Origin of the sequence: Pseudomonas sp. MS15a(2019) (assembly GCF_013277805.1) — a bacterium.
Lineage (GTDB): Bacteria > Pseudomonadota > Gammaproteobacteria > Pseudomonadales > Pseudomonadaceae > Chryseomonas > Chryseomonas benzopyrenica.
The window spans coordinates 168,362-224,733 of record NZ_VBTN01000002.1 but is presented as its reverse complement, the minus strand read 5'-3'; the positions used below and the strand labels follow the sequence as shown (position 1 = coordinate 224,733).

Below are 56,372 nucleotides of genomic sequence, written 5' to 3'. Positions count from 1 at the left end.
GACCTGTCCCGGCGCTTTCCGCAGGCCACCTTCGTCGGTGTGGAGACGGCGCCGCTGAGCTTCGCCCTGGCCTGGCTGCGCTGCCTGCCACGGCGCAACTGCCAGGTGCGCTATCGCGATCTCTGGCGAGTGGAGCTGGGCGAGTTCGACGTCGTCTACTGCTTTCTCTCCCCGGCGCCCATGCCGCGCCTGGGCGACAAGGCCAGCACGGAGCTGCGGGCCGGCAGCTGGCTGATCAGCAACACCTTCGAGATTCCCGGCCAGCCAGCGGACAGGGTGCTGGAAGTGGGCGACCTGCGTGGCAGCCGGCTGCTGCTCTGGCGCCGGTAGGTGCGCGGCAGGCGCACTGCTACACTGCTGCCATCATCAAGGAGTTCACCATGACCACCCCCAATCCGCAGCACCTGATCTGGATCGACCTGGAAATGACCGGCCTGGATCCGGATCGGGACGTGATCATCGAGATGGCCACCATCGTCACCGACAGCGATCTCAATGTGCTGGCCGAGGGCCCGGTGCTGGCCATCCATCAGTCGGACGAGATCCTGGCCGGCATGGACGAGTGGAACACCCGTCAGCACGGTGGCTCGGGGCTGACCCAGCGGGTGCGCGAGAGCACCGTCGATACCGCCCAGGCCGAGGCCCTGACCCTGGAATTCCTGCAGCAGTGGGTGCCCAAGGGCAAATCGCCGATCTGCGGCAACAGCATCTGCCAGGATCGCCGCTTTCTCTATCGCCGCATGCCGGAGCTGGAAGCCTACTTCCACTACCGTAACCTGGACGTCTCCACCCTCAAGGAGCTGGCCGCGCGCTGGGCGCCCCATGTGCGTGACGGCGTGAAGAAGAGCGGCAGCCACCTGGCGCTAGATGACATCCGCGATTCCATCGCCGAGCTGCGTCACTACCGCGAGCACTTCATCAAGGTCTGATGGTCGCGCAGCCGTGCTGCTGTCCATCCTCTATCTGATCGCCATCACCGCCGAGGCCATGACCGGCGCCCTGTCCGCGGGTCGCCGCGGCATGGACCTGTTCGGCGTGGCGCTGATCGCCAGCGTCACCGCCCTGGGCGGCGGCTCGGTGCGCGACGTCCTGCTGGGGCACTATCCGCTCGGCTGGGTCAAGCACCCGGAGTACCTGGCGCTCACCGTCGGCGCGGGCCTGGCCACCGTGGCCATAGCCCGGGTCATGCGCTATCTGCGTCGGCTGTTCCTGGTGCTCGATGCCCTAGGTCTGGTGGCCTTTACCGTGATCGGCTGCCAGGTGGCTCTGGAGATGGGCCTGAGTCCGGCCATCGTCATCGTCAGCGGTACCCTCACCGGCACCTGCGGCGGCATCCTGCGCGACATTCTCTGCAACGACGTGCCCCTGATCCTCAGGCGCGAGCTCTATGCCAGCGTGGCGGTGCTCTCCGCCGGTTGCTATCTGCTTTGCCGTCAATGGCTGAGTGAGGAGCAGGCACTGCTCATCACCCTCGGCGCCGGACTGCTGCTGCGCCTCTTGGCGCTGAGATTCAACTGGCAGATGCCGACCTTCAGTTATCCGGACGACCCCCACGGCTAGGGCTGTGGCAGATTGCGCTACGCTTCGCTAAAACCCTTGTCCTAGAGCCTTTTGTGCGGCATTTTCAGGCGCCCAGTTACCGATAGGGAGATCGGCCATGTCTGGAAAACCTGCTGCGCGCCTGGGCGACGCCGTCGCCTGCCCCAAATGTGGGGCCACCGCCCTGGTTCAGGGCTCCTCCGATGTCTCTTTCGATGGCCTGCCTGCTGCGACCCTCGGCCACGCCTGTGGCTGTGGCGCGGCGCTGAGCGCTGCGGTCATCTCCAACGTACTCATCAACGGCCAACCGGCGGCGGTGCTCGGCAGCCTTACCAGCCATGGCGGCGTGGTGATCGGCGGTTCGAGTAGCGTCATCATCGGCCTGGATACAGGCGGCGCGGCCAAGGGTGCCTGCGCGAGCCGTGCAGGCACTACCGGCCTGGCACCGGGGCAGGGCAAGCCTTCGGCGCTGCGCAACCGGGAGCGACAGGGTATCGAGGGGCCTGCCAAACACCCGGAAGGCGCACCCGTCGCCAGGGACGAAGTCGCCGAACAGGCGGAACGTCCGCTAGAACAGCGCATCACCCTGCGCATCGGCGTCTTCTTCGACGGCACCGGCAACAACCTCTTCAACGCCGCCACCGGTGCCGCCTGCCGGGCGGAAGAGCAGGGCTTTCGCCAGGATCAAGCGGAGAGCATCGCCCGGTACTGCAAGAAGTTCATGCTCGACCCCGATAGCAGTTACGCCAATGCTGATACGAATATCGTGCGATTGTATCGGCTCTACCAAGACGATACCCAGCGCGCCGTTGAGCAAGATGAAAGGTCAGCGGCTATTCCGGTCTATATCGAAGGTATCGGCACTCGAGCCAGACAACCTGATAGCGCTTTCTCCATGGGGACGGGCATGGGTGCCAGTGGTGTGCTGGGGTGCGTTCAGAATTTTCCCGCAGCCTTCGCCAAACAGTACGTGCTGTTCCAGCGCAACAACCCCGATATTATTATCGAAGCGATCAAGTTCGATCTCTTTGGGTTCAGCCGAGGCTCTGCAGCCGCGCGACACTTCGCCAACGAGGTGCTCAAGCCCGGTGGCGGTATTGCTGCGACAGGTTTGGCCAAGTGCTTTTCGTGGCAGAGCGCCATGGTCAAACTCAACTTTATCGGCCTGTTCGATACCGTGACGGCGGTAGCGGACCTCAGGCGTGGCGACTTTACCCCGACCAATATCGCCAACCCCGGCGTCAACCTCTATCTGCCGGCAGGGTGCGCAGCCAAGGTGGTGCACCTAGTTGCTCGTGACGAGCACCGGCGTAACTTCGCCCTTACCAGTGTTGCGCCCCAGCATCAAGAAATTGCCTTGCCGGGTGCTCATGCCGACTTAGGTGGGGGCTATGCGCTCGAGATGACCGAACGCCTACTCTTGACCCGGCCGCGCGCCTCTCGCGAGCGCTATGGTACCGACAGTCATGCGGCCTGGAGTTATCGCCAGGCCCAAATCGAGCTAGCGCAGTTTCAACGAGAGTCTTGGTATGAACCGGGCGCCACTACATTAGAAATTGATACCTGGCGCAATAACTTGCCACGAACCCGCGGCAATCTGCCAGAAACCGAAGTTATCGCCGCGATCCGCCTGGAACGCCGAGTTCGCGGCGAGCTGTCGTTGATTTACTTACGCATCATGCATCGACTCGCTATTGATCATGATGTAGCTCTTTCTCCGATTCCCATGACCGCAGCCTTAGCGATTCCTGATGAATTACAAGGTATCGCGGCTAAGTTGCAGGCCTACGCGCAGGGTGCTCCATTACATATCGACCAGGCCGAGGCCCGCCTGCTGTTCGGTCGTTATGTGCATCTTTCCGCTCACTGGAACGCGCTATTGGGTAAAGATCGTAGTGATCTGGCCATCTTCTTCGTCAATGCCCCTACGGCGACTGGTCGCCGCAACGTCTATCCCAACCGTCCCCAAGCAGGCTATCCCGAATGAGCCGTTGGCTGCTGTACCTCATCCTGGCGTTTGGTTTGGCTAGCTGCCAATCCAATGCCACGCCCAAATCCAAGTTGCCCTATGACGCCTGGTACCTGGGCTTTTTGGCACCCAACTACATGCAGATCTGGCTGGAGCAGGCCAATGTCAGCGACATCAACGGCCGCTTTTTCCCCAATGCCATGGGCGGTGTGGTGGCTATGGGGCAACCTGCGAGTCTATCGGCAACTGCCAAGGGCTGGCCTAGGAGGATCGGTTCGGGTAAAGGCCGCTACATGACTGGATTAGATTTGCCCTATATGGTTGCTGTGCGCTGGCAATCCCTAGTCGAGCCCCAGACCTATCAGGCGATATTTGCGATTCCTCCCTGGGCGCGGGAGAAGATGGTCGAACGTATTTCAGGCCAGTGCCCGAGTGGCTACCAATTCGATTATCGTGAGTCCCTCACCATCGGGCTAGCACCGGGTGGTGTCGTCAAGGTATGGATCATGGGCCCTTGCCTGGATCCCATTGAGGTCTTGACTCTGCAGGCCGAGGTCGAGCCTAAGGGGCCTGATCAGGGCCGCATGAACGGCCAATACGCCCTGCCGCTGACCGAAGTCACCAAGGCTTATATCGACAAGTACGGCGTCCCCTACGGCAGTTGGTGGGCACCGATCCCTTACACCACGGTTGGGCCATGAAAAGTTGGGCAATGAGTCGCTGGCTGCTGTCTATCGTCCTGCTACTGGGCCTGGCAGGTTGTCAGTCTGACGCCGCGAACAAGCTGCCCTATGATGCCTGGTACCTGGGCTTTCTAGCGCCCAACTACATGGAAGTCTGGTTGGAGCAAGTCAATATTGGTGATAACAGCGGGCGCATCTTTCCCAATGCCATGGGGGGAGTAGTGTCTTATGGCAAACCTGAAAATCTGGCGATTCGCGCAGAGGGTTGGCCAGAAAGAATCGGCTCAGGCAAAGGTCGTACTCTGGCTGGCCTGGATCTGCCCTATGTCGTATCCCTACGCTGGCAATCCATGGTCGAACCTCAAACCTATCACGCGCTGTTCACCATCCCTGATTGGGCCAGGGAAAAAATGGTCGAGCGTCTACCAGCCGAGTGTCCGGTCAGTGGTCGCACCTCGGATTATCGCAAGGACCTTACCATCGGCCTGGCGCCCGGTGGGGTGGTCAAGGTCTGGATTATGGGTCCCTGCCTCGATCCCATCGAAGTCATGACCCTCCAGGCCGAAATCGAGCCCAAAGGTCCCTACGGAGGCAAATCCAACGGCAAGTACCGACCGCTGTCGCCGGTGGTCAAAAGCTATGTCGACACGTACGGCGTGCCCTATGGCAGCTGGTGGGCGCCGATTCCCTACACCACGGTAGGGCCATGAAAAGTTGGGCGATGAGTCGCTGGTTGTTGGCTATTGGCCTGCTACTGAGCCTAGCGGGTTGTCAGTCTGACGCCGCGAACAAGCTGCCCTATGACGCCTGGTACCTGGGCTTTCTGGCGCCCAACTACATGGAGGTCTGGCTAGAGCAGGCAAATGTTGGAGACAACAGTGGGCGTATCTTTCCCAATGCCATGGGGGGAGTAGTCGCCATGGGCGAGCCAGCCAGCCTATCGGCTACCGCCAGAGGCTGGCCTAAAAGGATCGGCTCCGGTGCCGGCCGTAACCTAACCGGCTTAGATCTACCTTACGTCGTCTCCTTACGCTGGCAATCCATGGTCGAGCCTCAAATCTATCACGCGCTGTTCACCATCCCTGATTGGGCCAGGGAAAAAATGGTCGAGCGTCTACCAGCCGAGTGTCCGGTCAGTGGTCGCACCTCGGATTATCGCAAGGACCTTACTATCGGCCTGGCGCCCGGCGGGGTGGTCAAGGTCTGGATCATGGGTCCCTGCCTCGATCCCATCGAAGTCCTGACCCTCCAAGCCGAGATCGAACCCAAGGGGCCCTATGGCGGCAAATCCAACGGCAAGTATCGGCCGCTGTCGCCGGTGGTCAAAAGCTATGTCGATAAGTACGGCGTGCCCTATGGCAGTTGGTGGGCGCCGATTCCCTACACCACGGTAGGGCCATGAAAAGTTGGGCGATGAGTCGCTGGTTGTTGGCTATTGGCCTGCTACTGAGCCTGGCGGGTTGTCAGTCTGACACCGCGAACAAGCTGCCCTATGACGCCTGGTACCTGGGCTTTCTGGCGCCCAACTATATGGAAGTCTGGCTGGAGCAAGCCAACATTGGCGACAACAGTGGGCGTATCTTTCCCAATGCCATGGGGGGAGTGGTCGCCATGGGGCAACCGGCTAGCCTATCGGCTACCGCCAAAGGCTGGCCCAGGCGAATCGGCTCAGGCAAAGGCCGTACTCTGACCGGCCTGGATCTGCCCTACGTCGTATCCCTACGCTGGCAATCCATGGTCGAGCCTCAAACCTATCACGCGCTGTTCACCATTCCTGATTGGGCCCGGGAAAAGATGGTCGAGCGTATCCCGGGCCATTGTCCGAGCGGCTACCACTTCGACTATCGCGAAGCCCTCACCATCGGCCTGGCGCCCGGCGGCGTGGTCAAGGTCTGGATCATGGGCCCCTGCCTCGACCCCATCGAAGTCCTGACCCTCCAGGCCGAGATCGAGCCCAAGGGGCCCTATGGCGGCAAATCCAACGGCAAGTACCGGCCGCTGTCGCCGGTGGTCAAGCGCTATGTCGACAAGTACGGCGTGCCCTACGGCAGCTGGTGGGCACCGATCCCCTACACCACGGTAGGCCCCTGAACGTCTAGCCTGCCGCTCAGGCCTCGCCGTGCCGCTGCAGTGCCCACTCCACGTGCTCACGCACCAGGGGCGAAGGATGCTCGCGCTGCAGCTTCAGGGCTTCCACCACCGGGATGCTGGTCGGGGCATTGCCAAGGCCAACGGCCAGGTTGCGTAGCCAACGTTCGTAGCCGGCACGGCGCAGGGGCGAGCCTTCGGTGCGGCTGAGGAATTCGGCTTCGGTCCAGCGAAAGAGCTCGGCCAGACTGGCGCTGTCCAGGCTGTGGCGTGGCTGGAAGTCTCCTTCGGCAGTGGGCTTGGCGAAGCGATTCCAGGGGCAGACCAACTGGCAGTCGTCGCAGCCAAAGACCCGGTTGCCGATCAAGGGCCGTAGCTCCAGTGGAATGGAGCCCTTGAACTCGATGGTCAGGTAGGAAATGCAGCGCCGGGCGTCGAGCTGATAGGGGCCGACGAAGGCCTGGGTCGGGCAGATGTCCAGGCAGGCGTGGCAGGTGCCGCAGTGGTCGCGTGGGGTGGGTTCGTCCACCGGCAGGGGCACGTCGACGAAGAGTTCGCCGAGAAAGAACCAACTGCCGGCCTTGCGATTGAGCACCAGGGTGTTCTTGCCGATCCAGCCCAGGCCGGCCTGTTCGGCGATGGCCTTTTCCAGCACCGGCGCGCTGTCGACGAAGGCGCGATAGCCGAAGGGACCGATCTCGCCCTGGATGCGCTCGGCCAGCTGCTGCAGGCGCTTGCGGATCAGCTTGTGGTAATCGCGGCCCAGGGCGTAGCGGGAGATATAGGCCGCAGTGCCATCGGCCAGGCGCTCGCTCATGCGGGTGTCGCCGGGCAGGTAGTCCATGCGCAGGGAAACCACCCTCAGGGTCCCCGGGACCAGTTCGGCCGGTCGCGAACGTTTGCTGCCGTGCGCGGCCATATAGTCCATCTCGCCGTGGAAACCGGCGGCCAGCCAGCGCTCCAGATGTTCCTCGTGACGTGCCAGATCCAGCCCGGCGATGCCGGTCTGTTGAAAGCCCAATTCCCGACCCCAGGTCTTGATGAGGTCGGCCAGGGCGGCGAGATCGAGAGCGACAGCGGACATCGACGGGAGCGCACAGGCAGGAGGGCCGCCTATTTTGCCAGACTCCGGAGGCTTTCCCAGCATGCACGACGAACTGCCGTTCCAGCTCTACAGCGCCCAGCAGGTGCGGGATCTCGACGCCCAACTGATCGCCGGCGGTCTGCCCGGTCTTGAGTTGATGAGACGTGCGGCGGGGGCGGCTTGGCGCTCATTGCGCCATGGCTGGCCTCATGCCGGCGCCCTCTGCGTACTGGCGGGCGGTGGCAACAATGCCGGTGATGGCTACCTGGTCGCCAGTCTGGCGCGCAAGGCCGGCTGGCAGGCGCGGGTCTTGCACCTGGCCGATCCGGCCGGACTCCAGGGCGATGCCGCCCTGGCCCATGCCGAGGCCCTGGCCGCCGGCGTGGACATCCAGCCTTGGCGCGCGGATGCCGCGCTGGAAGGCGTGGTGGTAGATGCCTTGCTGGGCACCGGGCTCAAGGGCGCCGCACGTGAGCCCTATGCCGCGGCCATCGAGCGGATCAACGCCAGCGAATTGCCGGTGGTGGCCATCGACATTCCCTCCGGGCTGGATGCCGATACCGGCGCTGCGGCGGGCGCCCTGGTGCGCGCCGATCTGACCATCACCTTCATCGGTCTCAAGCTCGGGCTGTTCACCGGCAAGGGGCCGGATCACGTCGGCAGTCTGGTGTTCGAGCCGCTGATGGAGGAACCGCAGAATCCCGCCCATGCCACCGCTCAGCGTCTGGCGCCCGGCAACCTGCCGCGCCTGGCGGCGCGCCCGCTCAACGCGCACAAGGGGCAATACGGCCATCTGCTGGTGATCGGCGGCGACGAAGGCACCGGCGGCGCGGCCATCATGACCAGCGAGGCGGCGCTGCGCTGCGGTGCCGGCATGCTCAGCCTGGCGACCCGGCCGTCCAACGTCACCGCGGTGCTGGCGCGGCGGCCGGAAGTGATGGTCGCCGGCGTACGTTCCAGTTTCGCCGTACTGGAACTGGCCAAGAAGGCCGATGTGCTCGCCGTCGGGCCGGGCCTGGGCCAGGGTGCCTGGGGTAAGGCGCTGGCCAGTGCCGCCGCGACGCTGGACGTCGTTCAGGTCTGGGACGCCGATGCCCTCAATCTGTTGGCCGCCGGCGTGGTCGAGGCGCCGCGCGGGCCCTGGGTGATGACGCCCCATCCGGGCGAAGCGGCTCGGCTGCTGGAGGTCTCGATCAAGGACATCGAGGCCGATCGCCCCGGCAGCGCCCGCGAACTGGCGCGGCGCTACGGCGGCGTAGCGCTGCTCAAGGGTTTCGGCACCCTGATCGCCCACCCGGATGGTCGCATGGCGCTGTGTGGCGAAGGGCATCCGGCGATGGCTACCGGTGGCCTGGGGGACATCCTCACCGGTATCATCGCCGCCCTGCTGGGGCAGGGGCTGGCGCCCTTCGAGGCCGCCTGCCTGGGCGCCTGGCTGCATGGCCGTGCCGGCGCCGAGCTGGGTCGCCAGGGCCGCGGTCTCGCCGCCAGCGATCTGCCCCCGGTCGCCCGCCAGTTGCTCGAGGAACTCCAGCCATGCCTGAACTGACCCTGCACGCCGCCGACGAAGACGCCATGTATGCCCTGGGTGCCCGCCTGGCCCAGGCCAGCGGCGGTCGTGGCGTACTCTATCTGCACGGCGATCTGGGCGCCGGCAAGACCACCCTGTCGCGTGGCATCCTGCGCGGTCTCGGCCACGCAGGCGCGGTGAAGAGTCCCACCTTCACCCTGGTCGAGCCCTACGAGTTGCCCAGTGGGCCGGTCTACCACTTCGACCTCTACCGCCTGGCCGATCCCGAAGAGCTGGAATTCATGGGGATTCGCGACTACTTCACAGCCGAGGCCTTGTGCCTGGTGGAATGGCCCGAGCGCGGTCAGGGCTTTTTGCCAAAGCCCGACCTGGACATTACCATTACGCCACGCGCCGACGGCCGTGATCTGCGCCTGACTAGTCATGGTGCTCACGGCGAGGCCTGGTGCGCCGCCCTCGCGCCCTAGGCGCCGATCCTTCGTTCTCCAGCTATACGGTCGCAGGCATGCGCAAGTGTTTTTTCAGGTCGGGACTCGGCCTGTTGTTGTTGATTCTCAGCAGTCAGTTGCTGGCCGCCACCCAGATCAAGGGCATGCGCGTCTGGCGTGCGCCCGACAACACCCGTCTGGTGTTCGATCTGACCGGCCCGGTCAAGGCCAGCGTGTTCACCCTCAGTGCCCCGGACCGCATCGTCATCGACCTGTCCGGCGCGCAGCTCGACGGTGGGTTGAACGAAAAGCCGCTGCGCAATACTCCCATCACCGGCCTGCGGGCGGCCCAACGCTCGCCCGGCGAGGTGCGCCTGGTGCTGGACACCAAGGGTGCCCTGACGCCCAAGAGTTTCACCCTGGCGCCCAACAAGGAATACGGCAATCGCCTGGTGGTCGATCTCTACGACCAGGGCACCGATCCGGCCGCCAGCGACATCCCCGCCACCGTCACGCCCAATCTGCCGGCCACCCCGGTGACCCCGGCCCAGCCGGCGACCCGTCTGCCCTCCAGCCCCAGCGGCAAGCGCGACGTGGTGGTGGTGATCGATCCCGGCCACGGCGGTGAAGACCCGGGTGCCATCGGCCGCGGCCGGTTGTACGAGAAGAACGTGGTGCTGGCCATCGCCAAGCAGCTGCAGGCCAATCTCAACCGGCAGAAGGGCTTTCGCGCCGAGCTGACCCGCACCAGCGATTACTTCATCCCACTGCGCCAGCGGCAGGTCATCGCCCGCAAGAAGGGCGCCGACCTGTTCATCTCCATCCATGCCGACTCCGCGCCCAGCGCCAGCGCCGAGGGCGTTACCGTCTTCGCCCTGTCCCAGCGCGGCGCCACCTCCGAGGCCGCACGCTGGCTGGCCGATGCGGAAAACCGCTCCGACCAGGTCGGTGGGGTATCCGATGCCCTGGACAACAAGGATCCCATGCTCGCCGGGGTGCTCATGGACCTGTCCATGACCGCCACCGTGGCCTCCAGCCTGGAGGTCGGCCAGACCATCCTCGGTCAGGTCGGGCGGGCGACCAAGCTCCTGCATTCGCGGGTGGAGCAGGCCGGCTTCATGGTGCTGAAATCGCCGGACATTCCCTCGATCCTGGTGGAGACCGGCTTCATCACCAATGCCAACGAGTCGGCCAAGCTGGCCAGTCCAGCGCACCAGGGCTTGCTCGCCCGGCAGATCCAGGCCGGTATCGTGCAGTACTTCCAGCACCGCCCGCCGCCCGGCACCTACCTGGCCTGGCAGCGCGAGCAGCGGGGCGACAAGGTCGGCAGCGTGCGCGGCATCGATCAGCACCGGGTGCAGCCGGGCGAAAGCCTGAGCCTCATCGCCCGTCGCTATGATGTCGACCTCTCCACCCTGCGCGCCGCCAATCGGCTCAAGGGCGACCGCATCCGCTCCGGTCAGGTCCTGACCATCCCCACCCACGAACTGGCGGCCAGCAATGACTGAACCCCGGCGTATCCAGCTGCTTAGTCCGCGGTTGTCCAACCAGATCGCCGCCGGCGAGGTGGTCGAACGGCCCGCCTCGGTGGCCAAGGAGCTGCTGGAGAACAGCCTGGACGCTGGTGCCCGGCGCATCGACATCGAGGTGGAACAGGGCGGGGTCAAGCTGCTGCGCATCCGCGACGACGGCCATGGCATCCCGGCGGACGACCTGCCGCTGGCCCTGGCGCGCCATGCCACCAGCAAGATCTACCACCTGGACGAACTGGAAAGCGTCACCAGCCTGGGCTTTCGCGGCGAAGCCCTGGCCTCGGTCAGCTCGGTGTCCCGGCTCACCCTGACCTCGCGCTACCGGGGCGAGGACCAGGCCTGGCAGGTGGAGACCGAGGGTCGCGAGATGCAGCCACGGGTACAGCCCGCCGCCCACCCCCAGGGCACCTCGGTGGAGGTGCGCGATCTCTTCTTCAATACGCCGGCGCGGCGCAAGTTCCTGCGTGCCGAAAAGACCGAATTCGATCACCTGCAGGAAGTGGTGCGGCGTCTGGCGCTGGCGCGCTTCGACGTGGGTTTTCACCTGAGGCACAACGGCAAGAGCGTGCTGGCCCTGCATCCGGCGGGCGATCCCCAGAGCCAGGGGCGGCGGGTCGGCGCCGTCTGCAGCCCCGGCTTTCTCGAACAGGCCCTGCCGCTGGAGCACGAGCGCAACGGCCTGCGCCTCTGGGGCTGGGTCGGCCTGCCGACCTTCTCCCGCAGCCAGGCCGATCTGCAGTACTTCTATGTCAATGGCCGCATGGTGCGCGACAAGCTGGTCGCTCACGCGGTGCGCCAGGCCTATCGCGACGTGCTCTACAACGGCCGTCACCCGGCCTTCGTGCTCTTCCTCGAAGTAGATCCGGCGACGGTGGACGTCAATGTCCACCCCACCAAGCACGAGGTGCGTTTCCGCGACAGCCGCCAGGTGCACGACTTCCTCTACGGCACCCTGCACCGCGCCCTCGGCGACATCCGCCCGGACGACCAGCTCGCCGTGGTGGCACCCACGGCGCCGGCGCCCCTGAGCGGTCCGGCCGCCGGTGAATTCGGCCCCCAGGGCGAGATGCGCTTGGCCACCGCCGTTCTGCACGACAGTCCTGCGCCGCCTGCCCAGCCCTTCGCCGGTGGTGGCGGATCGGGTGCTGCGCCTTACGCGCCGACCCCGCAGCCCTATGCGGGTGCGCTGGTGGCCGAGGTGCAGAGCGCCTACAAGGCCTTCTTCGCGCCGCTGCCGGAGGGTGCCGAGGCCGCGGCCCTGCCCGCGGAGCAGGGCGACGTACCGCCGCTGGGCTATGCCCTGGCGCAGCTCAAGGGTATCTACATCCTGGCCGAGAACGCCCAGGGCCTGATCCTGGTGGACATGCACGCCGCCCACGAGCGCATCACCTACGAGCGGCTCAAGGTGGCCATGGCCAGCGAAGGCCTGCGCGGCCAGCCACTGCTGGTGCCGGAGTCCCTGGCGGTCAGCGAGCGCGAGGCCGATTGCGCCGAAGAGCACGGCCAGTGGTTCGAGCGCCTCGGCTTCGAGCTGCAGCGCCTGGGCCCCGAGACCCTGGCCATCCGCCAGATCCCCGCGCTGCTCAAGCAGGCCCAGGCCGCGCGGCTGGTGCAGGACGTGCTCGCCGATCTGCTCGACTATGGCACCAGCGATCGCATCCAGGCGCACCTCAACGAACTGCTCGGCACCATGGCCTGCCACGGCTCGGTACGCGCCAACCGGCGGCTGACCCTGCCGGAGATGAATGCCCTGCTGCGCGACATGGAAACCACCGAGCGCAGCGGCCAGTGCAACCACGGTCGTCCCACCTGGGCCCAGCTCAGCCTGGATGACCTGGACAAACTCTTCCTGCGCGGCCGCTGACCGCCCCGCCGCGTCCTGCGCGGCGTCCTCCGAGAATCCTCAATGACCGCCCCCCTGCCGCCCGCCATCTTTCTCATGGGGCCGACCGCCTCCGGCAAGACCGACCTCGCCATCGAACTGGCCCGGTTGCTGCCCATCGAGCTGATCAGCGTGGATTCGGCGCTCATCTACCGGGGTATGGACATAGGTACCGCCAAGCCCAGCGCCGAGGTGCTGGCTGCCCATCCGCACCGGCTGGTGGACATCCGCGACCCTGCCGAGAGCTATTCCGCCGCCGAATTTCGCACCGATGCCTTGGCGGCCATGGCCGAAATCACCGCCGCCGGGCGCATCCCGCTGCTGGTGGGCGGCACCATGCTCTATTTCAAGGCCCTGCTCGAAGGCCTGGCCGACATGCCCGGTGCCGATGCCGGGGTGCGCGCCGAGATCGAGGCACTGGCGGCCACGGCGGGCTGGGGCGAGATCCATCGGCAACTGGCCGAGGTCGATCCAGTGTCGGCGGCGCGCATCCATCCCAACGACCCCCAGCGCCTTCTGCGCGCCCTCGAGGTGTATCGCGTCAGCGGCCAGTCGATGACCGCGCATCGCGCGTTGCAAATGAGTGCCAATGCCGATTCGAACGGCGCGCCCCAGACGCAATTACCCTATACTGTCGCCCAATTGATCCTGGCGCCTGGTCGGCGTGAGGTGCTCCATGCGCGTATCGCCGAGCGCTTCGGTCTGATGCTGGAACAGGGCTTCATCGACGAAGTTTCAGCCTTGCGGGAACGTCCCGATCTGCATCCTGGTCTGCCGTCCATGCGATCCGTAGGCTATCGTCAGGTGTGGGAGTTCCTGGAAGGGGATTGCACGCGGGAAGAGATGGTGGCGCGTGGCGTTGCGGCGACGCGGCAATTGGCGAAGCGGCAGTTGACCTGGTTGCGTGGCTGGCCCGCCGCGCACACCTTCGACAGCCTGGCTTGTGACAATCTGCCACGGATCTTGAAATGCCTGGCCGGCGACTCCATATCGCCTCGCAGCTGAATCGTTTTTGTCCGCGTGTCCATGGTGGGCAGCGGAAACTGGCATGTCGCCAGATCAGTATTTTCATTTCTTTAGGAGAGCGACACGATGTCAAAAGGGCATTCGCTACAAGACCCTTACCTGAACACCCTGCGTAAAGAGCGCGTTCCGGTTTCCATCTATCTCGTCAACGGTATCAAGCTGCAGGGTCAGATCGAGTCCTTCGACCAGTTCGTGATCCTGCTCAAGAACACCGTCAGCCAGATGGTCTACAAGCATGCGATTTCCACCGTGGTGCCCAGCCGCCCGGTCCGTCTGCCTAGCTCCGAGACGAGCGAGTCGGATAGCGAATAAATAACAAGAGGAGCGCCCTGTTGTTCTTCGAGCGTCACGAAGGTGGTGAACGGGCCATTCTGGTCCATTTGGAAGGCCTGCATCCCGAGGCGCGCGAAGATCCTCAGGAGTTTCTCGAACTCGCGCGATCGGCGGGTGCGGAGACCGTGGCGTTCGTCACGGTGAACCGCAGCCAGCCGACGGCGCGTTATCTCATCGGTACCGGCAAGGTCGAGGAATTGCACGATCAGGTGCATGCTCATGCCGCCGATCTGGTCATCTTCAACCATGACCTCACGCCCAGTCAGGAACGCAACCTCGAAAAAGCCTTCGAGTGCCGCGTCCTGGATCGCACGGGCCTCATTCTCGACATCTTCGCCCAGCGTGCTCGCACCCACGAGGGCAAGCTGCAGGTGGAACTCGCCCAGCTCGAGCACATGAGCACCCGGCTGGTACGCGGCTGGACTCACCTCGAACGCCAGAAGGGCGGTATCGGTCTGCGCGGCCCGGGTGAAACCCAGCTGGAAACTGACCGTCGTCTCCTGCGGATCCGCATCCGCCAGATTCGCCAGCGCCTGGATAAGGTACGCAGCCAGCGCGAGCAGGCGCGGCGCGGTCGCCGGCGAGCCGAGATTCCTTCGGTGTCCCTGGTCGGTTACACCAACGCTGGCAAGTCCACCCTGTTCAACAGCCTCACCGAATCCGGCGTCTACGCCGCCAACCTGCTGTTCGCTACCCTCGATCCGACCCTGCGCCGTCTGGAGCTGCCGGATCTGGGGCCGATCGTGCTGGCCGATACCGTGGGCTTCATCCGCCATCTGCCGCACAAGCTGGTGGAGGCCTTCCGCGCGACCCTGGAGGAATCCAGCAACTCCGATCTGCTGCTGCACGTGATCGATGCCCACGAGGATGATCGCCAGCTGCAGATCGAGCAGGTCGAGGCGGTGCTGCACGAAATCGGCGCCGACGAGTTGCCGATGCTGGAGATCTACAACAAGCTCGATCTGCTCGACGGGGTCGAGCCGCATATCCAGCGCGACGACGAGACCGGGCGCCCGATTCGGGTCTGGGTGTCGGCACGCGAGGGGCGCGGTCTGGAGCTGGTCGGTCAGGCCGTGGCCGAATTGCTCGGCGAGGATCTTTTCGTCGGGGTGTTGCGGCTGCCCCAGCGGCACGCTCGGCTGCGGGCCCAGCTGTTCGAGCTGGGCGTGGTTCGCCAGGACGATCATGATGACGAAGGCAACATCCTGTTGTCTGTACGAGTACCCCGCGCCGAACTCAATCGACTGCTCAGCCGGGCCGGTGAAGAACCGGAAGTCTTTATCCAGCAACATGTTTTGCAATAAACCCCCGCTCGGCGCTTTTGTTCGGGCAGGGACCATCCGGTAGCATTGGTCGGCGCGCCATTTCGGCGCGTTTTCGCGTTATCAGTAGGGAGAGCGCTATGGCTTGGAACGAGCCCGGTGGCAACTCGAACAATCAAGACCCCTGGGGCGGCCGCAACAACAACGGTGGCGGCAATGGTGGACGCAAGGGGCCGCCGGATCTCGACGAAGCCTTGCGTAAGTTTCAGGACCGCATCAACCGCCTGGTCGGCGGCAAGAAGCGGTCCGGCGGCAGTGGCGGCGACAGCTTTGGCTCGGGTGGTGGCAAAGGTCTGCTGCTGCTGGGCGTATTGCTGGTCGGCGCTCTCTGGCTGTACAACGCCGTCTACGTCGTGGACGAGCAGGAGCAGGCGGTGGTGCTGCGCCTGGGCAAATACCATGAGACGGTAGGGCCCGGCCTGAACATCTACTTCCCGCCCTTCGAGACCAAGTATCAGGAAAACGTGACCCGTGAGCGGGCCTACAGCAAACAGGGCGCCATGCTGACCCAGGACGAGAACATCGTCGAGGTGCCGCTGACCGTCCAGTACCGCATCACCAACCTCAAGGACTTCGTCCTCAACGTCGACCAGCCCGAGGTCAGCCTGCAGCAGGCGACCGACAGCGCCGTGCGCCACGTGGCCGGCTCTTCGACCATGGACCAGTTGCTGACCGACGGCCGTGAGCAGGTCGCCACCAGCGTCCGCGAGCGGCTGCAGCGCTTCCTCGACACCTATGCGACCGGTATCACCGTGACCCAGGTGAACATCCAGAGCGCCTCGGCGCCGCGTGAGGTTCAGGAAGCCTTCGACGACGTGATCCGGGCTCGTGAAGACGAGCAGCGCGAGAAGAACCAGGCCGAAGCCTATGCCAACGGCGTGATCCCCGAGGCCCGCGGTGCTGCCCAGCGCATCATCGAGGAAGCCAACGGCTATCGCGACGAAGTCGTCGCCCGTGCCCAGGGTGATGCCTCGCGCTTCAGCCAGCTGGCGGTGCAGTACGCGGCCAATCCGCAGCTGACCCGTGAGCGTCTGTATATCGAGACGATGCAGGAAGTGCTTGGTCAGTCGAGCAAGATCATGGTCACCGGTCAGGCCGGCCAGAATCTGCTTTATCTGCCGCTCGACAAGCTGATGCAGAACCGTGCCCCGGCACCGACCTCGGCCATTAGCAGCGGTGCTGCCCCGGCGGCGTCGAGCGACACGGCCGCTTCGGTCATTCGCAATCTGCCGCAGTCCACCGAGCCGCGTACCAGGGAGAGCCGCTGATGAGCAATAAATCGCTGGCCGCGCTGATCGTCGTGGTCGTTCTGGGCCTCGCCGCCTGGAGCAGTCTGTTCGTGGTGAAGGAGACCGAGCGGGCGGTGATGCTGCGCTTCGGTCGTGTGGTCGAGCCCAATCTGGAGCCCGGCCTGCACTTCAAGATTCCCTACGTCAACCGGGTGCGCAAATTCGATGCCCGCCTGCAGACGCTGGATACCCCGACGCAGCGCTTCCTGACCCTGGAAAAGAAGGCGGTGATGGTGGATGCCTACGCCAAGTGGCGCATCTTCAATGCCGATCGCTACTACACCGCGACTTCGGGCCTCAAGCAGATCGCCGACGAGCGCCTGCTGCGTCGCCTGGAAGCAGGACTGCGTGACCAGTTCGGTCGTCGCACCCTGCATGAGGTGGTCTCCGGTGAGCGGGATGCCATGGTCGGTTCGCTGACCGCGGCCCTGAACAAGATGGCCAACCAGGAGCTGGGCATCGAGGTGCTGGACGTGCGCGTCAAGGCCATCGACCTGCCCAAGGAAGTCAGCCGCAGCGTCTATGAGCGGATGAGCACCGAGCGCGAGCGGGAAGCCCGCGAGCATCGTGCCAAGGGTCGCGAACTGGCCGAAGGCATCCGTGCCGACGCTGATCGTCAGCGCCGCGTGCTGCTGGCCGAAGCCTATCGCCAGGCCGAACAGGCCCGCGGTGAAGGTGATGCCCAGGCGGCCCAGGTGTATTCCCAGGCCTACTCGAAGAATCCGTCGTTCTTCTCCTTCTATCGCAGCCTGCAGGCCTATCGCTCCAGCTTCTCCAGCAAGAGCGATGTCCTGGTGCTGGATCCGAAGAGCGATTTCTTCAAGTATTTCCAGAGCCCCGGGCAGTGAGTTCAGGGATGAACGGCGCCTAGGCTTCGCTCGTCGTTCATCCCCGATCGCCGATTTTTTCGTGTTATCATGAATCAGCCGGGGCCATCCCCGGCTTTTTTGCGTCCGTACGAAACCCGTGGAAGGGCGACGCCCTGGCTGATCCGGGTAGCAATCCACGGCAGAGCGGCTTGATCCGGCGGCAGGATTCTCCAGGAGTCCACTGCGCCGACCTCGGCAGCCGCGTGCCGATCCATGACATGGAGAAGAGGCCTAATGGCTACGGTAGACCGCTGGCTGCTGCCTGACGGTATCGAGGAAATCCTGCCGCCCGACGCGGCGCGCATCGAAGGCGCTCGGCGTCGGGTGCTGGAACTGTTCCATTGCTGGGGCTACGAGTTCGTTATCACCCCGCACCTGGAATTCCTGGAATCGCTGCTCACCGGCGCAGCCAAGGAGCTGGAGCTGCGCACCTTCAAGGTGACCGATCCCAATTCCGGTCGCCTAATGGGCTTCCGCTCCGATATCACGCCCCAGGTGGCGCGCATGGAGGCCCATAGCCTCAAGCAGCGCGGTCCGAGCCGGCTGTGCTATGCCGGCAGCGTGCTGCATACCCGTCCCCGTGCCCTGTCCACCTCGCGCAGCCCGATCCAGGTCGGCGCCGAGCTCTATGGCGTGCCCGGCAGCGAAGGGGATCTGGAAGTCATCAGCCTGATGCTCGATGTGCTCGAGCAGGCCCAAGTGCCCGACGTCCACATGGATCTGGGACACGTGGGCATCTATCGCGGCCTGTGCCAGGCAGCCGGTGTCTCCGGCGCCAGCGAGCAGCAGCTGTTCGATGCCCTGCAGCGCAAGGCGGTCGACGAGATCGCCGAGCTGACCGCCGACCTGCCGGTCGCCGAGTGTGGCTGGCTGCAGGCACTGGTCGAGCTCAGCGGCGATGCCGCGGTGCTCGACCAGGCCCGGCAGCGCCTGGCGGGTGCGCCCGCGGGCGTCCTGCAGGCGCTGGACGAGCTGATCGCCCTGGCCGAGTCGCTCAAGGGGCGTTTCCCGGGCGTGCCGCTGTATTTCGATCTGGGCGAGTTGCGGGGTTACCACTACCACACCGGGGTGGTCTTCGCCGCCTTTGTGCCGGGCAATGGGCAGTCCATCGCCCAGGGCGGTCGCTATGACAACATCGGCGCCGACTTCGGGCGTTCGCGTCCTGCCACTGGTTTTTCCACCGATCTGAAGACCCTCGTCGAGCTGGGCACCGCCGTGCTCGACGAGCCGCGCCGCGGCATCTGGGCGCCGGCTGGCCATGCCCCGGTGCTCTGGCAAGCCGTGCGCGAATTGCGTGCCGCAGGCGAACGGGTGGTCCAGGCCACCGGTCATGACGATGCGGACCAGTTGCACAGCTCGGGTTGCGATCGCCGGCTGATCGAGCGGCAGGGCGCCTGGGTTGTGGTGCCCTTGAATTCCTAAACACCGGATCTGGCATCCGGGTGAACGTGAGCATCGTCGGCCTGGCCGACAGAAATCTTCCTGACAGGGGATAAGGTTATGGGTAAGAACGTCGTCGTCCTGGGCACCCAGTGGGGTGATGAGGGCAAGGGCAAGATCGTGGACCTGCTGACCGACCAGGCCGCTGCCGTGGTGCGTTATCAGGGCGGTCACAACGCCGGCCACACACTGGTCATCGATGGCCAGAAGACCATCCTGCGGCTGATTCCCTCGGGCATCCTGCGCGCCGACACCCAGTGCCTGATCGGCAATGGCGTGGTGCTCTCGCCGGAAGCCCTGTTCAAGGAAGTCGGTGAGCTGGAAGCCCGTGGCGTACCGGTGCGCGAGCGTCTGCGCATCAGCTCGGCCTGCTCGCTGATCCTGCCCTATCACGTGGCCCTGGATCAGGCTCGCGAGAAGGCCCGCGGCGAAGCCAAGATCGGCACCACCGGGCGCGGCATCGGCCCGGCCTACGAAGACAAGATCGCCCGTCGCGGTCTGCGCGTCGGCGACCTGTTCCACCCGGAGCGTTTCGCCATCAAGCTCAAGGAAGTGCTGGACTACCACAACTTCGTCCTGCAGAACTACTTCAACGAGCCGCCGGTGGATTTCCAGAAGACCTACGACGAGGCGATGGAGCACGCCAAGGTCATGCAGCCGCTGGTCATGGACGTCGTCAGCCGTCTGCACGAGCTGCGCAAGGCCGGTGAGAACCTGATGTTCGAAGGCGCCCAGGGCACCCTGCTGGACATCGACCACGGCACCTATCCTTTCGTCACCAGTTCCAACACCACCGCCGGTGGCGTGGCGACCGGTTCCGGCGTGGGCCCGCTGTACCTGGACTACATTCTCGGCATCACCAAGGCCTACACCACCCGCGTCGGCTCCGGTCCCTTCCCGACCGAACTGTTCGACGAGACCGGTGCCTACCTGGCCAAGCAGGGGCATGAATTCGGTTCCGTCACCGGTCGTCCGCGCCGTTGTGGCTGGTTCGACGCCGTCATCCTGCGTCGCTCCATCGAGATCAACAGCATTTCCGGCCTGTGCCTGACCAAGCTGGACGTGCTCGATGGCCTGGAAACCGTGCGTATCTGCACCGGCTACAAGGACGCTGCCGGCAACCTGCTGACCGAGGCGCCCACCGACGCCGACAGCTACAACGGTCTGCAGCCGGTCTACGAAGACATGCCGGGCTGGAGCGAATCCACCGTGGGCGCCCAGAGCCTCGAGGCACTGCCGGCCAATGCCCAGGCCTACATCCGCCGCATCGCCGAGCTGGTCGAGGCGCCGATCGACATCGTCTCGACCGGTCCGGATCGCAAGGAAACCATCGTGCTGCGTCATCCTTTCGCCTGATGCGCTAAAAGGATGCAGCCGGAAAAGCCCCGCCCCGCGGGGCTTTTCGCTTTCCAGGGGTTGAGGAGAGGCACTTGGGTGCTCAGGGGCGGTCGCTGTTCCGAAATGGCCAGCTTATCGCTATGACCTTCTACCGCTGTGGTCCGCTCGTCATGAGTTGCCGATAGCCTTCGCCACTGAATACCCCTGGTCGTTTCTCCTGTCGCTGCTGCGCAGTCGCCTGCCGCTGCCGGTATCCATCCGTCTGCTGCCCGTGGTCGTCATCCGGGTAGTTCTGGCGCTGTGGCTAATCTCTGATGCCGTGAGAGATTGCAAGGAAGTGTGGCCGAGCGTCGGTCGGGAAAGTCCGAACGCCAGACCTGTCCTTGCGACGGGCTGGAGGCGATGTGGATGATGGTCTCGACGAAGCTGGCAGGGCAGAGCCTGGCCGCGCCGCTGGCCGGTGTCGCGTCCAGGGCGATTCAGGGGCTCTTCGTGGCCCTCCAGGAGGCCCAGGGCTAGCGGAGCGGATTGCCCAGTTACGCAGCAGTCTGGGGCGGTTCAAGGGGTAGGGGAGGGGGTCGCATCTTTTCGCGGGCAAGAAAAAACCGGCCGAAGCCGGTTTTTCCGTTGCGTCCGATCAGGGATCGTCCGCTTGGTATTGGTGCCCAGGAGAAGACTCGAACTTCCACGGTGTTGCCACCGCTAGGACCTGAACCTAGTGCGTCTACCAATTCCGCCACCTGGGCCTGCAGTGCGACTTCTGATCGCTTCCCGTCATCCTTGCGGATTTCAGGATTAAAAAACCGGCTAGCGCCGGCTTTTCGTCGACCGATCTGCAAATCGATCGACTATAATGAGTGGTGCCCAGGAGAAGACTCGAACTTCCACGGTGTTGCCACCGCTAGGACCTGAACCTAGTGCGTCTACCAATTCCGCCACCTGGGCACTCAAGGCGATGATTGCTCATCTCCGGCGTCGCGATTGCTCACGGCGTCGTGGGGCGGCACTTTACTCAGGGGGCGTTTGCTTGTAAACCCCTGCTGTGAAAAATATTTTTATTGAGCATGCCAGGCTAACTATTGCGCGGTTTTCACGTTTCAATAGGCTTTATGGCAGTTCCTACCGAACCCAGACTTAGAAGGTAACCCCAGACTGATGGCCGATTGGCAATCCCTCGATCCCGAGGCCGCCCGGGAAGCGGAAAAGTACGATAACCCCATTCCGAGTCGCGAACTCATTCTGGCTCATCTCGCCGATCGCGGCGCTCCGGCCACACGGCCCCAGCTGGCCGAGGAATTTGGCCTGGTCACCGAAGACCAACTTGAAGCCCTGCGGCGGCGCATGCGCGCCATGGAGCGCGACGGCCAGGTGATCTATACCCGCCGCGGCGCCTATGCCCCTATCGACAAGCTGGATCTGGTGCGCGGTCGCATCGCCGGTCATCGCGATGGCTTCGGCTTCCTGATCCCCGACGACGGCAGCGACGATCTCTTCCTCAGCCCGGCGCAGATGCGCCTGGTGTTCGACGGCGACATCGCCCTGGCGCGGGTCGCCGGCCATGATCGGCGCGGTCGTCGCGAAGGCGGCCTGGTCGAGGTGGTCACCCGGGCACACGAATCCCTGGTCGGGCGCTTCTTCCAGGAGAGCGGTCTGGCCTATGTGGTGCCGGACAATCCCAAGATCGGCCAGCAGGTGCTGGTGCCCGAGGGCAAGCACGGCGGCGCCGCCCACGGCCAGTTCGTGCAGGTGCGCATCGACGAATGGCCCACCACTTTCCGTCAGGCCCAGGGCGAAGTGGTCGAGATTCTCGGCGACTACATGGCGCCGGGCATGGAGATCGAGGTTGCCCTGCGCAGCTACGACATCCCCAACGAATGGCCCAAGGCCGTCGAGAAGGAAGCCGCCAAGCTCAAGCCCGAGGTGGAGGAAAAGGACAAGCAGAAGCGCATCGACCTGCGTCAGCTGCCCTTCGTGACCATCGATGGCGAAGACGCCCGTGACTTCGACGATGCCGTCTATGCCGAAGCCAAGAAGTCCGGTGGCTGGCGGCTGTATGTCGCCATCGCCGACGTCTCCCACTACGTCAAGGTGGGTTCGGCACTGGATGCCGAAGCGGAAAAGCGCGGCAACTCGGTGTATTTCCCCGAGCGCGTGATCCCCATGCTGCCCGAGGCCCTCTCCAACGGCCTCTGCTCGCTCAATCCCCAGGTGGATCGCCTGGCCATGGTCTGCGAGATGACCATCGCCGGCTCCGGGCGCATGACCGGCTACCAGTTCTACGAAGCGGTCATCCACTCCCATGCGCGCCTGACCTACAACAAGGTCTCCACGGTGCTGGAGCAGCCCAAGTCGGCTGAAGGCAAGCAGTTGCGCAAGCAGCTCGGCGAGGTGGTGCCGCACCTGGAGCAGCTCTACAGCCTGTACAAGGTACTGCTGGCCGCCCGTCACGTTCGCGGCGCCATCGATTTCGAGACTCAGGACACGCGCATCGTCTTTGGCGCCGATCGCAAGATCTCCGAGATCCGCCCGACCCAGCGCAACGATGCCCACAAGCTGATCGAGGAATGCATGCTGTGCGCCAACGTGGCCACTGCCAAATTCCTCGAAAAGCACAAGGTGCCGGCGCTCTACCGGGTGCACGACGCTCCACCCCTGGAAAAGCAGACCAATCTGCGTCAGTTCCTCGGCGAGATGGGGCTGTCGCTGACCAAGGGCAAGGCCAATCCGGTGCCCTCGGACTACCAGGCGCTGCTGCAGCAGATCCGTGAGCGACCGGATTTCCGGCTGATCCAGACGGTGATGCTCAGGTCCCTGAGCCAGGCGGTCTACAGTCCGGACAACAACGGTCACTTCGGTCTCAACTACGAGGCCTATACCCACTTCACCTCGCCGATCCGCCGTTATCCGGATCTGCTGGTGCATCGGGCGATCCGCAGCGTCATCCGCTCCAAGCTGGAGACCAAGCACGTCAAGCGCGCAGGCGCCACGAGTATGGCCAAGGCGCGCATCTATCCCTATGACGAACTGCGCCTGGATCAGCTCGGCGAGCAGTGCTCCATGACCGAGCGCCGCGCCGACGAAGCCACGCGGGATGTGTCCAACTGGCTCAAGTGCGAGTTCATGAAGGATCGCGTCGGCGAGACCTATGCCGGCGTCATCACCGCGGTGACCGGTTTCGGCCTGTTCGTCGAGTTGTCCGAAGTCTTCGTCGAGGGCCTGGTGCACGTCACCGCGCTGCCGGACGACTACTATCACTTCGACAGCGTTCATCATCGCCTCTCCGGCGAGCGCAGCGGTCGCAGCTATCGACTGGGCGATCCCCTCGAGGTGGTGGTGGCCCGGGTCGACCTGGACGAGCGCAAGATCGACTTCGTGCTGCCGGCCAGCGCCGGGGCGCCGCGTGTGCGGGAAGAGCGCGAGCCGCGTCAGAAGCGTGGCAACCGTCGCCGTGGTGCGCCAGCGCCAGCGCAGGAACCAAGCGCTCTTCCGGTCGCCGAGACCGCGACTGAGACCGCTTCGCCGGAGCCAGAGCGTGAGCCCCGTCGCTCGCGTAACGGTCGTCGTCGCGGTACGCCGGCGCCAGTACAGGAACCAAGCGCTCTTCCGGAGGCCGAGACCGCCACTGAGGCCGTCTCGCCGGAGCCGGAGCGTGAGCCCCGCCGTTCGCGTAATGGTCGTCGTCGTGATGCGCCGACGCAGGAGCAGGGTGTTGCCGCAACGGTCGAGGCAGCGCCTGCGAGCGTTTCGCCAGAACCGGAGTCTGAGCCGCGTCGCTCGCGGAGCGAGCGTCGGCGCGCGACCTCCTCGGCGCAACAGCAGAACGCCAGTACGCCTATGCCAGCTTCGGTTGAGGCGACTCCGTCGAAATCGTCCAGGCAGGACGATCAGTTGCTCGGTAATACCGACGTCAGACGTAGTCGCGCGGTAAAGCAGGCCCTGCTGGCCGAAGCCAAGGTCGAGGGCGGCAAGCCCAAAACCGTAGGCAAGGCCAATGGCAAAGCCAAGGGTAATACCGACAAGGGCAAGGCCAGCGACACGGCCAAGACGCGGACCGCGCCAGCCCGTCAGGGTAAGGGGGCGGCTGCCGAAGGTGCCGCGGCGGTGGATGCCAGGGTCAAGAAGGCCAAGGCTGCAGGTGCCAAGAAGAAATCGGCAGGCAAGCCCAAGACCGAAGACCAGGCCAAGGCCAAGGCTGCAGCCAAGACCAAGACCAAGACCAAGACCAAGGCCAAGGCGAAGAAGCCCCATCGCAAGGGTCAGTCGCGCCCCAAGGATGACGCATGAGCCAGTTGGAAACCGTCTACGGTATCCACGCCGTGGAAGCGCTGTTGCGCTTCCATCCGCGGCGGGTGAAGCAGCTCTGGATCGCCGAAGGACGGCGTGAGCCGCGGGTCGAGGCCCTGCTGGAGCTGGCCGCTGGTCAACGCCTGGCGGTGGAAACCAAGCCGCGGGCACTGCTCGACGAACTGGCCGAGGGCGTCCACCAGGGCGTGGTGGCCCAGGTCAGTCCGAGCCAGGTCTGGGGCGAGGCCATGCTCGAGGAGTTGCTCGATCGGGCCGAAGGTCCGCCGCTGCTGCTGGTGCTCGATGGTGTCACCGATCCGCACAACCTCGGCGCCTGCCTGCGTAGCGCCGATGCCGCCGGGGCCCTGGCGGTAATCGTGCCCAAGGACAAGTCGGCCACCCTGACCGCGGTGGTGCGCAAGGTGGCCTGCGGCGCCGCCGAGGTGCTGCCGCTGGTGGCCGTCACCAACCTGGCGCGGACCCTGGAAAAGCTGCAGAAGCGCGGGCTGTGGATCGTCGGTACCGCCGGTGAGGCGACCCAGGAGATCTATGACGTCGACATGAGCGGCCCGACCGTGATGGTCATGGGCGCCGAGGGCAAGGGCATGCGCCGGCTGACCCGCGAGCATTGCGATCATCTGGCCCGCCTGCCCATGGCCGGCAGCGTCAGCAGTCTCAATGTCTCGGTAGCGACTGGCGTCTGCCTGTTCGAGGCCGTGCGTCAAAGACGCGCCTCTGCGTCCAGATAGACTGCCCCAGGAAACGTCTGGGTACCGACCTGGCGCGTATCGCACTATACGAATCGCGCTGCAGTGCGCAAAATACCGGCCTCGCTCTGGGAAAGCCCGGGGCGAGACCTGTCAACAAGAGGATGCCCGCGTGAGTCAGGAGATCCAAGAGCCGGTAGGCTTGCGAGTGCTGCTCGTCGAAGACGATGCCACGCTGCGCATGCTGACCACCGAAGTCATCGAGGAGCTGGACCATCAGGTCACGGCCGTCGCCTCGGCGGAGGCTGCCCTCGAGTTGCTGCCGCAACGCGAGCACGATGTGCTGTTCACCGATATCGGGCTGGGCGGCATGTCCGGGATCGAGTTGACCCGGCGTGCCCTGGCGATGGATCCGACGCTGCGCATCGTCGTCGCCTCGGGTTATGCCTTCGAGCGCGAGCCCGGCATGGAGGCGCGGGTCGGGGTGCTGATCAAGCCCTATGACCTGAACAAGATCCGCCAAGCCCTGGCCGACGTGCAACGCTAAGTGCCTGTGGCTGCCCGGCGGTCGCGCCGGTCATGCCTGCGGTTGCGCCCCTCGGCGCCCTTCTCTAGAATGTTGCCCCTTGCCCGGAGTGCGTCCGCATTCCGCTGGGCAAGTCATCCGAACTATTCACTCCTTGTCTGACCGCGTTTCCGCGGCAGGCTGCAACCCGTAAGGAGCATTAAATGCGTCATTACGAAGTCGTGTTCCTGGTTCATCCGGACCAGAGCGAACAGGTGGGCGGCATGGTCGAGCGCTACACCAAGGCTATCGAAGAAGACGGTGGCAAAGTCCATCGCCTGGAAGACTGGGGCCGTCGTCAGCTGGCTTATGCCATCGACAACGTTCACAAGGCTCACTATGTACTCATGAACATCGAGTGCAGCGCCAAGGCCCTGGCCGAGCTGGAAGACAACTTCCGCTACAACGACGCCGTGATCCGCAACATGATCCTGCGCCGTGACGAGGCCGTCACCGGTCAATCCGAGATGCTCAAGGCCGAAGAAAACCGCAACGAGCGTCGCGAGCGTCGCGAGCGTCCTGCCGAGTCCGAGTCCGAGTCCGCCGAAGGCAACTCCGACGACGCCGACAGCGCCGAGTAATCTGGATCTAGCGAGGAATCATTGTCATGGCACGTTTCTTCCGTCGTCGTAAGTTCTGCCGTTTCACCGCCGAAGGCGTGAAAGAGATCGACTACAAGGATCTCAACACCCTGAAGGCCTACGTCTCCGAAACCGGCAAGATCGTCCCGAGCCGTATCACTGGCACCAAGGCCAAGTACCAGCGTCAGCTGGGCACCGCCATCAAGCGTGCCCGTTACCTGGCCCTGCTGCCCTACACCGACAGCCACGGTCGTTGATCGACGCCTGATCACGGATAACGGATAAACACGGCATGCGGCCTCTGGCTGAGTTCATCATGCGCGGCCGCACCCAAGCCACTCTCGTGGTGGTACTGGGTGCAGTCGTGCCGCTGCTGTACTGGATGACCGCTGCCGGTGGCAGCCTGGTGCTGTTGCGCCGGGGACCCGCCGCGGCGGCCGGGGTGCTGGTCTGGGCCCTGCTGCCGGCGCTGTTCTGGCTGTATCTGGGAGATGCCAGCATCGTGCTGGTGATGCTGGGTTCGACGCTGCTGGCGGCACTACTGCGCCAGAGCCGATCCTGGACATGGGTGCTGTTGGCCAGTGTCCCGCTGGGGTTGGTCTTCGCCCTGGTGCTGGGTCAGGTCTATGCCGAGGGCATCGCGCAGCTGGCGGAGGAAATCCGTCGGTTGTTGCCCCAGGTGTTGGGCCCGAGCGCGGCGCAGTTGCCGCCGGAAAAGCAGGCGCAGTTGCAGCAGTTGCTGCTGCCCGTGCTGACCGGCCTGATGGCGGCGTTCTTCCAGATCACCTGCCTGCTGTGCCTGATGCTCGGGCGCTACTGGCAGGCTGCGCTGTACAACCCCCAGGGGTTCGGTCGCGAATTTCGCGCCCTGCGTCTGCGTCCAGCCATCGCGCTCGGCCTCCTGGCCCTGCTGGTGCTGGCGCCGAACCTGGGCAGTGGGCTTGGCCTGCTGACCCCGCTGTGCAGCGTGCCGCTGGCCTTTGCCGGCATCGCCCTGCTACACGGGCTGGTGGCGGCCAAGCGCCTGGCAGGATTCTGGCTGGTGGGGCTGTACGTGACGCTGCTGCTGTTTGGGCAGCTGATCTATCCGTTGTTGGTGATTCTGGCTGTGATCGATAGCGTGTTCGATTTCCGTGGGCGGTCCGCGCAAGAGCCGCAGGGGCCCGCGGACGGTGAAGGTTAAAAGTTAAGAGGAAAGACTCAATGGATGTCATCCTGCTGGAAAAGATCGCCAACCTGGGCAACCTGGGCGACAAAGTGAACGTCAAGGGCGGTTACGCCCGTAACTTCCTGCTGCCGCAGGGCAAGGCCACCGCAGCCACCGCTGCCAACGTCGAGGCTTTCGAAGCTCGTCGTGCCGAGCTCGAGAAGCAGGCTGCCGAGAAGAAGGCCGAGGCTGATGCCCGTGCCGCCAAGCTGGCTGAACTGACCGTAACCATCGCCGCCAACTCCGGCGACGAAGGCAAGCTGTTCGGTTCCATCGGCACCCGCGACATCGCCGAAGCCGTCAGCGCCGCTGGCGTCGAGCTGGACAAGAGCGAAGTTCGCCTGCCCAACGGCGCGCTGCGCAGTGTTGGCGAATACGACGTCGAAGTGCACCTGCACACCGACGTCGAAGCTACGGTCAAGGTCGTCGTCGTCGCTGAATAAGCGCGCCGTCGCCTGACTGGCGGACTTGCGCCCCGGCGCCGGTCTGTCGACAATCGGGCACGTCATTGCCAAGGCAGTGACGTGCCCTTTGTCTTTTCTGCCCTATCGAAAATCATTTCGCCGCCCGCAATGGGGCCCAAGACCTGCGCATGAACGAGATTTCCCTGCCCGAGCAGTACGATCTGCAGACCGCTGCCCTCAAGGTCCCGCCGCACTCCATCGAGGCCGAGCAGGCCGTGCTGGGTGGTCTGATGCTGGACAACAATGCCTGGGAGCGCGTGCTCGATCAGGTGTCCGATGGCGACTTCTATCGTCACGATCACAGACTCATTTTCCGCGCCGTGGCCCGTCTGGCCGAGCGCAATCAGCCGTTCGACGTGGTAACCCTGTCCGAACAGCTGGACAATGAAGGCCAGCTGCCCCAGGTGGGCGGACTGGCCTATCTGGCCGAGCTGGCCAAGAACACCCCCTCGGTGGCCAACATCAAGGCCTATGCGCAGATCGTGCGCGAGCGGGCCACCCTGCGTCAGTTGATCGGTATCAGTGCCGACATCGCCGACAGCGCCTACAACCCGGAAGGGCGTGGGGCCAACGAGCTGCTCGACGAAGCCGAACGCAAGATCTTCGAGATCGCCGAGGCGCGGCCGAAATCCGGCGGTCCGATCGGGGTCAACGACATCCTGACCAAGGCCATCGACCGCATCGATACCCTGTTCAACTCCAGCGACGCCATCACCGGGGTCTCCACCGGTTTCGCCGACCTGGACGAAAAGACCAGCGGCCTGCAGCCGGCGGACCTGATCATCGTTGCCGGCCGCCCGTCGATGGGCAAGACCACCTTCGCCATGAACCTGGTGGAGAACGCGGTGCTGCGCACCGACAAGGCGGTGCTGGTGTTCTCCCTGGAGATGCCCGCCGACTCCATCGTGCTGCGGATGCTCTCGTCCCTCGGTCGCATCGACCAGACCAAGGTGCGTTCCGGCAAGCTGGACGATGACGACTGGCCGCGCCTGACCTCGGCGGTCAACCTGCTCAACGACCGCAAGTTGTTCATCGACGATACCGCCGGCATCAGTCCTTCGGAAATGCGCGCCCGGACCCGGCGCCTGGTGCGCGAGCACGGCGACCTGGCGTTGATCATGGTGGACTACCTGCAGCTGATGCAGATCGGTGGCAGCAGCGGCGAGAACCGCACCAACGAGATCTCCGAGATCTCCCGCTCGCTCAAGGGCCTGGCCAAGGAATTCAATTGCCCGGTGGTGGCGCTCTCCCAGCTCAACCGCTCGCTGGAGCAGCGGCCGAACAAGCGGCCGGTGAACTCCGACCTGCGTGAATCGGGCGCCATCGAGCAGGACGCCGACGTCATCATGTTCGTCTACCGGGACGAGGTGTATCACCCGGAGACCGAGTACAAGGGCGTGGCGGAAATCATCATCGGCAAGCAGCGTAACGGGCCGATCGGCACCACGCGACTGGCCTTCATCGGTAAATACACCCGGTTCGAGAATCTCGCGCCCGGCAGCTACGTTTTCGAGGACGAATGATGGTCAAGGACAAGCTGAAGATCGCGGTCCTGCTCGGTGGCACCAGCGAAGAACGCGACGTGTCCATCGCCAGCGGTGCCCAGGTGGTGGCGGCCCTGCGCCGGCGCGGGCACCAGGTGGTGACCGTGGACACCGCCCTGGGCCTGCTCGACGAAGACGCCGAGCGCGCGCTGCTGGAAGCCCGCGTCGGCCTCGAACCGCCGGAGCGGACCGCCCTGGTGCGGATGCGCGGCCAGGATGCCGGTGCGGTGCTCAGCCGCGCCCAGCTGGGCGACCAGGATCTGCTGTTCCTCGCCCTGCATGGCGGGACCGGCGAGAACGGCACCCTGCAGACCCTGCTCGACTTGGCCGAGCTGCGCTACACCGGCAGCGGCCGGGTGGGCAGCGCCGTGGCCATGGACAAGGATCTCAGCAAGCGGCTGTTCCGTGCTGCCGGGGTGCCCACCGCCGACTGGCTGATGGCGCCCGCGGACGCCGCGACCGTAGCCGCGACGCTGGGCTTTCCGGTGATCGTCAAACCCAGCCAGCAGGGCTCCACCGTGGGTCTGAGCAAGGTCAGCCGCGCCGAGGACCTGCAACCGGCCATCGAACTGGCGCTGCGCTACGACCGCGAGGTGATGATCGAGCGCTTCGTTGCCGGTCGTGAGCTGACCGTTGGGGTGCTGGGTGACCAGCCACTGGCGGTGGGCGAGATCGTCCTTGGCCAGAGCGGCGTGTTCGACTACACCAGCAAGTACCAGCCCAAGGGCGCGGTGGAAGTGTTTCCGGCCGAGGTCTCGACCGAGATCGCCGAGGAAGCGCGGCGGCTGGCCCTGGCCGCGCATCGGGCGCTCAAGCTCGACGGCTACAGCCGCGCCGACTTCCGCCTGGACGCCGAGGGGCGGCTCTGGTGCCTGGAGGTCAACACCCTGCCGGGCATGACCGCTACCAGTTTGCTACCGCAATCGGCGGCAGCTATGGGCATCGACTTCGACGAACTCTGCGAGCGGATCTGCCAGCTGGCCCTGCAAGACTGACCGCTACGCAGCCGGCGCCGCTATCGCTTCGGGTGGTGGCGGCTGCGTCTCCTGTCGAAGCCGGATCCGGATCCGCCGCCATGCCCCAGACGCTCACCCCGGTGCAGACCCGGGCGTTGTTCCTTTCCGCACTGCTGCTGTTCGTCTTGCCCTTCATCCTGGTCGACTTTCCCTACGTCGATGACAACTGGCGCATCCAGTTGGAGAACGGCCCGGAGTGGCGCCAGCAGGGGCGGGTGCTCACCGAGGTCTTCTACCGGCTGCTGACCTTCAGCGGCAGCACCCTCAATCTCTTTCCCCTGCCGCTGCTAATCGCCTGCGCCGCCGCCGCCTGGGCCTTGACCGATCTGGCCCGCCACTGCTTCGGTGCGCCGCGACCGACCCAGTGTCTGGCGCTCCTGCCGCTGTGGTTCTCGCCATTCTGGCTGGGCAATCTGACCTATCAGTACGATGGCCCGACGATGGCCCTGAGTCTGGTGGCGGTGATCTACGCGGTGATCTTTCGTAGTCGTCATACCGCGCTGGCGCTGCTGGTGCCGGCGGCGCTGCTGGCGGCGGCCATGGCCTTCTACCAAGTGGCGCTCAATGTCTTCATCGGGCTCTGCTGCCTGGAACTGATCCGTACGGTGCAGCGCCGCGAGGCGCCCGAGCAGGCGCTGCGGCTGGTGCTGCGCCAGGGCCTGCAGCTGCTGCTGGGTGGCGTGCTCTATTACCTGACGGCCTACCAGCTGATGGCGACCACGCGGCACGCCGGCGTGGGCGGCCAGGTGCTGCCCGAGCTCTGGCACCGGCTGGGCGAGGTGCTGCACAGCGTCGGCCTGCTGGTCACCCCAGGCAATCTCTGGCTGTGGTGGCTGTTCGGTGGGTTGGCCGCGCTCGGCTACGGCCTGGGCGGCCTGGCCTATGCCCGCGCCTACGGCCGAAGGGCGTTGCTGCCCCTGCTGCTGTACGGCGCGACCCTGCCGGTACTGGCCTTTTGCGTGGCCGGCATCACCCTGCTGTTCAGCGACTTCATCCTCGAAGCCCGCACCCTGATGGGGCTGGCGGTCGTCCTGACCCTGGCGCTGCTGCTGGCCCACGATCTGCTGGAGCGTCTCCAGCCTCGGTTGACCTGGCTGCTGGTGCTGCCGGTGCTGTGGATGCTGTCCCTGGCCTATGCCTATGGGCAGGTGCTCTCGGCGCAAAAGACCTTCGAGCGCGGTTTCGTCCAGGAGCTGCACCATGACCTCAGCAGTCGTCCGGAGCTGCGGTCGCTCAAGCGCCTGCTCTGGACCGGTGGTCCGCTGGAGGTGGCTTGGCTGCCGCTGGCGCAGAAGACCTTCGAGCAGGTGCCGGCCTTGCCCTTCATCCTCGGCCTGTCGCCGGGCAACTTCATGATCGCCGAGCGGCTGCTGGACCTGGGGGTGATCGACGATGCCGACAGCGACAGCTGCAGCCAGCGCGTAGCCGTGCCCGGGGCCGCCACGCGGCTGGTGGACAACCGTTTCTATGACATCTGGGCGGTGGGCGAGGACGGCTGCATCATCATGAAGCCACAGCGACCCTGGGTGCCGTTCGAGTAGGGGGGTGGTCTTGAGGGGTAGGTTGGGCAGAGCGCAGCGAAGCCCAACGTGGTGACGCGGCTGTTGGGCTTCGACGAAGGAGCCGTCTCAGCCCAACCTACGCGGGTCGGTAGGTTGGGTTGAGCGCAGCGAAGCCCAACATTGTCAGGTCGTGCGCGGACTGTTGGGCTTCGACGATGGAGCCATCTCAGCCCAATCTACGGGTGCGAGGGCGATCAGCCGCGGCGCAGCTTGTAGCAGAGGAACAGGAAGGCCAGCCAGAACGGAATGGCGTAGACCGAGACGGCGATGCCGGGGATGCGCAGCATCAGCACCAGGATCATGCCGACGAAGGCCAGGCACAGCCAGTTGGCGACCGGCGACCAGAACGCCGGGAAGTGCGAGGTGCGCCCCGCTTGACGCTGGGCGGCGCGGAATTTCAGGTGGGTCAGGCTGATCAGCGCCCAGGCGATCACCAGCGAGGCCACCACCAGCGACATCAGCAGCTCCAGGGCATTCTGCGGCAGCAGGTAGTTGACCACCACGCAGAGCAGGGTCACCGCCGAGGACACCGCGATGCCCAGCAGGGGCACGCCGCGACGATTGGTGCGCAGCAGGGCGCGCGGGGCGTCGCCCTGTTCGGCCAGGCCATAGAGCATGCGGCTGGTGCAGTAGACGCCGCTGTTGTAGACCGACAGCGCCGCGGTCAGCACCACGAAGTTGAGCAGGTGGGCGGCGGTATCGCTGCCGAGCAGGGCGAAGGTCTGCACGAAGGGGCTGCCGGCATAGTCGTCACCGCCGGCGCCGATGCTGCGCACCAGTTCGTCCCAGGGGTGCAGCGACAAGAGGATGGTCAGGGCGCCGACATAGAAGATCAGGATGCGCCAGACCACCTGGTTGATGGCCTTGGGAATCACGGTGCGCGGCTGGTCGGCTTCGGCGGCGGTGATGCCCACCAGCTCCAGGCCGCCAAAGGAGAACATGATGATCGCCAGCACGGCGAACAGGCCGCTCCAGCCGTTGGGCAGGAAACCGCCATGGCTCCAGAGATTGCTCACCGAGGCCTCGGGACCGCCGCTGCCACTGACCAGCAGCCAGAGACCGAAGGCCATCATGCCGAGAATGGCCACCACCTTGATCAGCGCGAACCAGAATTCGGTCTCGCCGAAGGCCTTCACGTTGAACAGGTTGATCAGGTTGACCAGCACGAAGAACACCAGGGCGCTGGCCCAGGTCGGCACCTCGGGCCACCAGTACTGCACGTACTTACCCACCGCGGTGAGTTCCGACATGCCCACCAGCACATAGAGCACCCAGTAGTTCCAGCCGGAGAGAAAGCCCGGGAAGCGACCCCAGTAACGACTGGCGAAGTGGCTGAAGGAGCCGGCGACGGGTTCCTCGACGATCATCTCGCCGAGCTGGCGCATGATCAGGAAGGCGATGAAGCCGGCGATGGCGTAGCCGAGGATCATCGCCGGACCGGCCGACTTGAGCACCCCGGCCGAGCCGAGGAACAGACCAGTACCGATGGCTCCGCCGAGGGCGATCAGCTGGATGTGACGATTCTTCAGGCCGCGCTGCAACTGGCCGGCGGCGGGTTGGGGCTGGGACATGGAGGAGGGTGTCTCGGTGGTGAGGAAGGAGCGGGGCGCTATGGTAGCACTCCTGGTGGGGGCGGCATTGAGGGTGGGTCCAGAGCCGCCGTCGATAGCCAAAGGCAATCGATGTCCGGGGGCTGAACTGGTCATTTTTTGTGCTATTCTTCGCGCCCTCCCAAAAACACCCCTTTCCCGGAAGCTGCCATGCAAGCCGCCACGCCGCTGTTCGACTATCCGAAATACTGGGCCGAGTGCTTTGGTCCTGCACCCTTCCTGCCCATGAGTCGGGCGGAGATGGAGCAACTCGGCTGGGACAGCTGCGACATCATCATCGTCACCGGGGACGCCTACGTCGATCACCCGTCCTTTGGCATGGCCATCATCGGCCGGCTGCTGGAGGCCCAGGGCTTCCGCGTGGGCATCATCGCCCAGCCGGACTGGCATTCGAAGGACGACTTCATGAAGCTCGGCGAGCCGAATCTGTTCTTCGGTGTGGCCGCGGGCAACATGGACTCGATGATCAACCGCTACACCGCGGACAAGAAGGTCCGTTCCGACGACGCCTATACCCCGGGCAACGTCGCCGGCAAGCGTCCGGATCGTGCCAGCCTGGTCTACAGCCAGCGCTGCAAGGAAGCCTACAGCCACGTGCCGATCGTGCTCGGTGGCATCGAGGCCTCGCTGCGCCGGATCGCCCACTACGACTACTGGCAGGACAAGGTCCGTCGCTCGATCCTGATGGACGCCACCGCCGATATCCTGCTCTATGGCAACGCCGAGCGGGCGGTGGTCGAGATCGCCCAGCGGCTGTCGCGTGGCGAGCGCGTCGAGGCCATCACCGACGTACGCGGTACCGCCTTCATCCGGCGGGACACGCCCGCGGGCTGGTTCGAGGTCGACTCGACCCGTATCGACCGTCCCGGTCGCGTCGACAAGATCATCAATCCCTACGTGAATACGCAGGACACCGAGGCCTGTGCCATCGAGCAGGCGAAAGGTGAGGTCGAGGATCCCAACGAAGCCAAGGTGGTGCAGCTGCTGGAAAGCCCGCGCATGACCCGCGACAAGACGGTGATCCGCCTGCCGTCCTTCGAGAAGGTGCGCAACGACCCGGTGCTCTATGCCCACGCCAACCGCGTGCTGCACCTGGAAACCAATCCGGGCAACGCCCGCGCGCTGGTGCAGCGGCATGGCGAGGTGGACGTCTGGTTCACGCCGCCGCCCATCCCCATGACCACCGAGGAAATGGACTATGTGTTCGGCATGCCCTATGCGCGCGTGCCGCACCCGGCCTATGGCAAGGAAAAGATCCCGGCCTACGAGATGATCCGCTTCTCGGTCAACATCATGCGCGGCTGCTTCGGTGGCTGCACCTTCTGCTCCATCACCGAGCACGAAGGCCGGATCATCCAGAATCGCTCCCACGACTCGATCATCCGCGAGATCGAGGAGATGCGCGACAAGGTGCCGGGCTTCACCGGGGTGGTCTCGGACCTGGGCGGGCCGACCGCCAACATGTACCGCATCGCCTGCAAGGACCCGGAGATCGAGCGCCACTGCCGCAAGCCGTCGTGCGTCTTCCCCGGCATCTGCGAGAACCTCAACACCGATCACTCCTCGCTGATCGAGCTGTACCGCAAGGCGCGGGCGCTGCCGGGGGTGAAGAAGATCCTGATCGCCTCGGGGCTGAGATACGACCTGGCCGTGGAGTCGCCCGAGTACGTCAAGGAACTGGTCACCCACCATGTCGGCGGCTACCTGAAGATCGCGCCCGAGCACACCGAGCGTGGTCCGCTGGACAAGATGATGAAGCCGGGCATCGGCAGCTATGACCGCTTCAAGCAGATGTTCGAGAAGTACACCAAGGAGGCGGGCAAGGAGCAGTACCTGATCCCCTACTTCATCGCCGCGCACCCGGGTACCACCGACGAGGACATGATGAACCTCGCGCTGTGGCTCAAGCGCAACGGCTTCCGTGCGGATCAGGTCCAGGCCTTCTATCCCTCGCCGATGGCCACCGCCACGGCCATGTACCACTCGGGCAAGAATCCGCTGCGCAAGGTCACCTACAAGAGCGACGGCGTGACCATCGTCAAGAGCGACCAGCAGCGCCGCCTGCACAAGGCCTTCCTGCGCTACCACGATCCCAAGGGCTGGCCGCTGCTGCGCGAGGCGCTCAAGGAGATGGGCCGCGCCGACCTGATCGGGCCGGGCAAGCACCAGTTGATCCCGGCCACCCAGCCGGTGGGCGACGCGGGCTACCAGAGCGCGCGGCGCAAGAATTCCACCCCGGTGGGCAGCAAGAAGGCCGGCACTGGCGGTGGGCGCATCCTTACCCAGCACACCGGCCTGCCGCCCCGCGCCAGCGATGGCAGCAAGGCCTGGGACAAGGGCCAGGAAGGCCAGGCCGCCGGCTACGCCAAGGGCGGTCCGCGCAAGAAGTCGCGGCGCCAGCCGAACATGCCGCGCTGAGGCGAGGGGATGAGAAAGGGGAGGCCGAGGCTTCCCCTTTTTTATGGGGTAAGCAGGAGGCAGCAGCGCTCGGGCTCGTTGGGCTTCGACGGTGGAGCTGTCTCAACCCAACCTACGGGTTAGCGGTGTAGGTTGGGTTGAGCGCAGCGAAGCCCAACGCTTAGGACTACCCGCGCAATTCGGCGAAATGGGCCTGCATGCGCTCGGCGTCGGCGCTGCGGCCGCTGAAGAGTTCGAAGGCCTTGACCGCCTGGAACACGGCCATGGTGCCGCCGTCGAGGGTGCGGCAGCCGAGGGCGCGGGCCTGGCGCAGCAGTTCGGTTTCCAGCGGGAAGTAGATGATCTCGGCGACCCAGAGGCCGGGGTGCAGCAGTTCGGCCGGCAGTGGCATGCCGGGCAGCTTGGCCATGCCCACCGGCGAGGTGTTGACCAGGCCATCGGCAGCGGCGACCGCGGCGGCCCGGTCGGTGCCGACCGCGGCGCGACCGGGGCCGAAGTGGCGGGTCAGGTTGTCTACCAGCGCCTGGGCGCGCTCGGCCTCGACGTCGAAGATGAACAGCTGGTCCACTCCCTCGGCGAGCAGGGCGTGGGCCACGGCGCTACCGGCGCCACCGGCACCCAGTTGCACCACCAGGCGCTTGGCCACGTCCGGCAGGCCGCGGCGGAAGCCTTCGGCGAAGCCCAGGCAGTCGGTGTTGTGGCCCACGGTGCGGCCGTCGGCCAGGACCACGGTGTTCACCGCGCCGATGCCGCGCGCCTCGGGGGAGAGGTCGTCGAGCAGCGGGATGATCGCCTGCTTGCAGGGAAAGGTGATGTTGAGGCCGGTGAAGCCGGTGCGCTGGGCGGCCTGCAGCAGCTCGGGCAGGGCATCGGCCGTGAGGCCAAGCACGTCCAGGTCGATCAGGCGGTAGAGGTATCTGAGGCCCTGGGCGTCGCCTTCGCGTTCGTGCATGGCGGGCGTCAGCGAGGCCTGGATGCCGGCGCCGATGAGGCCGGCGAGGACGGATTTCGATGCGGTCATGGCGTTAGTTTCCCTGGTGGGCGATGAGGGCGGCGATGGCGGCGCGATAGCCCTGGCTGCCGAGGCCGCAGATGACGCCGACAGCGATGCCCGAGACATAGGAATGATGGCGGAAGGCTTCGCGCCGATGCACGTTGGACAGGTGCACCTCGTAGACCGGCAGCTCGCTGGCCACCAGGGCGTCGCGCAAGGCCACCGAGGTGTGGGTCCAGGCGGCGGGATTGATCACCACCCCGGCATAGGCGCCGCGGGCCGCGTGGATCCAGTCGAGCAATTCGCCCTCGTGGTTGGTCTGGCGGAAGTCCACCTCGTAACCCTCGGCGGCGGCGGTCTCGGTACACAGCCGGGCGACGTCGGCCAGGGTTTCGTGGCCGTAGGTGGCGGGCTCGCGGGTGCCGAGCAGATTGAGGTTGGGGCCGTTGAGGACCAGGATGCGGCGGGACATGGCGTTCTCTCTGTTGTTGTCTAGCCGGGCGGACCAGCGCCCGGCGTTGCAGAGAAAATGTACCAGCTGGTTAATTTCGTCAATCCGCCGCCGGGGTGTTGCGCCGGAAGCGTTCGATTATCGACCCTGGTGGCCTAGATCGCCACCAGTCCGCGCACTCCTTCGGCCTCCATGTCGGCGCCGCGACCGCGCTGGACGATCTCGCCGCGAGACATCACCAGGTAGCCATCGGCCAGTTCGCTGGCGAAGTCGTAGAACTGCTCCACCAGCAGGATGGCCATGTCGCCGCGCTTGGCCAGGTGGGCGATGACGGTGCCAATCTCCTTGATCACCGAAGGCTGGATGCCTTCGGTGGGTTCGTCGAGGATCAGCAGCCGCGGGCGGCTGGCCAGGGCGCGGCCGATGGCCAGTTGTTGCTGCTGGCCGCCGGAGAGGTCGCCACCGCGACGCTGGCGCATCTGCCGCAGCACGGGGAAGAGTTCGTAGATGGATTCGGGCACCTCGCGGGCCTCGCGGGCGGGAAAGCGCGACAGGCCCATGAGCAGATTTTCTTCAACGGTCAGGCGCGGAAAGATCTCGCGGCCCTGAGGCACGTAGGCGATGCCGGATTGCACCCGCTGGTGCGGCTTGCGGGCGGTGATGTCCTGGCCTTCCCAGGTGACGCTGCCGCGCTTGGCCGGGATCAGGCCCATGAGGCAGCGCAGCAGGGTGGTTTTGCCGACGCCGTTGCGGCCGAGCAGGCTGGTGACCTCGCCGATGGGGGCCTCGAAGGACAGGCCACGTAGGATGTGGCTGCCGCCGTAGTATTGATGGAGTTCGTTCACCTGGAGCATGGTCGCCTCGTAAAGATTTTATCGCGGCCATGGGCCGCTCCTACGGCGACATTGGCACCTGTAGGAGCGGTCGCAGCGGCGAACCGCCATGGCCGCGATCAATTGAAAGCTGGGGCGCTAGCGCCCCAGATACACCTCGATCACCTGGTCGTTGGCCTGGACCTGGTCCAGCGAGCCTTCGGCCAGGACGTGACCCTGGTGCAGCACGGTGACGTGGTCGGCGATGCTGCCGACGAAGCCCATGTCGTGCTCCACCACCATCAGCGAGTGCCGGGGCACCAGCGACTTGAACAGCTCGGCGGTGAATTCGGTCTCGGCGTCGGTCATGCCGGCCACGGGTTCGTCGAGCAGCAGCAGTTGCGGCTCCTGCACCAGCAGCATGCCGATCTCGAGGAATTGCTTCTGGCCGTGGGAGAGCAGCCCGGCGGTGCGGCCGCGCGACTCCTGCAGGCGGATGGTGCCGAGCACCTCTTCCAGGCGATCGCGCTGTTCGCCGGAGAGCCGCGCGCGCAGGCTGGCCCAGACCGACTTGTCGGTCCGCTGTGCCAGCTCCAGGTTTTCCCAGACGGTCAGGGCCTCGAACACCGTGGGCTTCTGGAATTTGCGGCCGATGCCGGCCTGGGCGATCTGCACCGGTTGCAGGCGGGTGAGGTCCAGGGTCTCGCCGAACCAGGCGCTGCCGCGGTCGGGGCGGGTCTTGCCGGTGATGACGTCCATCATGGTGGTCTTGCCGGCGCCGTTGGGGCCGATGATGCAGCGCAATTCGCCGACGCCGATGTAGAGATTGAGGTCGCGCAGGGCCTTGAAGCCGTCGAAGCTGACCTCGATGCCTTCCAGGCTGAGGATGGTGCCGTGGCGAGTGTCCAGGCCCTTGCCGGCGCGATGGCCGAGACCGCTGGCCTCGGCGCCGATGCCGGGATCGAGCACTTCCGCAGCGGTCGGGGGAATGGGGGCGGCTTTCATGCGTCGCGCTCCTTCTTGATGAGGCCGATCACGCCACGCGGCAGGTAGAGGGTGACGACGATGAACAGGGCGCCGAGAAAGAACAGCCAGTACTCGGGAAAGGCCACGGTGAACCAGCTCTTGGCTCCGTTGACGATGCCGGCGCCAAGTACCGGGCCGATCAGGCTGCCGCGTCCGCCGAGGGCGACCCAGATGGCCGCTTCGATGGAGTTGGTCGGAGCCATCTCGCTGGGATTGATGATGCCCACCTGGGGCACATAGAGGGCGCCGGCCAGGCCGCAGAGCACTGCCGAGAGCACCCAGACGAACAGCTTGAAGCCGCGCGGATCGTAGCCGCAGAAGGTCACCCGGTTCTCGGCGTCACGAATCGCCGTGAGGATGCGGCCGAACTTGCTCTGCGCCAGGCGCCAGCCCAGCCAGAGGCTGGCCACCAGCAGGGCCACGGTGAGCAGGAAGAGCACCGCGCGGGTGCCCTGGGCGGCCACCGGAAAGCCCAGCAGGGTGGTGAAGCCGGTAAAGCCGTTGTTGCCGCCGAAGCCGGTCTCGTTGCGAAAGAACAGCAGCATGCCGGCGAAGGTCAGCGCCTGGGTCATGATCGAGAAATAGACCCCCTTGATCTTCGAGCGGAAGGCGAAGAAACCGAACGCCAGGGCCAGCAGGCCGGGGGCCAGCACCGCCAGGCACAGCGCCCAGAGGAAATGGTCGGTACCGGCCCAGAACCAGGGATAGCGGGTCCAGGAGAGAAAGCTCATGAACGGCGGCAGACCGTCGCCGGCGGCCTGGCGCATCAGGTACATGCCCATGGCGTAGCCGCCGAGGGCGAAGAACAGCCCGTGGCCGAGGGAGAGCATCCCGGCATAGCCCCAGACCAGGTCCAGCGCCAGGGCGACGATGGCGTAGCAGAGGATCTTGCCCACCAGGGTCAGGGTGTAGGCCGAGACCTGGAAGGGGTTGTCGGCCGGCAGCAGGGACAGCAGCGGCAGGGCGATCAGCACGGCGAGGGCCAGGCCGAGCACGGCCAGGCTCAGGCGCGGGCCGGCCTTCTGCACAGCAGTAAGCGCGAGTGGCTGGTTCAATCGATGACCCTCCCCTTGAGGGCGAACAGGCCCTGGGGCCTTTTCTGGATGAACAGGATGATCAGGCCGAGGATGAGAATCTTGCCCAGCACGGCGCCGATCTGGGGTTCGAGGATCTTGTTGACGATGCCCAGGCCGAAGGCCGCCAGTACGCTGCCGGCCAATTGGCCGACGCCACCGAGCACCACCACCAGGAAGGAGTCGATGATGTAGCTCTGGCCGAGGTCCGGGCCGACGTTGCCGATCTGCGACAGGGCCACGCCACCGAGGCCGGCGATGCCGGAGCCAAGGCCGAAGGCGAGCATGTCGATGCGCCCGGTGGGGACGCCGCAGCAGGCGGCCATGTTGCGATTCTGGGTCACGGCGCGCACGTTGAGGCCCAGCCGGGTCTTGTTCAGCAGGGCCCAGGTCAGGACCAGCACGAAGACCACGAAGCCGAGGATGATCACCCGGTTCCACGGCAGGAGCAGGTTGGGCAGCACCTGGATGCCGCCGGACAGCCAGGCGGGGTTGGCCACCTCGACGTTCTGGGCGCCGAACAGCACCCGCACCGCCTGGATCAGCATCAGGCTGATCCCCCAGGTGGCCAGCAGGGTTTCCAGTGGTCGGCCATAGAGATGGCGGATCACGGTGCGTTCCAGCGCCATGCCGATGGCGGCAGTGACGGCGAAGGCCACCGGCAGTGCCAGCAGCGGATACCAGGCCAGCCATTCGGGGGCGAGGCGCTGCAGGGTCAGCTGCACCACATAGGTGCTGTAGGCACCGAGCATCAGCATCTCGCCGTGGGCCATGTTGATGACGCCGAGCAGGCCATAGGTGATGGCCAGGCCCAGGGCGGCCAGCAGCAGGATGGAGCCCAGCGACAACCCGGTGAAGGCCTGGCCGAGCAGGTCGCCCAGCAGCAGCTTGCGCTCGACCTGGGCAAGGCCGGTGGCGGCGGCCTTGCGGACGTCTTCGTTGGCTTCCACCGCAGGATCGAGCAGGGCCTGCAGGCGGGTCTTGGCCTGGGGCTCGCCGGATTCGCCGAGCAGCCGCACCGCGGTCAGGCGCACGGCGGGATCGGGATCGGTCAGCTGCAGATTGGCCAGGGCGGCGGCAAGGGCGCCTTTCACGTCCTTGTCCGCTTCGCTCTGCAGGCGCTTTTCCAGGAAGGGTCGCTGCTCGGGCTTGGCCTCCTGGCGCAGGGCCTGGGCGGCGGCCAGGCGCACGCCGGCATCCGTGGACAGCAACCCACCACTGGCCTGGGCGGCGCCGATGAGGATGCGCAGGCGGTTGTTCAGGCGCACCGGCTTGGGCGTGCCGGTGGGGGCGGTGGCGTCACCTTCGGCGGCGCTGTAGCTGTCGCCGGTCTTGTAGAAGGGGCGCTTGTCTTCGTCGACATAGAAGCGACCGTCCTGCAGCGCCTGGAGGACCGGGAGTTGGGCGGTGTCGGGTTCGGCGGCCCATGCCTGCAGGAGTTTGGCCTGGTCGTTGGCGCTGGCGGCGGCCAGCTCGGCGGCGGGGCCGGCCTGGGCGGTGCCCACGAGCAGCAACAGCAGGGGCAGAAGAAAAAGGCGTAGGGACATACTCGGCCTCGTCGATGGGTAAAGGCTCCTGCACGACGTCTCCCGGGGGAGGGCGGGCGTGGCCTCGTTTCTGGTGCCGGGCGCCTGGCGGTCTGACCGGGTGCGCTGGCGAGCCCTCACCCCGGCCCTCTCCCAGGGGGAGAGGGGGAGGAGCGGAGCGGTGGTGGTGCGGGTGTTTCCTGTTGGCTGCGGAACGCCTTTTGCCCTCACCCCAACCCTCTCCCTGAGGAGGGGGGGTAAGAGCTGCAGGCTGGGCGGCGTTTTGCGCCCCTCTCCCTCCGGGAGAGGGGCCGGGGGGAGGAGGGCTGGCCGTTACTTGCCGCTCTTCACCGGTTCGTCGGACTTCTTGTCGTTGCCGGGGATGTAGGGGCTCCAGGGCTGAGCGCGGACCGGGCCCTCGGTCTGCCAGACGACGTTGAACTGACCGTCGTCCTGGACCTCGCCGATCATCACCGGCTTGTGCAGGTGGTGGTTCTTCTCGTCCATCTTCACGGTATAGCCGTCCGGTGCGGCGAAGGTCTGGCCGGCCATGGCCTTGCGGACCTTGTCGACGTCGGTGCTGCCGGCCTTTTCCACTGCCTGGGCCCACATGTGGATGCCGATATAGGTGGCTTCCATGGGGTCGTTAGTCACGGCGGTCTGGTAGTTGGGCAGGTTCTTGGCCTTGGCGTAGGCCTTCCAGGCCTCGACGAATTTCTTGTTCACCGGGTTATCCAGCGACTCGAAGTAGTTCCAGGCGGCCAGTTGGCCCACCAGCGGCTTGGTGTCGATGCCGCGCAGTTCTTCCTCGCCCACCGAGAAGGCCACCACGGGGACGTCGGTGGCCTTCAGGCCCTGGTTGCCCAGTTCCTTGTAGAAGGGCACGTTGGAGTCGCCGTTGATGGTGGAGACCACCGCGGTCTTGCCGCCGGCGGCGAACTTCTTGATGTTGGCGACGATGGTCTGGTAATCGCTGTGGCCGAAGGGGGTGTAGACCTCTTCGATGTCCTTGTCCTGCACGCCCTTGCTGTGCAGGAAGGATCTGAGAATCTTGTTGGTGGTGCGCGGATAGACGTAGTCGGTGCCCAGCAGGAAGAAGCGCTTGGCGCCGCCACCTTCTTCACTCATCAGGTATTCCACCGCCGGGATGGCCTGCTGGTTTGGCGCCGCGCCGGTGTAGAAGACGTTGGGCGACATCTCTTCGCCTTCGTACTGCACCGGGTAGAACAGCAGACCGTTGAGTTCTTCATAGACCGGCAGGACCGATTTGCGCGAGACCGAGGTCCAGCAGCCGAAGGTGACCGCGACCTTGTCCTGGGTCACCAGCTGGCGCGCCTTCTCGGCGAACAGTGGCCAGTTGGAAGCCGGATCCACCACTACGGGCTCCAGCTTCTTGCCCAGCACGCCGCCCTTGGCGTTGATCTCGTCGATGGTCATCAGCGCCATGTCCTTGAGCGAGGTCTCGGAGATGGCCATGGTGCCGGACAGCGAATGCAGGATGCCGACCTTGATGGTGTCCGCGGCGTGGGCGGCGCTCCAGGGGAACAGGCCGCTCATGAGCAGGGCGGAGGCGGCGAGGGTGGTCTTCAGTAGAGGGCGGCGCTTCATGCGAAAGGCTCCTAAGCGAACGTGCGCTGTTGTTGGGCTGGGCTGCTGGCCCGCCAGGGCGCTTATCAGGAACTGTGCCAGGCTTCGGCAAGGCGCATGGCGACTGGCCTCTTGCCTCCAAACGGGCTCTTGTGGCCAGTTGCATTGCACCAGCCTGGGGCTTGCCAGTGCCCGCCGATGGCGCCTTTGCACGATGCTGGTGCCCTCTTTCGCCGTTGCCTTTTGCGCAACATGAAAGTCCGAATGCCGTATTGGTGGTGATGCCTGGGCCTCCCATACTCGATCGCAAGGGGCCGGCCACCGGGTCGGTCACCACCCATTCGAAGAAGAGGAACAAGGCATGGGCAGGCAGGTCGGGGTCATCGGACTCGGCAACATGGGCGGCAACATGGCGATCACCCTGGCGCGCAAGGGCGTTGCCGTCACCGGGCTGGATCCCTCCAGCGCCGCCTGCGAGCGGGTCGCTGCCCAGGGCGTGACCATCGCCGGCGATCTGGCGGTCCTGGCCGCCAGCAGCGACGTCATCGTGCTGTCGCTGCCCAAGGCCGAGCACGTCGAGGCCGTATGCCTGGGCGAGGCGGGCCTGGTCAGCCGCGTACGGCCGGGCACCGTGGTGGTCGACACCACCACCTCCACCCCGGAGACCAGCCGCCGGGTAGCGGCGGCCTTCGCCGAGGTCGGCGCCGATTTCCTCGATGCCCCGGTCTCCGGCGGCCCCGCCGGTGCCGCGGCCGGCACCATGACCATGGTCATCGGCGGCAGCGAGGCGGCCCTGGCCAAGGCGCTGCCGGCGCTGGAAGCCATGAGCGCGACCCGGGTGCACATCGGCGCCGTGGGCGCCGGCAACATCGCCAAGATCGCCAACAACCTGCTCGCCGCGGCGCACCTGATCACCACCGCCGAGGCGGTGACCATGGCCGCCCGTGCCGGCGTCGCCCCGGAGAAGCTGCTCGAAGGCATCAATGCCGGTTCCGGGCGCAGTGCCGCCAGCCAGGGCATGTTCCCTACCTGGGTGCTGAACAAGGCCTATGACTCCGGCTTCACCATGGGCCTGATGCGCAAGGACGTGGGCCTGGCCCAGCAGCTCATCGCCGAACTCGGCCTCGACCTGCCGCTGGCCGCGGCCACGGCCCAGGCCTGGAAGGCCAGCGCCGAGACCCTGGCCGATGGCGAGGATTTCTGCGCCATCGCGCGACGCACCAGCGAAGACCTGTTCGGCAAGGGGGAATGATCATGATGAACGCCAAGACACTGGAATTGCTCAAGCCCTTCTGGGGCGACCGCCAGCAGGTCGCAAGCTTTGTGGACGGCGCCTTCGTCGATGGCAGCGGCGAGCGGATCACCGTGCGCAACGCCCATGACGACAGCCCGGCCTACAGCTACCCCGATGCCGACCTGGCCGTGGTCGAGCGCGCCGATACCGCCGCCCGCCGGGCGCGCGAGGAATGGCGCGCCCTGACCGCCCAGGCGCGCGGGCGCATCATCTACCGTGTCGGCGCGCTGATCCGTGAGGAGGCCGAGGCCCTGGCGCAGCTGGAATCGCTGACTGCCAACAAGCCGATCCGTGATGCCCGCGTCGAGGTGCTCAAGGTCGCCGAGATGTTCGAGTACTACGCCGGCTGGGCCGACAAGCTGCATGGCGAAGTCATCCCGGTGCCCACCAGCCACCTCAACTACGTGACCTACGAACCCCTGGGCACGGTGCTGCAGATCACCCCCTGGAATGCGCCGATCTTTACCGGCGGCTGGCAGATCGCCCCGGCCATCACCGCCGGCAACGCGGTGATCCTCAAGCCTTCCGAGCTGACTCCGGTGACCTCGCTGCTGCTGGGCGTGCTGGTGGAACGCGCCGGTGCGCCCAAGGGCCTGGTCAACGTGCTCGCCGGCCAGGGCCATACCGTCGGCCAGCAGGTGATCGCCCACGCCGACATCCGCAAGGTGGTCTTTGTCGGCTCGCCGGCCACCGGCCGGCACATCGCCGCCGCCGCGGCCCAGCGCTGCATCCCGGTGGTGCTGGAGCTGGGTGGCAAGTCGGCCAACATCGTCTTCGAAGACGCCGACCTGGACCTCGCCGTACGCGGCGCCCAGGCGGCGATCTTTTCCGGTGCCGGTCAGAGTTGCGTCTCGGGTTCGCGGCTGCTGGTGCAGGAATCCATCTACGAGCGCTTCATCCAGGCGGTGGCCCGCGCCGCCAGCCAGTTCAAGGTGGGAGATCCGAGCGATCCCGAGACCCAGATCGGCCCGATCCACAACGCCAAGCAATTCGCCCATGTGCGCAACATGGTGGAAGGCGCCCTGGGTGAAGGCGCGCGGCATGTCGCCAATGGCGTCGAGCCGCTGCCCGCCGGGACCGGCTACTACGTCAATCCCACGGTGCTGGCCGGTCACAACGGCCTGAGTTGCGCCCAGGAAGAGATCTTCGGGCCAGTGGTGGTGGCTATCCCCTTCAAGGACGAGGCCGACGCCATCCGCATCGCCAACGACAGCCGCTTCGGTCTGGCCGGGGCGGTCTGGACCCGCGATGTCGGTCGCGCCCACCGGGTGGCCCGGGGCGTGCGCGCCGGTACCTTCTGGGTCAACGGCTACAAGACCATCCACGTCAGCTCGCCCTTCGGCGGCTACGGCGAGAGCGGCTACGGTCGCTCCTCGGGCCTCGATGCCCTGCGCGAATACAGTGAGGTGAAGAGCGTCTGGGTGGAAACCGCCGCGGTGCCCGCCGCCGGCTTCGGCTACGGCGCCAGCCTGGAGTAACAGATGACCCTCCATCAAGCCTTGTTGGACGACGCCCGCAGCTGGCGTCGCGATTTCCACGCCCATCCGGAACTGGGTTTCGCCGAGCACCGCACCGCGGCGCGGGTGGCCGAGTTGCTGGAGGGCTTCGGCCTGGAGGTCCATCGTGGCCTCGGTGGGACCGGCGTGGTCGGGGTGCTGCGTCACGGCGAGGGCCCCAGCCTGGGTCTGCGCGCCGACATGGACGCCCTGCCGATGCAGGAGGTGGGGGACGTCCCCCACCGCTCCACCGCCGCCGGGCGCATGCACGCCTGCGGGCATGACGGCCATACCGCCATCCTGCTGGCCACGGCGCGCCATCTGAGTGAGCACCGCGACTTCCGCGGCACCCTCTATTTCGTCTTCCAGCCCGCCGAGGAAAATCTCGGCGGCGCGCAAAAGATGATCGAGGACGGTCTGTTCGAGCGCTTCCCCATGGACGCTATCTACGGCCTGCACAACTGGCCTGGATTGCCGGCCGGCCAGGTGGTGGTCAATCCGGGCGCCATGATGGCCTCGCTGGACACCTTCGCCATCACCCTGACCGGCAAGGGCTGCCATGCGGCCATGCCCGAGCGCGGGCGCGATCCCATCGTCGCCGCGGCGGACCTGATCCTGCAGCTGCAGACCATCGTCGCCCGGCGGATCTCGCCGCTGGCTGCCGCGGTGGTCAGCGTGACCATGCTGGAGGCGGGGGAGGCCATCAACGTCATCCCCGAGGTGGCGCGGCTCAGGGGCACGGTGCGCTGCTTGGATGGCGCGGTGCGCGCCGAGGTGGAGCGGCTGATCGGCGAGATCGTCGCCCAGGCGCCGCTGGCCCAGGGCGTGCGGGGCGAGCTGGAATTCACCCGTGGCTATCCGGTGACCCAGAACCATCCCGAGCAGGCGGCGCGGGTGCGTCAGGCGGCGGTGACCGTCTTTGGCACCGAGCGGGTCAGCGACGGCGTGCCACCGTCCATGGCCTCCGAGGACTTCGCCTTCATGCTGGCGGCGCGTCCGGGGGCCTATCTCTGGCTGGGTGTCGATGGTGAGCGACCCTCGGCGCCGCTGCACAACCCGGCCTACGACTTCAACGACGCCATCATCGAGCCGGCCGTGCGGCTGTGGGCGGAGCTGGTGCGCCAGGAGTTGCCGGTCTAGGCCTCTTACAGCGACGGCCGCCGACGCTCAGCGAAAGGCAGTCATCTGCTGCACCATGGCCGTGCGCAACTCGTCCGCGGCGCGACTGAGCTTGCGCCCCAGGCGGGTCACCAGCTCGACGTGGGCGCGGGCGAAACCCGGATCGGCCAGGGGCAGGGCGCATAAGGCGCCGCTATCCAGCTCCTGGGTGGCGGCGAACAGCGGCAGCAGGGTTACGCCGCCCTGCTGGGCATAGTGCTTAAGCAGGGCGAAGGTGTTGCAGGTCAGGGTTGGTGCCAGGCGCTGGCCGGCGGCCTGCTCCACGGCGTCGAGCATCTGGCGGATGCCGTAGGAAATATCCGGCAGCGCCAGGCGGTGCTGGCCCAGCTCAGCCAGGGTCACGGGCGCCCGGGCTCCGGCCAGCGGATGCCCTGGTGCCACCAGCGCATAAAGCGGCTGCTCGCGACTGCCATGTACGCGCAGGTGCGGATCGCGCGGCGGATTGAACACCAGCCCCAGTTGCGCCTCGTCTTCCATCACCTGGCGAATCACCTCGTTGGTGCCCACCACATTGACCCTGACCTCGATCTCCGGATGCCGCGCGGAAAAGTCGCCCAGGGTGCACGACAGGTCGCCGATGAAGCCCTCGCCGATGGCCAGCACCACGCGGCCGGTGCGTAGGCCCTGCAGGTCGGAGATGGCGTCTCTCAGGCCGTCGAGCTGGGTCTGGCGCTGGCGGAAATAGTCCAGCACCAGGCGCCCGGCCTCGGTCGGGGTGATGCCGCGGCGGTGTCGCTCGATGAGGTCGACGCCCAGCTCCGCCTCGACCTGGGCGATCTGCCGGCTGACCGCGGAAGGGGCGATATCCAGGGCGTCAGCTGCGGCGCGCACGCTCCCCAGGCGCACCGCTTCGACGAAATAATGCAAGCGCTGTTCGTGAATTCCACGCATCCGTGTGTTCTCTTAAAGGCAACGGAAAAGGCCATTTCCAGTATTGGAGAGAGAACAGGCCGCTGTCCATACTCGGGCCAAGACCACGGCCGCCCCGGCCTGGGCGAAGCCCGCGGCGCAAGGCCTCGGAAGGCGGAAAGGGCCGCGCAGGATGGCGTTCCTGCAGGCGTTCCACCCTTCGGAAAACGCGCATGCAACTTTGCCTAGGCACCTAGAACGACCGGGTCGTGCTCCTTCGAGGAGCCTTCGTTTCTGCCCAGCGAGCCTCGCCGCCCGCGACTGCCAACCATACCAACAACCGAGCCCGCGAGCGGGCCGCAGGGGGAAGAATGAGCGCCAATCCGACGCTGGCCGTGGGCCAGGACCGAGCCGTCAGCAATACCGTCAGACTCTACATCTGGGCAGCGCTGGTGCTGCTGATCGCCGAGCTGATCGGCTCCCTCACCATACCGCTGGGTCCGGGCAAGGTGGTGCTGCTGCCGATGATCTGGGCGCTCTTGCTGGGTGCGGCGGTGGGGCAGGTCGGCAAGCGCATGCCGCTGGGTCTGGGTATCGACCGCGGCGCCCAGGTGCGCTCGGCGGCCATTCTGCAATACGCCTTGCTGGTGTTCATCGCCAAGCTCGGCCTGGTGGTGGGTGGCTCGTTGCCCACGGTGATCGCCGCCGGCTGGGCACTGGCCTTCCAGGAGCTGGGGCATTTCGTCGGCACCATCCTGCTCGGCCTGCCGGTGGCCCTGCTGCTGGGCATCAAGCGCGAGGCCATCGGCGCCACCTTCTCGGTGGGGCGCGAACCGAGTCTGGCGATCATCAGCGAACGCTATGGCATGGACTCCCCGGAAGGTCGTGGCGTGCTCGCCGAGTACCTGACCGGCACCCTGTTCGGCGCAGTGTTCATGGCCATCGTCGCCGGCTTCATCGCCAGCCTGAACATCTTTCACCCCTATTCCCTGGCCATGGGCGCCGGCCTGGGCTCGGGCAGCATCATGGCCGCCGCGGCCGGTGCCATCGCGGCCCAGCAGACCGCCGAGGTGGCCAAGGAGGTCATGGCGCTGGCCGCCGCCGCCAACCTCATCACCCTGACCCTGGGCACCTACTTCACCCTGTTCATCTCCCTGCCGCTGGCGGTCTGGGGCTACCGGGTGATGGAGCCGCGCATCGGCCGTACCACCAAGGCCTCCTTCCAGCAGAGTTCGGTGGATGCCGCCGTGGTGGACGAGCCCGTGGAACTGGGCTGGTCGGCACGCTTCAGCGCCTGGCTGGCCTCGGGTGCCCTGGCGCTGCTGGCGACCCTGGTGATGAGTAAGACCCTGCCACCGGCTGCTTTCCTGGGCGTCGCGGTGATGATCCTGGCGGCCTTCGTCGGCGAACTGCTCTGCCAGCTGTTTCGCCGCAAGGTGCCGGCGGTGTGCTGGGTATCGCTGGTGGCCATGTTCCTGACCTCGCCCTGGTGCCCGCTGGCGCCGCAGATCACCGCCGCCCACAACGCGGTCGGCATCATGGCGCTGATCACCCCCATGCTGGCCTTCGCCGGCCTGTCCATCGCCAAGGACATCCCGGCCTTCCGCCGCCTCGGCTGGCGCATCGTGGTGGTTTCGCTGGTCGCCAGCTTCGGCACCTTCATCGGTGCGGCCTTCATCGCCGAAGTGTTTCACTGATCCTCGCGCGCACCGGGTCCCCGGTGCGCCGCTTCCCGCTACCGTACTGCCCCTCGTCTGACTCTCCTGTCCCTGCATTTCGTGTCGCAGCTCCCAGCCTTGAGTCCTGGCGGCCCGGTGTCGTCCGTGGGCGATCACCGGCGCTTGAGCTGTGCCCGGAGTTGCAGTATCTATGATGGAAAATTAACAAAAACCGTTAATTTAATAACATCAAGAAAACGGAGGCGCCTCGGCATGGGCAAAATCGCGGTCATCGGCAGCAACATGGTCGACCTCATCACCTACATCGAGCGACTGCCCGTGCAGGGCGAGACGCTGGAAGCGCCGGACTTCGCCCTCGGCTGTGGCGGCAAGGGCGCCAACCAGGCGGTCGCCGCGGCCAAGCTGGGTAGCGAGGTGCTGATGGTGACCAAGGTCGGCGACGATCTCTTCGCCGACAACACCCTGGCCAACTTCCGCCGCTTCGGCATCGACACCCGTCACGTGACCCGCGCGCCGGGTCGCTCCAGCGGGGTGGCGCCGATCTTCGTCCAGCCCGACTCGCACAACAGCATCCTCATCGTGAAGGGCGCCAACGCCGCCCTCGGCCCGGCCGACATCCAGGCCGCGGAAGCCGATCTGCGCGACTGCGCGCTGATCGTGCTGCAACTGGAGATCGCCCTGGAGACCGTCTATGCCGCCATCGACTGCGGCCAGCGCCTGGGTATCCCCGTGCTGCTCAATCCGGCCCCTGCGGTGGCCGACCTGAGCGCCGCGCACCTCGCCCGGCTGGATTACTTCGTCCCCAACGAGACCGAGCTGGCCCTGGTGAGCGGCTTGCCGGTACGGGATCGCGAGAGCGCCTTCGCCGCGGCGCGGGTGCTGGCCGGTCGCGGCATCCGCCATGTGGTGGTCACCCTCGGTGCCCAGGGCGCGCTGTACGTGGGCGAGGAGGGCGAATTCAGCCTCCCCGGCCAGCCGGTGGCGGCCATCGACACCACCGGCGCCGGCGATGCCTTCATCGGCTGCTTCGCCCATGGCCGCGTCCAGGGCCTCGGCCTGCGGGACGCCATGCAGCGCGCCGTAGCCTATTCGGCACTGTCGGTCACCGGGCGCGGCACCCAGACCTCCTATCCCGAGGCTGCGGTCTTCGAAGACTACCTCGCGTCCCTGGATCTCTGACGCAAGGTCGGCGATCCCCTCACCCTGGCACCCCTACGGAGAACAACAATGAGCCAGTCACCCCTGCGGCCCAGCGCCGACGGCTACTACCTGAACCGCACGCCGTGGTTCGCCTTCATCCTGCTGTGCTGCATCTTCGCGCTCTGGGCCGCCGCGGCGAGCATGAACGACGTGCTCATCGCCCACTTCAAGAAGGCCTTCCTGCTCAGTGACTTCCAGACCGCCTTCGTCCAGTCGGCCTTCTATCTCGGCTATTTCTTCCTGGCCCTGCCGGCCGCGCTGATGGTGCGGCGCTTCAGCTACAAGACGACCATCCTCTTCGGCCTGTTCCTCTACATGGTCGGCTGCCTGCTGTTCTTTCCGGCCGCGTCCATGGCCAAGTACGGCATGTTCCTGCTGGCGCTGTTCGTGATCGCCGCGGGGCTCTCCTTCCTGGAGACCGCCTGCAACACCTATTCGACCTTGCTGGGGCCGCGCGAGACCGGCACCCGCCGGCTGAACATCTCCCAGACCTTCCACCCCTTCGGCGCCATGACCGGCGTCTACGTGGGCAGCTTCGTGATGTTCAAGGACGGCGACGCCAGCCAGGCGCAGCTGCTGCAGATGAATCCCGCCGAGGCCGCCGCCCAGCAGCTGCAGATGATCCAGGCCACCCTGACGCCCTACCAGTGGATGATCGGCGTGCTGGTGCTGATCTTCGTGCTGATCGCCTGTACCCGCTATCCGGCCTGCAAGGGCAACGATGCCGTGCGCAGCGAGCGCGACGGCATGGCCGCCAGCCTGGGTCGGCTGAGACGCAATCCGCGCTTCGTCTTTGGCGTACTGGCGCAGTTCCTCTATGTCGGCGCCCAGGTCGGCGTCTGGAGCTTCACCATCCGCCTGGCCATGCAGCTCGGTGGCATGAACGAGCGCAGCGCCTCCTGGTTCCTGCTCACCACCTTCGCCGCCTATTTCGTCGGCAAGCTGATCGCCAACCTGCTGATGCGTCGCTGGCATCCGGCCAAGGTGCTGGGCGTCTACGGCGTGCTGTGCATCGCCCTGCTGGCCTACACCATCCTGGTGCCGAACATCACCGCGGTGTACGCCGCCGTGGGCGTGAGCATCTTCCTCGGCCCCTGCTGGCCGACCATCTATGGCCTGACCGTCGACGGCATCGGCCGCGATACCGAATTCGGCGGTTCGCTGCTGGTGATGAGCATCGTCGGTGGCGGGGTGATCCCGATCTTCCAAGGCCTGCTGTCGGACTACACCGGCGGCAACATGCAGCTGGCCTATTCGGTGCCGCTGCTGTGCTTCACGGTGATCGTCGCCTACGCCCTCTACTGCCTGCGTCATCCGGCCAGCGAGCGGCTGCCGGTGGGCGCCGCCCAGACTGCCTGAGGAGGGCGCCGCCATGTCCGTACGCCTGCCCCTGCAGCCTGAGCAATTCACCGCATGCGAGCGCACCCTGCTCGCCAGCGACGCCTTCCAGGTGCGCGCCTGGACCTATCCCTCCGGGGTGCGCGCCCTGGCGCTGGAGAATCGCCGCGGCCGGCTGATCGTACTGCCCTACCAGGGGCAGATGGTCTGGGACGCCAGCTTCGACGGCTGCCGCCTGACCATGCCCGGATTGTTCGACCAGCCGCGGCCAACCCGGCGGATCATCGAGACCTATGGCTGCTTCATGTTCCACGCCGGGGTGCTGCGCAATGGCTGCCCGGCGCCGGAGGACAGCCACGAGCTGCACGGCGAACTGCCCTGCGCACCGCTGGACGAGGCCTGGCTGGAGCTGGGTCGGGACGCGGAGGGTGACTTCCTGCGCCTGGGCGGGCGCCATGACTACGCCATGGGGTTTGGCGATCGCTATCGTGCCCAGCCCAGCGTGACCCTGAGGCCGGACAGCGCCGTGTTCGAGCTGGGCCTGGAAGTGGAAAACCAGGCCGGCCAGCCCATGGACCTCATGTACATGGCGCACATGAACTACGCCTACGTACCCGGCGGGCGCTTCCATGAGCCGCTGGGCGTGGCCCGCACCCGGGTGCGCACCAGCGTGCCGGCCCATGTGCGGCCGACCGCCGACTGGCAGGCCTTCATCGCCGAGCTGGCCGAAGATTCGGAGCGGCTGCGGGTGCTGGATGCGCCTGAGCGCTACCAGCCGGAAATCGTCAGCTTCATCGATGCGCCGGGTACCGACGCGGCGGGGGAGGCGCACTTCCTGCTGGAGCATCCGAGCGGCGCCGCCTTCTACACGGCCTATCGCCCAGAGAGCTTGCCCCATGCCACGCGCTGGGTGCTGCACAACCCCGACCAGCAGGTGGCGGCCTTCGTGCTGCCGGCGACCTGCGAGCCGGAGGGCTATCTGGCCGAGACCGCCAAGGGGCAGGTGCAGCAGCTGCAATCGGGTGAACGGCGCGCCTTCAGCGTGCGCACCGGCTATCTCGCCGCCGCCGAGCGCGAGGCGCTGCTGACGCGCCTGGCCGACCCGGCGCGGATCAGGTAAGCAGTTGCGCGCCGTTCGCCTCGATCCGTTCGCGATAACTGCGCGGGATGCGGCCGTCGCTGACCACCCCGTCGAAGTCGGTGAGCGCCGCGAAGTGTGCGGCGCGCACCACGTCGAACTTGGTATGGTCGACCAGCAGCAGCCGCTGCTGGGCCTGGCGCAGGACCTTCTGCTTGACCTCGACCTCGTTGAAGTTGAAGCAGGTGACGCCGAAGTCCGCGCTCACCCCGGCCGCCGAGACGAAGGCATGGGTGAGGCGGACGCCATCGAGCACCCCGGTCTCCAGGCGACTCTCGAAGATCTGGTTCTTGCGCTGGAAGGTCCCGCCGCACACCACCAGGGTGCAGTTGACCTTCTGCTGCAGCTTGAGCAGCACATTGAGCGAGTGGCAGACGGCGGTGAATTCCAGGTCATCGGGAATGAAGTCCACCACGAAGGGCGTGGTGGTCCCGCAATCGAGGAAGATGGTGTCGCCGGCACGGATCTGGGCCGCGGCCAGCCGGCCGATGCGGCGCTTTTCTTCGACCTGGCGCAGGTCCTGTTCCACCACCTGGTAGCCCGGCGCTTCGCTGCCGCCGACATCGCGGGTGACATGACCGCCGAGCAGCCGCAGGCCGTCCGGCGGGAGCCGCAGGTCGCGGCGCAGGGTCATTTCCGAGACACCCAGCAACTGGGCCATCTCGCGCAGGTGAATGGCGTGCTGGTCCTGCAACGCCTGGTGCATCAGCTTGAGCCGGGCGGCTTTCTTGCTATCCATGAGAGGTGCTACGGGAGTCCGACAAGACGTACAGGCCACACGAACAAAGAATTCTGATCCGATCATACGCTACCCGTGCCTGAGGAGGCCCCATGCAGCTTGAACCCGGCGAACTCGCCAAGACCATCGACCACACCCTGCTCGCCGCCGATGCCCGCCGCGCCCAGATCGACCGCCTGTGCCAGGAGGCGCGTACCCATGGCTTCTACTCGGTGTGCGTGAATTCCGCCCAGGTCCCCCACGCCGCGGCGCAACTGGCCGGCAGCGCGGTCAAGGTCTGCGCGGTGGTGGGCTTTCCGCTCGGCGCCGGGCTGAGCGCGGCCAAGGCCTTCGAGGCCGAGCGGGCCATCGCCGCCGGGGCGGGGGAGATCGACATGGTGCTCAACCTCGGCTGGCTGAAGGATGGCCTGCTGGAGGAGGTGTCCGCCGACATCGCCGCGGTGCAGGCGGCTTGTGGCGCGGTGCCGCTCAAGGTGATCCTGGAGACCGGTCTGCTCGACGAGACCCAGAAGCGCCAGGCCTGCCGGATCTGCCGCGACCTCGGGGTCGCCTTCGTCAAGACCTCCACCGGTTTCGGCCACGGCGGCGCGACCCTGGAGGACGTGCGGCTGATGCGCGAGGAGGTGGGCCCGGACATGGGCGTGAAGGCCTCCGGTGGCGTCCGCGACCGAGCCACTGCCCAGGCCATGCTGGACGCCGGCGCGACCCGCCTGGGGACCAGCTCGGGCGTGGCCATCGTCAGCGGCGGCGAGGGTGGGGCGGGGTATTGAGGCAGGTACGACGTAGGTTGGGTTGAGCGCAGCGAAGCCCAACAGTGCCGCCTTGTGTTGGGCTTCGGCGGAGGAGCCGCCTCAGCCCAACCTACGGGTGCTACCCCGGTCCTTGCCGGTACAGCTTGGAATCCTGGAAATCTCCCGGTGCCAGCACCTCGCCTACCAGAATCAACGCGGTGCGGCGGAAATCCTTGTCCCGCGCCCGTTCGACGATGTCGGCCAGGGTGCCCTGGACGCTGTCCTGATCCGGCCAGCTGGCGCGGTGGACGATGGCCACCGGGCAGCCGGGACCGTAGTGCGGCAGGAGGTCGGCGACGATGCGCTCCAGCTGGCCGACGCCGAGGTGGATGGCCAGGGTCGCGCGGTGGCGGGCCAGGTCGGCCAGCGCCTCGCCTTCCGGCATGGCCGTGCGACTGGCATAGCGGGTGAGGATCACCGTCTGGCTGACGCCGGGCAGGGTCAGCTCGCAACCCAGCAGGGCCGCGCAGGCGGCGGTGGCGGTCACGCCGGGGACGATCTCGTAGGCGATGCCCAGCGCCTGCAGGCGGCGGATCTGCTCACCGATGGCGCCGTACAGCGAGGGATCGCCGGAATGCACCCGGGCCACGTCCTGGCCACGGGCGTGGGCAGCGGCCAGGTGGCCGACGATGGCGTCGAGATCCAGGTGGGCGGTGTCGATCACCGTCTCGGCGCGATGGCCCTCGAGCACCGCGGGCGGCACCAGGGAGCCGGCATAGAGGATCACCGGGCATTGGCGGATCAGCCGCTGGCCCTTGACGGTGATGAGGTCGGGATCGCCGGGGCCGGCGCCGATGAAATGGACGGTCATGGGGTTTCCTCGGCCAGGGCGGCGAGCATGTCGGCGACGCTGGCGAATTCGCGGTCGACGCTGGGCAGGGCAGGGCGA

Annotated in this window: 51 protein-coding genes and 2 tRNA genes (2 of these 53 running past the window's edge); 38 read left to right on the top strand and 15 right to left on the bottom strand. The window is 66.1% G+C overall.

The genetic code is table 11. The annotated features are described in order from the left end of the window. The 8 genes from FEZ61_RS03270 to FEZ61_RS03235 form a co-directional block, all read left to right on the top strand. Nucleotides 1–330: the final stretch of a class I SAM-dependent methyltransferase gene (locus tag FEZ61_RS03270; protein ID WP_173147231.1), read on the top strand. Its footprint begins 441 nt before the window's first position; only the last 330 of its 771 coding nucleotides appear in the window; its start codon lies off the left edge, out of view; it ends in the stop codon at nt 328–330. Between the two features lie 50 nt (nt 331–380). Continuing rightward, nucleotides 381–929, top strand: coding sequence for an oligoribonuclease (gene orn / locus FEZ61_RS03265; RefSeq protein WP_059316402.1), 549 nt, complete (start codon nt 381–383; stop codon nt 927–929). A gap of 16 nt (nt 930–945) precedes the next feature. Continuing rightward, nucleotides 946–1,560: a trimeric intracellular cation channel family protein gene (locus FEZ61_RS03260; protein WP_059316956.1), complete on the top strand. Its 615-nt coding sequence runs from the start codon at nt 946–948 to the stop codon at nt 1,558–1,560. A 97-nt stretch (nt 1,561–1,657) separates the two neighbouring features. Beyond that, nucleotides 1,658–3,526, top strand: a complete 1,869-nt coding sequence (locus FEZ61_RS03255; protein WP_173147229.1) for a PAAR domain-containing protein — start codon at nt 1,658–1,660, stop codon at nt 3,524–3,526. Further along, entirely contained in the window at nt 3,523–4,209 is a 687-nt protein-coding gene (locus tag FEZ61_RS03250) for a DUF2931 family protein (RefSeq protein WP_059316400.1), read from the top strand. The genes FEZ61_RS03255 and FEZ61_RS03250 overlap by 4 nt, the downstream gene beginning before the upstream one ends. A gap of 11 nt (nt 4,210–4,220) precedes the next feature. Continuing rightward, nucleotides 4,221–4,901 (top strand): DUF2931 family protein, encoded by a 681-nt coding sequence (locus FEZ61_RS03245; protein ID WP_173147227.1) that lies wholly within the window; start codon nt 4,221–4,223, stop codon nt 4,899–4,901. Then, nucleotides 4,898–5,593, top strand: a complete 696-nt coding sequence (locus FEZ61_RS03240) for a DUF2931 family protein (RefSeq protein ID WP_346342855.1) — start codon at nt 4,898–4,900, stop codon at nt 5,591–5,593. The genes FEZ61_RS03245 and FEZ61_RS03240 overlap by 4 nt, the downstream gene beginning before the upstream one ends. Then, nucleotides 5,590–6,282: a DUF2931 family protein gene (locus tag FEZ61_RS03235; protein WP_242455091.1), complete on the top strand. Its 693-nt coding sequence runs from the start codon at nt 5,590–5,592 to the stop codon at nt 6,280–6,282. Before FEZ61_RS03240 ends, FEZ61_RS03235 begins: the two co-directional genes overlap by 4 nt. Before the next feature lie 16 nt (nt 6,283–6,298). On the opposite strand, the gene queG is transcribed toward FEZ61_RS03235, so the two are convergent. Further along, a complete protein-coding gene (gene queG, locus FEZ61_RS03230; protein ID WP_173147225.1) occupies nt 6,299–7,363 on the bottom strand; it encodes a tRNA epoxyqueuosine(34) reductase QueG in 1,065 nt (354 codons plus the stop codon). 61 nt (nt 7,364–7,424) lie between these two features. Here queG and FEZ61_RS03225 point away from each other — a divergent pair, with 61 nt between their 5' ends. From FEZ61_RS03225 to FEZ61_RS03175, 11 genes are all read left to right on the top strand, one after another. Continuing rightward, nucleotides 7,425–8,912 carry an NAD(P)H-hydrate dehydratase gene (locus tag FEZ61_RS03225; RefSeq protein WP_173147223.1) on the top strand — a complete coding sequence of 496 codons (1,488 nt, stop codon included), beginning with the start codon at nt 7,425–7,427 and terminating at the stop codon, nt 8,910–8,912. Then, complete coding sequence (gene tsaE / locus FEZ61_RS03220; RefSeq protein WP_173147221.1) at nt 8,900–9,361, top strand: tRNA (adenosine(37)-N6)-threonylcarbamoyltransferase complex ATPase subunit type 1 TsaE; 462 nt, start codon at nt 8,900–8,902, stop codon at nt 9,359–9,361. The genes FEZ61_RS03225 and tsaE overlap by 13 nt, the downstream gene beginning before the upstream one ends. Nucleotides 9,362–9,399: 38 nt before the next feature. After that, on the top strand, nt 9,400–10,830 hold the full coding sequence (locus tag FEZ61_RS03215; protein ID WP_026084069.1) for an N-acetylmuramoyl-L-alanine amidase: 1,431 nt from the start codon (nt 9,400–9,402) through the stop codon (nt 10,828–10,830). Beyond that, on the top strand, nt 10,823–12,718 hold the full coding sequence (gene mutL, locus FEZ61_RS03210) for a DNA mismatch repair endonuclease MutL (protein ID WP_068383209.1): 1,896 nt from the start codon (nt 10,823–10,825) through the stop codon (nt 12,716–12,718). The genes FEZ61_RS03215 and mutL overlap by 8 nt, the downstream gene beginning before the upstream one ends. Before the next feature lie 42 nt (nt 12,719–12,760). Further along, nucleotides 12,761–13,741 carry a tRNA (adenosine(37)-N6)-dimethylallyltransferase MiaA gene (miaA, locus tag FEZ61_RS03205; RefSeq protein WP_064307630.1) on the top strand — a complete coding sequence of 327 codons (981 nt, stop codon included), beginning with the start codon at nt 12,761–12,763 and terminating at the stop codon, nt 13,739–13,741. An 87-nt stretch (nt 13,742–13,828) separates the two neighbouring features. Further along, nucleotides 13,829–14,074 (top strand): RNA chaperone Hfq, encoded by a 246-nt coding sequence (hfq, locus tag FEZ61_RS03200; protein WP_007161156.1) that lies wholly within the window; start codon nt 13,829–13,831, stop codon nt 14,072–14,074. 20 nt (nt 14,075–14,094) lie between these two features. Beyond that, on the top strand, nt 14,095–15,399 hold the full coding sequence (gene hflX / locus FEZ61_RS03195) for a ribosome rescue GTPase HflX (RefSeq protein WP_017642908.1): 1,305 nt from the start codon (nt 14,095–14,097) through the stop codon (nt 15,397–15,399). A gap of 98 nt (nt 15,400–15,497) precedes the next feature. Further along, complete coding sequence (hflK, locus tag FEZ61_RS03190; RefSeq protein WP_017642909.1) at nt 15,498–16,685, top strand: FtsH protease activity modulator HflK; 1,188 nt, start codon at nt 15,498–15,500, stop codon at nt 16,683–16,685. Continuing rightward, nucleotides 16,685–17,554, top strand: a complete 870-nt coding sequence (gene hflC, locus FEZ61_RS03185; protein ID WP_017642910.1) for a protease modulator HflC — start codon at nt 16,685–16,687, stop codon at nt 17,552–17,554. Before hflK ends, hflC begins: the two co-directional genes overlap by 1 nt. A 255-nt stretch (nt 17,555–17,809) precedes the next feature. After that, entirely contained in the window at nt 17,810–18,997 is a 1,188-nt protein-coding gene (locus FEZ61_RS03180; protein ID WP_173147213.1) for an ATP phosphoribosyltransferase regulatory subunit, read from the top strand. A gap of 78 nt (nt 18,998–19,075) precedes the next feature. Continuing rightward, the gene (locus FEZ61_RS03175) at nt 19,076–20,371 is read left to right on the top strand and encodes an adenylosuccinate synthase (protein ID WP_173147211.1); all 1,296 of its coding nucleotides are present in this window, start codon (nt 19,076–19,078) and stop codon (nt 20,369–20,371) included. 641 nt (nt 20,372–21,012) lie between these two features. Here FEZ61_RS03175 and FEZ61_RS03170 read toward each other — a convergent pair. Both FEZ61_RS03170 and FEZ61_RS03165 read right to left on the bottom strand, forming a co-directional pair. Continuing rightward, a tRNA-Leu gene (locus tag FEZ61_RS03170) sits at nt 21,013–21,099 on the bottom strand. A 112-nt stretch (nt 21,100–21,211) separates the two neighbouring features. Continuing rightward, nucleotides 21,212–21,298 (bottom strand) — tRNA-Leu (locus tag FEZ61_RS03165). A 210-nt stretch (nt 21,299–21,508) separates the two neighbouring features. Between FEZ61_RS03165 and rnr the strand changes: the two genes are divergently transcribed. From rnr to FEZ61_RS03115, 10 genes are all read left to right on the top strand, one after another. Beyond that, nucleotides 21,509–24,637, top strand: coding sequence for a ribonuclease R (gene rnr / locus FEZ61_RS03160; RefSeq protein ID WP_173147209.1), 3,129 nt, complete (start codon nt 21,509–21,511; stop codon nt 24,635–24,637). Next, entirely contained in the window at nt 24,634–25,386 is a 753-nt protein-coding gene (gene rlmB / locus FEZ61_RS03155) for a 23S rRNA (guanosine(2251)-2'-O)-methyltransferase RlmB (RefSeq protein WP_017642915.1), read from the top strand. The genes rnr and rlmB overlap by 4 nt, the downstream gene beginning before the upstream one ends. A gap of 130 nt (nt 25,387–25,516) precedes the next feature. Continuing rightward, a complete protein-coding gene (locus FEZ61_RS03150) occupies nt 25,517–25,891 on the top strand; it encodes a response regulator (RefSeq protein ID WP_007161147.1) in 375 nt (124 codons plus the stop codon). A gap of 182 nt (nt 25,892–26,073) precedes the next feature. Continuing rightward, nucleotides 26,074–26,490: a 30S ribosomal protein S6 gene (gene rpsF, locus FEZ61_RS03145; RefSeq protein ID WP_007161146.1), complete on the top strand. Its 417-nt coding sequence runs from the start codon at nt 26,074–26,076 to the stop codon at nt 26,488–26,490. Between the two features lie 26 nt (nt 26,491–26,516). Beyond that, nucleotides 26,517–26,747, top strand: coding sequence for a 30S ribosomal protein S18 (gene rpsR / locus FEZ61_RS03140; RefSeq protein WP_007161145.1), 231 nt, complete (start codon nt 26,517–26,519; stop codon nt 26,745–26,747). Nucleotides 26,748–26,782: 35 nt separating this feature from the next. Further along, entirely contained in the window at nt 26,783–27,673 is an 891-nt protein-coding gene (locus FEZ61_RS03135) for a hypothetical protein (protein WP_068383218.1), read from the top strand. A 20-nt stretch (nt 27,674–27,693) separates the two neighbouring features. Next, a complete protein-coding gene (gene rplI, locus FEZ61_RS03130; protein ID WP_017642918.1) occupies nt 27,694–28,140 on the top strand; it encodes a 50S ribosomal protein L9 in 447 nt (148 codons plus the stop codon). 149 nt (nt 28,141–28,289) lie between these two features. Then, on the top strand, nt 28,290–29,684 hold the full coding sequence (dnaB, locus tag FEZ61_RS03125; protein WP_017642919.1) for a replicative DNA helicase: 1,395 nt from the start codon (nt 28,290–28,292) through the stop codon (nt 29,682–29,684). Continuing rightward, nucleotides 29,684–30,700 (top strand): D-alanine--D-alanine ligase, encoded by a 1,017-nt coding sequence (locus FEZ61_RS03120; RefSeq protein ID WP_064307634.1) that lies wholly within the window; start codon nt 29,684–29,686, stop codon nt 30,698–30,700. The genes dnaB and FEZ61_RS03120 overlap by 1 nt, the downstream gene beginning before the upstream one ends. Nucleotides 30,701–30,780: 80 nt before the next feature. Next, nucleotides 30,781–32,262: a glucosyltransferase domain-containing protein gene (locus FEZ61_RS03115; protein ID WP_064307635.1), complete on the top strand. Its 1,482-nt coding sequence runs from the start codon at nt 30,781–30,783 to the stop codon at nt 32,260–32,262. Between the two features lie 215 nt (nt 32,263–32,477). Here the strand turns inward: FEZ61_RS03115 and FEZ61_RS03110 are convergent, their stop codons facing one another. Further along, nucleotides 32,478–33,854: an amino acid permease gene (locus FEZ61_RS03110; RefSeq protein WP_017642922.1), complete on the bottom strand. Its 1,377-nt coding sequence runs from the start codon at nt 33,852–33,854 to the stop codon at nt 32,478–32,480. A gap of 189 nt (nt 33,855–34,043) precedes the next feature. On the opposite strand from FEZ61_RS03110, the gene FEZ61_RS03105 reads away from it, so the two are divergent. Further along, on the top strand, nt 34,044–36,311 hold the full coding sequence (locus FEZ61_RS03105) for a YgiQ family radical SAM protein (protein WP_064307636.1): 2,268 nt from the start codon (nt 34,044–34,046) through the stop codon (nt 36,309–36,311). A 166-nt stretch (nt 36,312–36,477) separates the two neighbouring features. Here the strand turns inward: FEZ61_RS03105 and FEZ61_RS03100 are convergent, their stop codons facing one another. The 7 genes from FEZ61_RS03100 to urtA form a co-directional block, all read right to left on the bottom strand. Continuing rightward, a complete protein-coding gene (locus FEZ61_RS03100) occupies nt 36,478–37,332 on the bottom strand; it encodes a shikimate dehydrogenase (protein WP_064307637.1) in 855 nt (284 codons plus the stop codon). 4 nt (nt 37,333–37,336) lie between these two features. Then, on the bottom strand, nt 37,337–37,777 hold the full coding sequence (gene aroQ / locus FEZ61_RS03095) for a type II 3-dehydroquinate dehydratase (RefSeq protein WP_017642925.1): 441 nt from the start codon (nt 37,775–37,777) through the stop codon (nt 37,337–37,339). A gap of 134 nt (nt 37,778–37,911) precedes the next feature. Then, on the bottom strand, nt 37,912–38,610 hold the full coding sequence (urtE, locus tag FEZ61_RS03090; protein WP_064307638.1) for an urea ABC transporter ATP-binding subunit UrtE: 699 nt from the start codon (nt 38,608–38,610) through the stop codon (nt 37,912–37,914). A 117-nt stretch (nt 38,611–38,727) separates the two neighbouring features. Then, nucleotides 38,728–39,573: an urea ABC transporter ATP-binding protein UrtD gene (gene urtD, locus FEZ61_RS03085; protein WP_064307639.1), complete on the bottom strand. Its 846-nt coding sequence runs from the start codon at nt 39,571–39,573 to the stop codon at nt 38,728–38,730. Beyond that, complete coding sequence (gene urtC, locus FEZ61_RS03080; protein WP_026084070.1) at nt 39,570–40,649, bottom strand: urea ABC transporter permease subunit UrtC; 1,080 nt, start codon at nt 40,647–40,649, stop codon at nt 39,570–39,572. Before urtC ends, urtD begins: the two co-directional genes overlap by 4 nt. Then, nucleotides 40,646–42,214, bottom strand: coding sequence for an urea ABC transporter permease subunit UrtB (gene urtB, locus FEZ61_RS03075; RefSeq protein ID WP_173147207.1), 1,569 nt, complete (start codon nt 42,212–42,214; stop codon nt 40,646–40,648). The genes urtC and urtB overlap by 4 nt, the downstream gene beginning before the upstream one ends. 312 nt (nt 42,215–42,526) lie before the next feature. After that, nucleotides 42,527–43,801: an urea ABC transporter substrate-binding protein gene (urtA, locus tag FEZ61_RS03070; protein WP_017642930.1), complete on the bottom strand. Its 1,275-nt coding sequence runs from the start codon at nt 43,799–43,801 to the stop codon at nt 42,527–42,529. Between the two features lie 340 nt (nt 43,802–44,141). On the opposite strand from urtA, the gene FEZ61_RS03065 reads away from it, so the two are divergent. The 3 genes from FEZ61_RS03065 to FEZ61_RS03055 are packed head-to-tail and all read left to right on the top strand — an operon-like array spanning nt 44,142 to nt 47,710. Beyond that, nucleotides 44,142–45,032, top strand: a complete 891-nt coding sequence (locus FEZ61_RS03065; RefSeq protein ID WP_173147205.1) for an NAD(P)-dependent oxidoreductase — start codon at nt 44,142–44,144, stop codon at nt 45,030–45,032. A 2-nt stretch (nt 45,033–45,034) separates the two neighbouring features. Next, nucleotides 45,035–46,552, top strand: coding sequence for an aldehyde dehydrogenase family protein (locus tag FEZ61_RS03060; protein WP_173147203.1), 1,518 nt, complete (start codon nt 45,035–45,037; stop codon nt 46,550–46,552). Between the two features lie 3 nt (nt 46,553–46,555). Further along, a complete protein-coding gene (locus tag FEZ61_RS03055; RefSeq protein WP_173147200.1) occupies nt 46,556–47,710 on the top strand; it encodes a M20 aminoacylase family protein in 1,155 nt (384 codons plus the stop codon). Between the two features lie 27 nt (nt 47,711–47,737). Here the strand turns inward: FEZ61_RS03055 and FEZ61_RS03050 are convergent, their stop codons facing one another. Further along, nucleotides 47,738–48,640, bottom strand: coding sequence for a LysR family transcriptional regulator (locus tag FEZ61_RS03050; protein WP_026084072.1), 903 nt, complete (start codon nt 48,638–48,640; stop codon nt 47,738–47,740). 329 nt (nt 48,641–48,969) lie between these two features. Between FEZ61_RS03050 and FEZ61_RS03045 the strand changes: the two genes are divergently transcribed. The 4 genes from FEZ61_RS03045 to FEZ61_RS03030 all read left to right on the top strand — a co-directional run bounded on the left by FEZ61_RS03045 (nt 48,970) and on the right by FEZ61_RS03030 (nt 53,935). After that, complete coding sequence (locus tag FEZ61_RS03045) at nt 48,970–50,295, top strand: DUF3100 domain-containing protein (RefSeq protein WP_173147198.1); 1,326 nt, start codon at nt 48,970–48,972, stop codon at nt 50,293–50,295. A 234-nt stretch (nt 50,296–50,529) separates the two neighbouring features. Next, nucleotides 50,530–51,456, top strand: a complete 927-nt coding sequence (gene rbsK / locus FEZ61_RS03040) for a ribokinase (RefSeq protein WP_017642936.1) — start codon at nt 50,530–50,532, stop codon at nt 51,454–51,456. A gap of 48 nt (nt 51,457–51,504) precedes the next feature. Then, nucleotides 51,505–52,836 (top strand): L-fucose:H+ symporter permease, encoded by a 1,332-nt coding sequence (fucP, locus tag FEZ61_RS03035; RefSeq protein ID WP_173147196.1) that lies wholly within the window; start codon nt 51,505–51,507, stop codon nt 52,834–52,836. Nucleotides 52,837–52,849: 13 nt separating this feature from the next. Beyond that, entirely contained in the window at nt 52,850–53,935 is a 1,086-nt protein-coding gene (locus tag FEZ61_RS03030; RefSeq protein WP_173147194.1) for an aldose 1-epimerase family protein, read from the top strand. Here FEZ61_RS03030 and deoR read toward each other — a convergent pair. Beyond that, nucleotides 53,928–54,692, bottom strand: coding sequence for a DNA-binding transcriptional repressor DeoR (gene deoR, locus FEZ61_RS03025; protein WP_173147192.1), 765 nt, complete (start codon nt 54,690–54,692; stop codon nt 53,928–53,930). The genes FEZ61_RS03030 and deoR overlap by 8 nt on opposite strands. Nucleotides 54,693–54,784: 92 nt before the next feature. Between deoR and deoC the strand changes: the two genes are divergently transcribed. Beyond that, complete coding sequence (gene deoC, locus FEZ61_RS03020) at nt 54,785–55,462, top strand: deoxyribose-phosphate aldolase (RefSeq protein WP_173147190.1); 678 nt, start codon at nt 54,785–54,787, stop codon at nt 55,460–55,462. Nucleotides 55,463–55,562: 100 nt separating this feature from the next. On the opposite strand, the gene cobM is transcribed toward deoC, so the two are convergent. Together cobM and FEZ61_RS03010 are read right to left on the bottom strand one after the other, a co-directional pair. Further along, complete coding sequence (gene cobM, locus FEZ61_RS03015) at nt 55,563–56,294, bottom strand: precorrin-4 C(11)-methyltransferase (RefSeq protein ID WP_160921922.1); 732 nt, start codon at nt 56,292–56,294, stop codon at nt 55,563–55,565. Then, nucleotides 56,291–56,372, bottom strand: partial view of a cobalt-precorrin-6A reductase gene (locus FEZ61_RS03010; protein ID WP_173147188.1) — the final stretch only. 641 nt of this gene lie beyond the right edge of the window; the window shows 82 of its 723 coding nt (coding positions 642–723); its start codon lies off the right edge, out of view; its stop codon occupies nt 56,291–56,293. The genes cobM and FEZ61_RS03010 overlap by 4 nt, the downstream gene beginning before the upstream one ends.

Excerpts from the sequence above, each read along its gene's own strand:
- rpsR (WP_007161145.1), top strand. The coding sequence starts at position 26,517 with ATGGCACGTTTCTTCCGTCGTCGTAAGTTCTGCCGTTTCACCGCCGAA.
- urtB (WP_173147207.1), bottom strand. The coding sequence starts at position 42,214 with ATGTCCCTACGCCTTTTTCTTCTGCCCCTGCTGTTGCTGCTCGTGGGC.
- deoR (WP_173147192.1), bottom strand. The coding sequence starts at position 54,692 with ATGGATAGCAAGAAAGCCGCCCGGCTCAAGCTGATGCACCAGGCGTTG.
- FEZ61_RS03050 (WP_026084072.1), bottom strand. The coding sequence starts at position 48,640 with ATGCGTGGAATTCACGAACAGCGCTTGCATTATTTCGTCGAAGCGGTG.
- mutL (WP_068383209.1), top strand. The coding sequence starts at position 10,823 with ATGACTGAACCCCGGCGTATCCAGCTGCTTAGTCCGCGGTTGTCCAAC.
- FEZ61_RS03180 (WP_173147213.1), top strand. The coding sequence starts at position 17,810 with ATGGCTACGGTAGACCGCTGGCTGCTGCCTGACGGTATCGAGGAAATC.
- urtA (WP_017642930.1), bottom strand. The coding sequence starts at position 43,801 with ATGAAGCGCCGCCCTCTACTGAAGACCACCCTCGCCGCCTCCGCCCTG.
- FEZ61_RS03100 (WP_064307637.1), bottom strand. The coding sequence starts at position 37,332 with ATGACCGCATCGAAATCCGTCCTCGCCGGCCTCATCGGCGCCGGCATC.
- FEZ61_RS03175 (WP_173147211.1), top strand. The coding sequence starts at position 19,076 with ATGGGTAAGAACGTCGTCGTCCTGGGCACCCAGTGGGGTGATGAGGGC.
- urtD (WP_064307639.1), bottom strand. The coding sequence starts at position 39,573 with ATGAAAGCCGCCCCCATTCCCCCGACCGCTGCGGAAGTGCTCGATCCC.
- dnaB (WP_017642919.1), top strand. The coding sequence starts at position 28,290 with ATGAACGAGATTTCCCTGCCCGAGCAGTACGATCTGCAGACCGCTGCC.
- orn (WP_059316402.1), top strand. The coding sequence starts at position 381 with ATGACCACCCCCAATCCGCAGCACCTGATCTGGATCGACCTGGAAATG.
- deoC (WP_173147190.1), top strand. The coding sequence starts at position 54,785 with ATGCAGCTTGAACCCGGCGAACTCGCCAAGACCATCGACCACACCCTG.
- FEZ61_RS03110 (WP_017642922.1), bottom strand. The coding sequence starts at position 33,854 with ATGTCCCAGCCCCAACCCGCCGCCGGCCAGTTGCAGCGCGGCCTGAAG.
- FEZ61_RS03060 (WP_173147203.1), top strand. The coding sequence starts at position 45,035 with ATGATGAACGCCAAGACACTGGAATTGCTCAAGCCCTTCTGGGGCGAC.
- FEZ61_RS03120 (WP_064307634.1), top strand. The coding sequence starts at position 29,684 with ATGGTCAAGGACAAGCTGAAGATCGCGGTCCTGCTCGGTGGCACCAGC.
- rplI (WP_017642918.1), top strand. The coding sequence starts at position 27,694 with ATGGATGTCATCCTGCTGGAAAAGATCGCCAACCTGGGCAACCTGGGC.
- FEZ61_RS03215 (WP_026084069.1), top strand. The coding sequence starts at position 9,400 with ATGCGCAAGTGTTTTTTCAGGTCGGGACTCGGCCTGTTGTTGTTGATT.
- FEZ61_RS03135 (WP_068383218.1), top strand. The coding sequence starts at position 26,783 with ATGCGGCCTCTGGCTGAGTTCATCATGCGCGGCCGCACCCAAGCCACT.
- FEZ61_RS03255 (WP_173147229.1), top strand. The coding sequence starts at position 1,658 with ATGTCTGGAAAACCTGCTGCGCGCCTGGGCGACGCCGTCGCCTGCCCC.
- hflC (WP_017642910.1), top strand. The coding sequence starts at position 16,685 with ATGAGCAATAAATCGCTGGCCGCGCTGATCGTCGTGGTCGTTCTGGGC.
- FEZ61_RS03105 (WP_064307636.1), top strand. The coding sequence starts at position 34,044 with ATGCAAGCCGCCACGCCGCTGTTCGACTATCCGAAATACTGGGCCGAG.
- miaA (WP_064307630.1), top strand. The coding sequence starts at position 12,761 with ATGACCGCCCCCCTGCCGCCCGCCATCTTTCTCATGGGGCCGACCGCC.
- queG (WP_173147225.1), bottom strand. The coding sequence starts at position 7,363 with ATGTCCGCTGTCGCTCTCGATCTCGCCGCCCTGGCCGACCTCATCAAG.
- FEZ61_RS03250 (WP_059316400.1), top strand. The coding sequence starts at position 3,523 with ATGAGCCGTTGGCTGCTGTACCTCATCCTGGCGTTTGGTTTGGCTAGC.
- FEZ61_RS03065 (WP_173147205.1), top strand. The coding sequence starts at position 44,142 with ATGGGCAGGCAGGTCGGGGTCATCGGACTCGGCAACATGGGCGGCAAC.
- tsaE (WP_173147221.1), top strand. The coding sequence starts at position 8,900 with ATGCCTGAACTGACCCTGCACGCCGCCGACGAAGACGCCATGTATGCC.
- FEZ61_RS03030 (WP_173147194.1), top strand. The coding sequence starts at position 52,850 with ATGTCCGTACGCCTGCCCCTGCAGCCTGAGCAATTCACCGCATGCGAG.
- rbsK (WP_017642936.1), top strand. The coding sequence starts at position 50,530 with ATGGGCAAAATCGCGGTCATCGGCAGCAACATGGTCGACCTCATCACC.
- FEZ61_RS03045 (WP_173147198.1), top strand. The coding sequence starts at position 48,970 with ATGAGCGCCAATCCGACGCTGGCCGTGGGCCAGGACCGAGCCGTCAGC.
- rlmB (WP_017642915.1), top strand. The coding sequence starts at position 24,634 with ATGAGCCAGTTGGAAACCGTCTACGGTATCCACGCCGTGGAAGCGCTG.
- urtE (WP_064307638.1), bottom strand. The coding sequence starts at position 38,610 with ATGCTCCAGGTGAACGAACTCCATCAATACTACGGCGGCAGCCACATC.
- FEZ61_RS03055 (WP_173147200.1), top strand. The coding sequence starts at position 46,556 with ATGACCCTCCATCAAGCCTTGTTGGACGACGCCCGCAGCTGGCGTCGC.
- FEZ61_RS03115 (WP_064307635.1), top strand. The coding sequence starts at position 30,781 with ATGCCCCAGACGCTCACCCCGGTGCAGACCCGGGCGTTGTTCCTTTCC.
- FEZ61_RS03240 (WP_346342855.1), top strand. The coding sequence starts at position 4,898 with ATGAAAAGTTGGGCGATGAGTCGCTGGTTGTTGGCTATTGGCCTGCTA.
- FEZ61_RS03225 (WP_173147223.1), top strand. The coding sequence starts at position 7,425 with ATGCACGACGAACTGCCGTTCCAGCTCTACAGCGCCCAGCAGGTGCGG.
- FEZ61_RS03235 (WP_242455091.1), top strand. The coding sequence starts at position 5,590 with ATGAAAAGTTGGGCGATGAGTCGCTGGTTGTTGGCTATTGGCCTGCTA.
- fucP (WP_173147196.1), top strand. The coding sequence starts at position 51,505 with ATGAGCCAGTCACCCCTGCGGCCCAGCGCCGACGGCTACTACCTGAAC.
- cobM (WP_160921922.1), bottom strand. The coding sequence starts at position 56,294 with ATGACCGTCCATTTCATCGGCGCCGGCCCCGGCGATCCCGACCTCATC.
- aroQ (WP_017642925.1), bottom strand. The coding sequence starts at position 37,777 with ATGTCCCGCCGCATCCTGGTCCTCAACGGCCCCAACCTCAATCTGCTC.
- hfq (WP_007161156.1), top strand. The coding sequence starts at position 13,829 with ATGTCAAAAGGGCATTCGCTACAAGACCCTTACCTGAACACCCTGCGT.
- rpsF (WP_007161146.1), top strand. The coding sequence starts at position 26,074 with ATGCGTCATTACGAAGTCGTGTTCCTGGTTCATCCGGACCAGAGCGAA.
- rnr (WP_173147209.1), top strand. The coding sequence starts at position 21,509 with ATGGCCGATTGGCAATCCCTCGATCCCGAGGCCGCCCGGGAAGCGGAA.
- FEZ61_RS03245 (WP_173147227.1), top strand. The coding sequence starts at position 4,221 with ATGAGTCGCTGGCTGCTGTCTATCGTCCTGCTACTGGGCCTGGCAGGT.
- hflK (WP_017642909.1), top strand. The coding sequence starts at position 15,498 with ATGGCTTGGAACGAGCCCGGTGGCAACTCGAACAATCAAGACCCCTGG.